Genomic DNA, 57,671 nt, shown 5'->3' with positions numbered 1-57,671 from the left:
ATAGAAGTAAAGGCCCAATCCGCTTTAATTTTTGCATATTAACCCCTTTTTTCTTCTCTTATGTTACATTTTATCTTCTGGATATTTAGCCATCGATAACGCTCTCTGGGCTGTACGAACTTGACCAACAAATACAAATGTTCCAGGCTTTAGAAACATAGCCGACTTATTATCAAGCTCAAAAATCCCAAGTAATGTTTGGCTTCAAACTAAATATACTTGGGAAGTATTAGCCCGACTTTGTTTTAAAGTTGTTTGTAAGCGTGTTTTAAACTCAAACCTCTTTAGAACAAACGTATTTGTTGGACTCGATGCCCTTATAACTCATTCCTCTCTCTTTCCCCACTGAGGAGGTTAGGGGTAAATAGTTACAAATTATTTATGGCTCAAATGGCGAAACCTTTCTAGCTTGCCAGGTTCCCTGTAGAGGGCATGTGGATGTAGAGCTTTGTTTTATACTCCCATTCACCGCGTTCTGATCTTTAAATTGACCAGAGATGGCAAGTTTTCCGTTGTCTCTCACAAAACTATTATTGTTAATACTAGTAGATCCTTTCAGGATATAGGTTACGCCATAGCTATCTAGATTAGGATTACAAAAACTTTGACCAAAAGTAATATCCCCCACTACATTATTCTTGATGCCGAAATATATAACCTTATTTTGGTAGGTTGTACCTATCCAATTGCCATCATAAAGGGAGAAAGGTGTTCGTTTGGCTATCCAGTTACCGCTTGCCGGTCCACAAGTCGAGTCACCACTGAATTGTAAATTGGCTGAAATCTGTCCATTTGCAGTGAAAGCGCCAGTAACTTTAAAAGTTGATCTACTAGTCTTATATTCTATTGAGAAAGCGTTATCAACTATGGGAACTAAAGCAGAGGAAGTAGAAACAGAAGTTGAATTATTCCCACAAGTTACTTTTAAATAGTAGTTGGTGATTATGTCACTATATACAGCCAAGGAAATGGTTATGCCTGACCCTCCCCCATCCCAATAACCATCAAATTTACCTGCAGGAAGGGACAAGCCGACCCTGGTAGCAGTCCAAGTTGTATCGGCACTGCTGGCGCAAGCCCCAGAAACATTATTTATTATAAATTTACCTGTAATGAAACTAGGCGAGCTAAATGTACCACTAAAACTTACGTTATCCATTGCTATCGCAAACCCATCACCCTTAACCAGCATGTCGGTAAAGGATTTTTTCCAAGAGGTGGAACATGGCTGAATACCGAAATTTACAGTGACTGAACTTACTATGTTATTGGTAATACTAAATTGTAATTTCTGACCTTGTGCGGTTACCCCATACCACTGCCCATTAACTTCGTAAGTAGGTGGGGTTGGAGCGGTGTAACGCCACTTATAATAATGCTGCCCGATGTTGCCCATCTCAACTTGGAATTCAGTCGGATTAGACGGAGTGTAAGTCAATACTCGCCTCTCATATAGCTGCACCAGCACATCCTTCTCCTGTCCGGCTACCACCGCTTTCATCCAATAGGCTTCTGAGATTGGATAGCCGAACACATTGGCAGTGGGATTATCCGTGTAGATCTTACCTACCACTACTTGTGAACCATCCCAGATTCGTCCTGTCAGGTTCTGGTAATCCTGGAAAACTTTAGGAACGTTGTGTCCCAAAACCGATTCATAGTAACCAATTTGCACCTGAGCCGGAGGATTATCCAATGTACTTACCACTCCCGCTTTGTTGATACCCAAATTGGCAGGCTGTCCCACTCGATTTGAGGCGGTATTCTCTCCAGGGTTAGTTGTAATTACTTGCTTGAAACTGGCATAGGTAGGGGATAGCGCATTACCACCACTGCTATTGTCATCTCCTGCTACCTGAACTGTGCTAGGTGTTTGTTGGTTGAATTTAGCGTCCCCATCCTGGCGGTTACCCGTCACCAGTTCTTTGGTGAGAAGACCGTTGGTGACAAAACTTCCATCGGGGGACAGTTCCATCCGGCTTTTGTCAAAGTATTGTACTTGGCGTTTACCTCCTGAAGCTTCCTGATAATCCTCCTGTAAGGTTCCGAAGGAATTAGGTCCCCAGGTATAACCTCGTCCTAATCCCGGAATTTCATCAACCGGTTTGTCGCTGTATTGCCACAAGTTTTTGAACTTGTCGTTGGCAAATTGGGGTGCGGCTTGCGTTATCTGGACCACCAAGCCAGAAAAAAGGGTGACTAGCAATAGCACTGCGACTAATAAGCTGGTCTGTTTAGACTTCATCATCTTGATCCTTTCCCGCTAATAAATTCGAAGCCTTTGTTAAATGAGCGCCTGTCATAATTTGATTTTTGCTGATTTTCTGGTCAAATTGATAAGCAATTAGATTAAAACAACCATTTCAACCAGTGCTCTCAGATTCGGTCAAAATGAGGGAATTTACTTCAAACTGGCTCGAAAAAACCAGATTTGGGCTAGATACGAAAGGCTCTCAGATATAAAGAAAAGAGATTAGAAAATTACAGGTTATTGGGTACAAAAACCGATTAAATATTCCAAAACCAAATCTGTATATCTATGGCAAATAGTATGGGATGAAATAATCACTTTTCAGGATAATATATTAATAACGGAATATAAGAGGATAGTTGTGGTTTGACTGAGTGCCGGCAACTGCTTTTTGCCCAACGTTATTCTGTCTTTTTAAATTAGTGGCTTCCTTAATATATTGACTTCCTGATATAAAGTACAGGTAAGGTTTATCGTTTTTCCATTGATGTTGTCAAGAAACCCTTTCTTTTTTCAAAGGTTTATAGTCCCAAATACAAATAAACAAATGACGGACTATCTAACTATCAACAACATTATTTTGTGCATGGTTTGTTTGGAAAATGCAAACAGCAGGCTACAGCTTTATAGCTGTTGATAAATTTAATCATGCAATAGTAAAAATAAAGGTAAAAATGGGAGTAACCGTTCACAAAATTGCTAAAAGAAGGGAAGCTGAGAAAACCTCAGGGTATGGAATGGAAAACTTACGAGTTTCATTCGAACTTTTAGAAAAAGTGCAGCTTGAAATTTGTGTCTATTAGGATCGATCCCGTGTAGCTCTTAAATGCACTGTTTCGAGAAAAAAACCGTCATAAGCCTTTTTTCTTGATCTGTCACTTCTCTTTTAGAATATTCTTGCTATAGATCTTCAGGTTTGGTTTTGGAATCTTCTGGTAGGTTTTGTACTTAACCATCGCTGTATTTTTCAAAAATCTTTTCTGAACATCTATACATTGTCAAAGATGGTTCCGGTGTCTTATCGTAATCGGATTTGAGTCTAATGTACTGATTGCAAGATTATTTAAAATGGGTTGAGCCTGCTCACTATAACGAACAGTCTCAACCCAGATAAAAGAGTTTTTAGAATGAGCGAGGTCAGCCGCTCAATCCATCCTTAAGAATGACGGAAATGAATAAAGACATTTCAAAAGAATGATTTATATTGATAATAAGATTCTACAGTGTGGAGATTGGAGAGGGATTGAAACCAAATGAGACTTTTCTCATCTTGGGAGAGGGTTGTATAACTCCCCGAAACGGTGCACTGCTGCTACAAACCAGTTAATGTTGTGTTTCAAAATATCTTAGAGGTTGTGATAATGACATTATGAAACGACATTTGATACAGGTCAAGGATAGTGTATCAGAAAGTATACTTTTTGAGACACTACGGCTAAGCCGAGGTAGATAGATACCCAAGCCCCGAAGCGACGACCTATTCTCGGTAATGAGAAAATCGAGGTGCTGTACAACAACCCTAACATGTAGCTTAAGTGCGTCGTTTCGGGAGATTTTGCAAAAGCCTCTTTATTCCCCCGAGCCGCTATTCCCGCTAAAAGTCGTTGCTGCCAGGCACCCCCTTGCTTGGCTATCTTCAAAATTAACAGTAAAATAGGTTTACCTACTTATATTTATAAGATTCGTACAATTTGAAAGGCTTATATACAAATGGATAAAGAACTTTGTGTGGTTATCGGTGCAGGCTCAGGTGTCAGCCAAGGTGTCGCCAGACGCTTCGGAAAGGAAGGCTTCCGCATAGCCCTTATCGCTCGCCGTGCTGAGTCTGTTGAGGAGTCAGTTTCAGAACTTGAGAATTTAGGGGTAAAAGCTTTTGGTTTTGTCGCAGACGCCTCCGACTTTAACGCTTTAAAGCAGACCCTAGAGCTTATAAGGCAAAGCCTGGGTGAGACAGCCGTGCTGGTCTACAATGCCGCTGCAATAAAGCAGGGAATTCCTTCCGAGATACCGGTGGAAAGCCTAGTAGAAGATTTCAAAACTAACGTGGCGGGAGCGCTGGTAGCTACGCAGGCGGTAATTCCAAGCATGAGGGCGAAGGGGAAGGGTACAATCCTTTTCACAGGGGGTGGGCTGGCGCTAAGTCCAAACCATCAGGTTGCCTCCCTGTCAGTGGGCAAGGCCGCCCTCAGAAACCTTGCATACTCTCTGGGAGCTGAACTTGAAGTGGAAGGAATCCAAGTGGCTACTGTAACCATTGCTGGTTATGTTACACCTGGAACTCACTTTGACCCTGACCTGATAGCGGAAACATACTGGCAGTTACACACTCAGAAACCAGGTGAGAGGCAAAGAGAAATTGTCTACAAGTAATAATACCAAGTACGCTTGAGTAATGTCCAATGGATTAAGTTTTGTTGCTATTCAGTCAGGGTCAACTTTTTGATGTTTTCAAAGTTTGTACTTACAAATTTGAACCTAACTTCCAAAAATTAGGTGAGTAGTTACGTTGCATCACTTTTTACAGATTCGTTCCTTCAGAATCCTTCCCTAACCCAGCAGTCCAGGCTGCCCGCATCGCTTCAGCCCGGTCAGCTACCTGCAATTTGCTTAATATAATGGAAACCTGGTTCCGCACCGTCTTCGGACTTAAGAACAGGCGGGTGGCAATTTCGGGATTTGAAAGACGTTGCGCCATCAGGGTAAGAATCTCATGTTCCCGCTCGGTCAACTCGGCTAACAAGGGCGATTGGTTGGCTATACTAGGCTTTATCCCCTGGAAATAGGTCATCAATCGCTGGGCGATAGCCGCCCCGAAAAAGGCTTCCCCCTCAGCGATGACCCGAATGGCTCGTAGGGTTTCACCCTGAGCTGCTCCCTTGAGCAAATAACCTTTAGCTCCTGCGCGCATTGCGGCAAACACCGAATCATCATCCTCAAACATTGTAATAATCAGCACTTTAAGTTGCGGATATGTTTGCACCAACCGCCGGGTAGCTTCAATCCCGTTAATTCCTGGCATATTGATGTCCATTAATATTACATCGGGCGCAAAAGTAGCCACCTGATTAAGTACCTCATCGCCACTGGCAACCTCACCGATTACCTCCATATCCGGCACCGAATCTAGCAAAATGTGCAAACCATCCCGAAACAGAGGGTGGTCGTCCGCAATCAAAATTCTTATTTTAGCTGTTGTATCAGTCGAAATTGGCGTATTCTGGGTTAGTTCCCGACTTCGCCTTGCCGGGGTAGTGCTGATGGCGATTGTAGTGGTGTCAATCGTCGGGCGGTTCTCCTTCAGGGTCGTTTCAAAAGCCTGGGCCAACTCCAAAGCCGAACTATAACGCTCCTGGGGGGGTTTAGCCAGGGCTTTTAAGATTACCTCCGAAATCCCATCAGGTATGGAAGGGTCATAATGACGCAGCGGGGTGGGTGGGGTGGTGGTATGCTGCAATACCACCGAGGTGGCTAACCCCACAAAGGGCGGGCGACCTGCCAACATTTCGTAGATCACCACTCCCAAAGCATAAATATCACTGGCAACTATCGCTTCGCCCCGCGCCTGTTCGGGGGACATATAGACCGGGGTGCCAACCGCGAAGCCTTCGGAGGTCAGGTATTCGTCTTGCGCTTTTAAATCCTTAACAATTCCAAAATCGGTAAGTTTAACCTGACCCTGGTCGGATAATAAAATATTGGCGGGTTTCAGATCGCGATGGATTAATCCCTGGTTATGGGCATGGTCAAGGGCGGCGGCTAATTGATTGAGAATTTCCCCGGTGCGCTCCAAACTCAGTTTACCTTCGGCTCTGAGTAAACTTCTGAGGTCAGCTCCATAAGCCCCCTTTGGTACATACTCCATCACGATATAAGGCATATCCTTATGTTGACCTAAATCGTAGACCCGCACGATGTTTGGGTGAAAGAGACGGAGGGCATTGCGGGCTTCTCCCCGGATGAATCGCTCTCGTACCTGGAGATTGGCGGCGTATTCGCCCAGGATAAGTTTGATCGCGCGCTTTTCATCTAGGAGGAGGTGAGTTACCAACCAGACCTCCCCCATTCCGCCTTTACCCAGGAGTTCTTCCAGGCGGTAAGTTGCAGCTAAGATAACACCGGGTTGAAGTTCGGGAGCAGGGTTTGACATTACACCACCTCTTTCAAAAATTATTGTTCAGTTTATTATTCGCGGTTAGTTTAAGGCTTCCTGTACCAATTCCGCTCCCACTTTTAGGGTGGGCAGGTGTAGTTTTACCTGTACAACCGTGCCTCTATCCTGGCCTAGTTGGATAGTGCAACTTCCCCCTAGTTCGCTGGCTCGTTCATACATTGCTCGTAATCCCACCCCTGAACGATGGGCGGGCGAAATGCCCTGACCGTCGTCCATTACTTCGATAAGCAGCGTCTGGTTACGGGTTTCTATCCTGATGACGCACTTAGTGGCTTTGGCATGCCGTACCACATTGGTGATTGCTTCCTGCACTATACGGTAGGCTGCTACCTCAACCGCCGCACTTAGCTCCGGCAGACATTCGGGGGCTTCCACTCCAATCCGTAAGGTTGGGAGTTGTTGCTGGGCGGCTTGCTCTTTGATCGCCAGGATTAAACCCAGTTCGTCCAGGGCGGGTGGTCTTAGACTATAAACCAGTTGTCTTATCTCGGTAATAGTCTGCTGGGTTTGTTGGGAGATATTACTTAACAAGGCATCCACCCGCGCGTTCCCAGGTCCCAGCAGGTTTCGAGCCGCTTCCATTTTGAAAGAGAGGCTGGCGAGGGTTGGACCCAAACCATCGTGCAAATCCCGGCGCAAACGGCGACGCTCTTCTTCTCTGGTCGTTACCAGAAGCTCCCTGGCCTGTTGTAAATCCTGGGCTAAACGCTTCAAGTCCAGGGTTAACTTTACGGCTGAGACCGCTATACCCACCTGATGGGTCAAGTCCTTCAAAAGTCGTTGGTCACTTCGCCCTAGTTTTTCGCCAGCTCTGGCTCTTAAGACCAGGTAGCCCACCGTTTCGGACTGGTAACTCAGGGGAAAGCGGGTCAGGCTGCTGGTCGGACCCGGTGTGCCATAAGCTGCTGCCACTTCACCGGGCTTACTGGTCTCCCCTGACGTTTCTGCTAAGACTAAAGTGCTGGTAGAAGAGTAAGCCAGTTCAATAGCGGCATAGGGAAGTTTGAGAGTTTGGGCAACGGTTTCCACGATGGTGGGGAGAACCTGTTCCGGGGCTAAAGTACCTTCCAACCGTTGACCGAGACGGGCTAGCACTCCATAGGGATCATCTCTTTCCCCATACATATAACGGTTAACGGCTCGTTGTAACTTATGGCGCAGGGGCTGAAACAGCAGGGCAATTACCACCGTCGCCAGCATGGAAATTAGCAAGTTACCCTGAATAGTTTGCTGAAAGAGGGTATTAAGGCCAAGCACCAGGCTTAGATATAGGAGTATCACCGTCAGGGTAAGGGTACCATAGACCAGGGTGCGATTTATCACCAGATCAATGCCCCACAAACGCTGGCGAAAAAGAGCCAGTATGAATGAGGTCACCAGGAAAAAGGAAAACGAATAATTTATCAGGCTACTAAGCGGCCAGTAAAGAGTATCACTCAGGTTAATATTGAAGCCACCACCACCTGGCAGGCCGCTACTATACTTGACTAACCACCAGGCTACGCCGCTGAAAACGAGCCATTTCGTTTGTTGTCGTTCCAGGGGAGTTGAAACCCGACGATAACGGTAAATCTGGGAGACTATAACGCTCAGGACACAAACCCACTCGGTCAAACTAATAGTCCACTGCACCCATTCACCCCAGTCAAGGAGGTCGTTATATATGTAGTAATACAACCTCACCGCAATAAATAGTATTAGAGGCCAGCGTATCCAACGCGGGACAAACCGCCCATTAGGGAAAAGAGCAAAGAGTAGGAGAATAGTTAGTACAAAAAAACCTTCGAGAAAGCGACCAGTATAAAACCAGCCATCAAAGCTATAATTCGGTTTATTGCGATTCAACCAGATTGAGTGGTCAGCACTGTAAATTAGAGGGTAAATATAAGTTACGGAAGAGCCAATTATCAGGGCATAACTGGCAACCAGCCCAATCCACTGGCGGGACAACTTCCAGAATATAACAAAAGCGGTTCCCAGACAGAGGAGGGAAATTAAATTGTCAGCTATAAGACTAAAAGCGATATAAGCCTGTACCGGTATGCCCACATTTTCAAGGGCTTTAGCGGTTTCGGGCGCGATACAATTCGAGCTGTTACAGACCTGATAGTTTTGAAGGTAGTAAGGAATACCTACTAAGCTTACTATGATGGTAAGAGCTACCAGTGCCAGCCAGCCAAACCGCGCCAGCAGGAGTAACCGTCCCTGTAACTCATATGCGGTGGTGGGCTGTGGGGTATGTTCGCGGCTGAGGCTTGAAAACAACCCCAACAACACCATAAGAATTCCCACCAGTCCGGCTATAATTGGTACACCGACTGCCAGTTGGCTTGCCCAGCTTATTCCCCGGCTAAATTGTAAGGTTTGCAGGTATAGCCCGTAGAAAAGAAATGGAACGGCGAAGGCAAACAGGTAGTTGCGCCACTTCCCCTTACGACTCTCGAAAGGTTTGAGCAACCACCGTAAAGCCTCGGTGATTACACCCGCTACTAATGCCACTAACACCAACTCGTAGCGTTCCTGTATGACACTCACCAACACAATGCTGAGAGTCATAACCAGAGTCAATGCCCCCAGAGTCAAAACCCATCGCCGCAACAGAAATAAAAGCAGACCTATCAGAAGGGCGGCCTGAACCGAAAGGCTGCCAATTCCTAAATCACTGGTTTGATATAAGGCCAGAAACTGGCTATATTCCAGGGGAAAGGTCGTAGAGTAGATAATTTTGCTGCCATCAGGCGACCAGCAGGGGATCTGGCTCATCACTCCCACCCCATTTTGGGTCAGGTTAGTAGGTTCGCTGCCATCGGGTTTCATCCGATAAATATCTATTTTTCTCACCTGATATTTACCAGACATAAAGGTGATACTGCTACCATCCGGCGACCACTCAGGATACCAGTTATCGTGCGAGTCGTTGGTGAGGCGGACAAGATTAGTACCATCCCGGTTCATCCGATAAATCTGGAAAGTAACATCCCTATATGAAGAAAATATAATCTGGTTGCCATCTGGTGAAAAAGAGCCAGTTATATCATCCCAGTTGTCGCTGGTTAAGCGGGTTTGCTCGCTGCCATCTGGTCGCATCAGATAAAGATGCTTGTAGTCGCCATCTTTTTGTGAATAAAAAAGTATAGACTGACCATCCGGCGACCAGACCGGCCCCATATCATCACCGGGATTATTGGTCAGGCGCCGCAACTCACTTCCATCAGGTTTAATGGTGTAAATTTCCGCACTGCCCTCTAACCCAGAATTAAACGCAATTGTAGTGCCGTCTGGCGACCATGTAGGCCAGGCATTAGAACCGGGTAAATTGGTAAGTTGTACCCGGTTTGAGCCATCCAGATCCATGATATATAACTGGTCAGTTTTCTTACCGTTTTCCCCGCTCGTAAAAACTATTCGTTTGCCATCGGGAGAAATGCGGGGCAACCAGCTATAGAAAGAATTACTGCTGGTCAGACGGGTCTTAGCACTGCCATCCGGATTCATCAAATAAAGATCAACACCCCAAAGTTGGTCAGTCGGGGTACTGGCGGGATTCTTTTCTATGAAAGGCTGCGAATACCCGCTATAGAAAATCAGTACCGCCAGCAGGAGTCCACCTGAAAGCAGGGCTGGTACCAATTCTCGCCAGCCCGGTCGAGCTACTTGAACCCTGGACAGCACTGCGCGAAAGGGAGTGCTCATAACCAGCAAGCCACTAAAAGCCAACACCAACCGAGGGGGACTGAGCAAAGGGGCAGTGTCGGCATTAGTCCCAAAGGCAAGATACCAGAAGATTTCCCCGAGAATACCCCACCCAAACAATATTACTCCCGGCAATGCCAGGTTATAACCCTTGGGCAAACTTCGCCGCCAGGAGTAACCCACCGAGTGATTCCTGAAAGCTATCGCTAGAAAGAATAGCGCGACTATGAGGTAAACCACGTAAAGCAGTCCGAGCCAGGGGGTGAAGAAAGTATCCTGGGTGGGGGTATGATTACGTACCCAGCCATCGAGATATAATCCGCCGTTTAGGAAAACCGCCAGCCCCAGCCCCAGCCAATCGAACTTATTACCCCCCGCTGGATAGCCAGACAAGCGGGCCTTTTTCCCTGATAACTGCTCAATTTCGGGAGTAGCTTGTGAGGTTAGCATACACTTATCCAGCCTTTCTTTCGGTAGCGTTAAATGGGTAGGGTTTTACACGCTATTTAGTTCTTGTTATAACCGAAATTTTCTTGGGGTATGCGATTTAAGCGTCAAGCTTATCTCTGACTGATGTACTAGGTAGTATACCAGTGTCTTCACCCCCTGAGAAGTCCAACAAATAGTGTCAAAATTTACTGTCCAGGGGTCGGGACGGGGTCAGGTGATGGTAATGTTGCCGAAGTGCGAACGATCCCCTGTGAACTGTCCGGGATATTATTAACAACTGTCGGATTAATTCTCGGTGCGGGAGCTGGAACTGGAGCTGGTGCAGACACCGCCACGGGAGCCGCTGGAGTAGGAGCCGTGTTTATAGTTGGTAGAATTGTAGGGTCATAAGATGTGTTCCAGGTTTTAGTCAAATCCACCACCACAATTAACAAAATTATAATGGAAGCCAGCACACTCACCAACCAAAATATTTTGATAGCCGGGTTGTAACGGGTGTTTCGGTTATGATTTTGGTTGGTGCCTTTTGTAATATTCCGATTTCGTAACATAGTTGCCATTTTATTTACCTCCATCGCTAAAGTTATATCGTTACTTCTGCTTTAAGTATAGTAATTTCGATATCCCTATGTCTTGAGGCAGTGTCCCGGTATTGTCCCGACTCTTGTCCCGTATTTATGAGTAGATCCAATCCAGGAATTAACTAGAGTTACACAGAGGCGGAAGTGAATTAGTCGGCTGGTGTTGTACCCCAACAAGCAGCTCCATTAATAGAGGGTGCTAAAACCAGTGCCCCATGGTCGTCAATTTAAAAAGAATGGGAAGTAGACAAAAGAAAGTACCTGTGGCAAAGATTTAATTGCCAAAAAAAACCTTAAGCCAAACACAGGTACTTTCATGGAAAAGCTTAAACAAATAGCGGGGAATTTGCAAGCCCTATTTAATGAAACAGCGCAACATCTGGCAGTGGAGACGGGTTTTCGACAACGCCGTTCAAAACTGGATGGCGCCACATTCGCCAAAGCGCTAATCGGAGGCTGGCTGTCCAATCCTGAGGCAAGTCGGAGTGAACTGGCACAAATAGCCAAGGTTAGCAAACAAGCGCTTGACCAGAGTTTTACAAGCCAAGCGGCAAGTTATTTACAGGCTTTGTTAGGTTGGTGTGTAGAAAAAATGCTAGGGCAGGAACCAGCGAGTTTGAGCCTACTGCAACGCTTCAAAGGGGTGTATGTACTGGATAGTTCGACTATCAGTTTACCGCCAACCTTGAGCGCCCATTGGCAAGGGTGTGGGAAAGAGGGTAGTCAAAGTGAGGCTGGTCTGAAACTGCACGTGGGTTTGGAACTGCTAAGCGGGGCGCTACTGGGACCGGAATTAAGTCCAGCCCGTCTGCACGATCGGCAAGGACCGCATCAAAAGCTAAGTTTACCAGCGGGGGCGCTACGGATAACCGATTTAGGCTATTTCAAATTGGGACGATTGAAAGAATTAGAAGCGCAAGCGGTATTGTACCTAACCAAAGCTCAAACCGGACTACAAGTGTACGGGGCGCACCAACAACCCTTAGCTTTGAGTAAATGGTTGGGACAGCAGTCACAAAAGCTGATAGATAGGGTAGTAGAGGTGGGGGTAAAAGAACGTTTGCGCTGTCGGTTAGTGGCATGGCAAGTACCTTCTGGAGTAGTACAAACTCGTCAGCAGGCTTTCAAGGAGTTGGCACGCAAGCAGCAGCGTCCGGTCAGCGCCGAACGTCAAGCCTTAAGCTACTGGAGTGTGTATCTAACCAATCTATCGCAGGAGCAGGCTAGTCCCGCAGAAGTGGCAGTATTGTATCGGTTACGCTGGCAGATTGAACTTCTTTTCAAATTGTGGAAAAGTGGGGGTGGATTGGAACGCTGGCATAGCCACAAGCCTTGGGCGATATTATGCGAAATATATGCCAAACTGATTGGGCAAATTATTCAGCACTGGTTAGTGCTGGCAGGGGTATGGCAAGAAGCGGAACGCAGTCTCATCAAGGCTAGTCGTATTGTGCGAGCACACGCCCGCAGCTTACTGTTTCGTATTGATAATCCGCCCCACTTACTGCAAGAATTGATTTATATTTGTGCTAGTATGCAAAAAGGCTGTCGTTTGGATAGGAAAAAATCCAAACCCTCCAGTTTTCAGCTGCTTAATAGTCCTCCTATTTTGCTTCCGCAGCTCTTAAATTGACGACCATGGGGTGCTAAAACCAGTGCCCGTATGCTTGGCATCTCAAATAAATGGCATGAGAAAATTTTTCTTGAATGTTGCCAAAAAAAGGGTATGATGACCGCAACCGAAGAACCAATTGTTAAGGAACTTAAAGAGATATTAGGCGAAGAGGGTTATGCCCGTGAGTACACTACAGGTACAAAATTCACCTCCGAAAATGCTATAAAGCTGACTCAGCGGCTACTCCATCCAGAAGCTGAACCAGAAACCAAGCCCACTAACTTACCCAAAAGCTCTTACCGAACGTGAGGTAGCGGTGTTAAGGCTAGTAGCTACCGGACTATCCAACCCCGAAATTGCGGAAAAAATGGTAATCAGCCACTGCACGTAGAAGCACATTTGCGCTCTATCTTTGCCAAAATTGAAGTCACTTCTCGTTCTGCTGCCACTCGCTACGCGGTTGAACATAACCTCATCTAAATCAACTACTAGCCTGATTTCAATACCTCGGTAACCTCACCTACCTGCACCTAACCTGCGAATGGTGCGGTGTATAGGTGACTTCACCGATGCCTGCTTTGGTTTGCCCCACTAAACTAATCCCATCGACTTCAAAAACGAGTAATTCCAATAGCAGAGGTAGCAAAATATTGAATTCTGAGAATAATGCTTCCCGCACAAATAGTAATAAATAGAACAGGATTGAGGTAAAACCTCTGGGACGGGTTAAAAAACTGGCAAAGGTTGTGACTTCGATTGGAAAAAATTTTGTAGCGGTTACTGCGATTATGCCTGCACGACCTTCTTCCACGATAAACAGGGTGTCGCCCATTCTACCTTTTATTGGTTTTAGCTGATAGGACTGGATCTACTCATAAAATCAGGACAACAGTCGGGACAATACTGGGACATTGCCTCAAGACAGTAGGACAGCCCGTTTACTATACTTCAAACAGAGTTCCAAAACTAACAGCCAAAACTCTGAACTACGCACCATTTACAAATCAACACTTAATTTGTCACAGGTTTTATGGCAGGAAACAGGCTGGAGTCTGAACCCAGTCACGAAAAACGATGAGGGGGCGCTAAAGTCTCTATTCTGGAAACTACATGCTTTTAATACCGCACTTGACCCGCGCTTTGCCCTTTTTGCCAAATGTGAAAAGTGTTTTGAAGAACATTTTGAAGAGGTTTTGCAAGGTCAAGCCGCTATATGTTTTGTAACTAGAGATAAAAAAGTGGCAAGCCTGCCGGGTTTATCTTGGCCGCTGTTCACACTGACAGTAAGGAATAAGATAATGTTGCAGATTAACGGATTATTACAGAATACTAAACTCACACTTCAGGAATTTGAATGGCCAAAGTGGAGTATTGACGCATTATTGGTGTTTGTTACCATTATCTGGGGCAGCACTTATTTAGTGGTTCAAAATACAGTAAGGTTAAGCGGGCCATTTACCTTCCTTACCCTCCGGTTTAGTATTGCAGCATTGGCAATCGGAATTTTGTTCCGTAACCGTATCCGCAATATTACCCGCCTAGATGTTATTGCCGGAAGCTTAATTGGAGTGTTCCTCTTTGCTGGATATGCCTTGCAAACTACCGGGCTGCAATTTACTACCACCAGCAAGGCGGGATTTATTACCGGGCTGTATGTGCCGCTGGTGCCGATACTGGTAGTAATTATTATGCGTCAATGGCCGCATATTGGAGGAGTTATCGGGGTAGTGCTTTCCGCCATCGGGCTAACTTTGCTCTCTATCAACGAAAACTTTAGCCTTGCTTTTGGAGTGGGGGAGTTGCTGGTGCTGGCAAGTGCGCTGGCGATGGCTTTGCATATTGTAACTGTGGGTAAATTCGCCCCTAAAGCGGACGCAATTAACCTTACTATGGTACAAATTGTGGTTGTGGCGGTACTCAGTCTCGTTATGATATTTCCTTCCGGGGAGGCACTGGCAATGCCTGTGACGGAAGTATGGTGGTCGGCCCTGTTTATGGGCATAATAGCCAGTGCCTTTGCTCTGGCAATAATGAACTGGGTACAGAAATCAATGTCCAGCACCCGTGCCACGTTATTTTATGCACTGGAGCCGGTCTGGGCTGGGTTCTTCGGATATATGACGGGCGAAAGTCTGACGATACCAGCTTTTATCGGTTGTGGGCTGATATTGTTGGGGATGGTTGTCTCGGAGAGAAAAATCCGCAAGTAGGTTACAGGCATTAGGAGACCGTTCCAAAAAAGAAATAGAAGAACATGATTTTTAGATTATAGGTTCAATATCGAAAGCGCACAAAAATGTTCCACTGTGCCCGCTACCCCATATTGGGCCTAGATAAAGCAATTGTCGAAGAATTCGAGCGATATCAGCCAGGTCGCACCGGCTCAGGTGGCGAGGATTTCTAATATTGGGTGGTCATCTCAGATTCCAGCCTATTTTTCAAAACTCAACGGTCTCATTATAGCTTTCTTCTTTTTTCGCTGCTTTTGTTCCACTTTCACTTCGCGATGTATACGCTTCGCCTCATAAGCTCAAAACTTGCCTGACCATAGGTCTGTCGCTTCAGTAGCTTTAGCCTATTTATCTGACCTTCGCTACCACCATTATTCCATACCCCCTTGTCACCAAGTAACGACAAAGAACCTTTTGTAGCAAGCTGGTTATCCGGTGTTTTGCGTAGTATCTTCCGGCAAACAGTGCAGCAGGTCTGAAAGCCAGCCATTTTAAGCCAGATCGGCAAAAAAGCCTCATGCCACGAAGCCTGTTAAGGCGGCTCGCGCGAGAATTAGGCAAGATGATGCGCCCAAGGGATTAGGCGGGCTAAAAACGGCTTGTAACTCGTGGCTACATTTAAGGCTTCGCAATAGGCTAAATAGCTCTAGTATTTTACAACCGAAAGCAATAATAGCGGCATATCAAATCATTGCAGTAAACATTAGATTTGAAAAAGGGAATTGATTAAGATGAGGGGAAAGGCAAGGAAGGTCAGACTGAATAACCTGGTCGAAAATTATTGGGATTGGTAAGAACTCAATCCATCAGAACCTTGGCACAAGCTTACTGACCCCACAGCGCAGCAATGTTTTCTGTTATAAACCTCAATAAATGCTGCGAAAACCCCAGAATGTAGCGGTTTCCCCCCCGTTTGTACAAGATTTGCACTACGAAAGTACCCGGAATTACCTTCTTCATTTTAGGCGGTTTGAACTTACAAAATGATTGACATGCGCCGCATAAACCGTTCATTCATGAACGCATTTTTGGGTTCAAAATACTCGTACTGATTTATCTTCGCGCCAAACTAAAAATCGCGCCCCATAGCGCTGGTACGCTATTTGCCTAGGAAAGCCTGCCCGACCTCCAGCACCAGCAACTGCTTTAGGCTCGCGCTCTTGTCCATAAAGCCACCAATCCCTTGTTTCAGCCCACAGAAGCTCTCCGCTGATTCACATATCCCAAATCCTGCCACTTCAACTGGCGTAAAACCCGCCTCTTCCTTTTTCTCTCCTCATTGCGCTAAACCACTGTTAATCCGCGCCATTAGATAGGGCGCTTTGAAACAGGAGATAGAGTGGCAAACACTCCCCTAAAGCCGCGCCCGCGAGCGCAAGTCGCCTCTGCAAGGCGGGTTAGGGGGTGGAAAGGTGCGTGCGCCATCAGTCACAGTACAAAAACTGCAAGCCACCAGTTGGGGCGTATCGCCGCGAAGAGTGGTGAAAAGTGTGTGGTGGTATGGCGAAATATGGCACGTGTGCGTAGGGTGCGGGGCAAAAAATTGGCGAAAATCAATTTGGATATACAATATCACTGCCTGCTACGTGCTCCATTAGTTGTCGCATCAGATCACCCGCTTCTGGATCGTGCAGAATCTTGAAAGCTACATCGCTGCTATATTGCACTTGCGTGCTCATGCCGATCAAGTGGTGCTCTGGCGAATTTAAATCGAGTAGTTTAGCTTTCTGTGCCAGCATATCCCGGATCAGTTCTAGGAAAGCCACGTCCCCGACCTCATCGGAAACGGTTACCTTGAGCGTCCCGAACTGTTGCAGCCTGCCGTTAGCCTCACTGCCCGCTTCGCCTGTAGACTCCAGCACTTGCCGGGTTTGGCTGGCGTGCTTCTGCTGCGACCGCTCCCAAGCTGCATAAGCTTCAGCGATTACGTTGTCGATTTCGATCAACTGCTTTCGGACCATGACCTCATAATCACCAAGGTATTGCTGCTGCCACTCGGTGGAGATGCGCCTAATCTCGCGGGAAACGGTGGATTGCGACACGCCCAACTCAGCGGCAATGCGAGCTTGCGACCAACCCTTGATGTAAAACTCACCAATTCTAATTCGATCATGCAGGGTATGCCCTTTGGTGCGGTGCGTTTGTCCACGTCGTGTCAAAACTAGCAACTCCTTTCTTCTCCCCAACCGTAGCTAATCGAGGGAGCACCCTGTATAATTATAGCACAAACAGCACGTATGTTCTTCGCGGTTTGCACCGGAAATGCCTTTTGGAGTTAAAAGCTGGAATCGAGGCGCAAATGGAAATCGACTTAGATAAAATCCGAACTGATGGCGGCTCTCAGACCAGAGCCTCTCTCAATGAGTTTGCAATCGGGGAGTACGCCCTGGCACTGCAAAACGGGGATAACTTTCCCCCCATTGTAATTTTCTTCGATGGCTCAGACTACTGGTTGGCCGATGGCTTCCACCGTTATAGCGCTGCCCTCAGCGCCGGGATAACTAGCCTGCCAGGAGACTTCCGAATGGGCACGCGCCGGGAGGCAATCCTCTATTCGGTTGGCGCCAATACTACCCATGGTCTCATGCGAACCAACGCCGACAAGCGCAGAGCCGTTGAAACCCTCCTAACCGATGCGGAATGGCAGCAGTGGAGTAACCGGGAAATTGCTGACAAATGTCATGTCACTCATACTTTTGTAAACAATATGCGCCAAGAGCTATCTGGAAACGGTTTCCAGATATCCACTCCTCGCCTAGCCACCCGCAACGGTACCACCTACCAGATAAATACTGCCAATATCGGCAAGATGCTCAATAGCCCGATAGCAGATGATCCGCAGGAGCGGAAGGAATTCTTGAGATTGGTGCCAGCTCTCCAAGGGCGGGTAGCCGAACTGCTCTCCAGCGGAGCAGCTCCCTCGGTGCGGGAAGCCCGCAGAGCATTGGAGCGGGAAGAGCTTGAAGCGACACCCACCCCCATTATGCCTGCTACTTGTATGGTAGAGCAGCGGGATAATATTCTCCATGTAACTGATGGCAGCGTGGACTTGGTGCTGGTTGACCCACCTTACAATATAAGCGGTGGAGGCAAGCTTACCAAAGTGGGCGATACCGTAATCCCGGCAGATTTCGATGGCAACGAGAATTGGGATACCGTTCCCGAATATATCTTCAAACAAAAGCTTATGGAATGGACTTCCGAATGGGCACGGGTACTCCGTCCCGGCGGTTCGCTGCTCGTTTTCACCGACCGGGCGCTGGTGTCGCAGCTCTGGGAAACAATGGTGCGCTATTCCCTGGCGCCCAAGAACATCATTACTTGGGTGAAAACCAACAGCGCTCCTAACGGACTGATGCGCCGCAACCTGATCAGCTCCACCGAATTCATCCTTTGGGCAGTAAAACCCGGGGCACGTTACACCTTCAACGAGGTGCCGGGCTGGGATCGGCGTAATGTGATTCAGACCAATATCATCTCGGCGCAGGAGAAGGTTGATCATCCCACCCAAAAGCCGGTTTCACCACTGTTAACCAACCTGATCCAGTTGACTACCCACCCCGGCGATCTGGTACTCGACAACTTTGCCGGCTCCGGCAGTACCGGAGTGGCAGCCCTCAGCTTGGGGAGACAGGCTCATTTGATTGAGCAAAACGCTTACTATGTGAAACTCGCACGTGAGAGGATAGCGGGAAATAGGCGGCAAACTGTTTGATTGGCTTGAGCTAGCCTGATCTGTTTTCCCCACCTCGGCGTTGCTAGCGCGTGGGTTTTGAGCTAACCCTGTACGAGCAAATCTTACCGGAAAAAGCGCTTTCCAGATTAGGTCAACCTAGCTGTAACCCCCCTCTTCTAAGCAAATTACGCACTCAACTGCATCCCTCGGTAGCAGACCGGTCAATTTCTGAAAATTCCTGACATTTTCCTGAAGAAAATCCCGACAGTTTCTTGGCTCCTCTCGGAGAATTCGGCAAAATTAAAATAGGCTCTTTCCAAAGCCAACACCAATTATTTTATTTGGTTTAGGCGGGGAGAGCCTAATTTTATTTTAACCATTTCATTACGAAAAGAGGGATTATGAGCCAAAACAACCCCGATCCAGAGAAGCCGACACCAGGAGGGTGGCGCTGTACCTACTGTGCCGATAACGGTATTATCAAAACGCCGGTCGCTGTCTTGGTGGGCTGGTCTACCCAAACACTGGAAGAGTTGTCCTGGAGGACCGCTCCTTGCCCGCAGCAAGGCTGTATAATTGCCGTTACCGAGTTGGAAAACTGGCAGACGCAGCACCAGTGCATTTGCCAGTATGGCTGGCTAACCGTGCAGATCCATAACCGGACGCAGTATATGCCTTGTCCCGATTGCTCGGAAGGGATTAAAATCTCTGAGATGCTCGCCCGAGCGAAGCGGGAGCTCAAGTACCAGTTGGCTAACCTAGTGGTGAAGTCCGGTGGACTGGTAGGGGAACTGACCAAGCTGCGCTTTGAGAATTTCAAAACCGGCTCCTATGAAAGGATAGGGGCTCTGCAGGAAGCGCAAAGCGCCTGTAAAAAGGGCACCTCCCTACTAATCACCGGCGCGAAAGGCAGCGGCAAGACCCATCTGGCGGCGGCATACTGTAACGGCGCGTCTGCAAACCGCAAAGAGGCGGTGTTCTTAACCATGCCGGGGCTAATGGATTCGCTGAACCTGGCAAAAGAGGAGAAGCATCCCCACGAGCTGAGCGAGGAGCAGATGGTGGATATTCTGTTGAATATCGATATTTTGGTGCTCGAGGATCTGGGCACCGAACCCATCGACGCATGGTCGTTCAGCCGATTATTTAGCCTATTGAACGGGAGAATTAACCGAGGGACCCCTACGTTAGTAACCACCAGTTTCACCATTCCAGAATTGGCAGAGCGCGGGTACGATGAGAGAGTGATCGACCGTCTGAAGCGTTATACTCAGATTAATCTTTCCAAGGAGGATATTGCCTGATATCTGATTTAATGGCACAGAGTTCCCCACCGCAGCGGTGGGGAGCCACAGTTGCTATCCCTGATTTGTAGCCTCTTCTGTCCGAACATGCAGCAACCCTAGTATAATTATTGCAGGAGGTTGGAATGAGCTACAAGTTGGTCGCAATTGATCTCGATGGCACTTTGCTGGACGAACAAAAAAAGATAAGACCCCGTGTGAAAGAAGCAATACAAGCGGCAGTACGGGCAGGTGTGGTGGTAACACTGGCTACCGGAAGGCGGCATTTGGGAGCACGTGCAGTGGCTGATGAACTAGGGTTAGAAGTGCCACTGATTCTATATTGTGGTTCACTTGTTTATGATATTCACTCTGGCAGCGCGCTTTACCACAAACCGCTTCCACCCTCTTTTATAATGGAAGCAATTGCTATAATTCGCCAATCCGGGTATCAACCTGCCATTTTGCAAAGCCCTTTAAGTGGAGAGCGCATATTCCTCAGCCAAAACTACGAGGATGACCAATTTATGCGGGAATATGCTGACAGCGGTCAACGCCAAGATTTAATAGAGCGGTGTAGCTATGATGAACTGGCCTTTGTAAAGGATGCGCTTACGGTGGTAGGGATTGGACCGAGAGCGGCGATGTCCCGCTTGCTTGGCTCGCTGAATAATGGTTTCAAATGCAGCCTTTTCAGCTATCCCTTGCTGAGTAAGAACCTTGCGGATTTTCACGGTTTTGATTTCATCCAGCCGGGTGTAGGGAAAGGGATCGCGTTGGCAGCCTTGGCAGAGCATTATGGCATTGCGCTTTCGGAAACGCTTGCGATTGGAGATAGCCCTAACGATCTGGATATGCTAAAAGCAGCGGGACTTGGGGTAGCGATGGGTAATGCGGCAGCCGAAGTAAAAGCCTTGGCAGGCGCAATTGTCTCTACAAATGAAGAGGATGGCGTTGCGGAAGCACTGGATAGGTATATTCTGAGAAAATGAGATTGGGGGGTATCTGGTGCTTTAGCTGTGAGTTTGGCGTGTTGCATATCTGAAAAGGGAGTCACGCCAGTTTAGTTTCGGCGATCTAAATGGAATCTGGTGCAGGTAGGATAATGGTCTCGGAATTTATCTCTTGAGGCTCTGGCATATTTCGGTTGCTCAATCCAGTAAATTATCTGTATCGCAATATCCACTATCTAATAGGTAGAAGGTAGAGGTTGTACGCCTCCTTATAAGGCGATTCCCCCTCTGTGATGGAGTTAATTATAGCACATTTTCACGTTACTTTGAACAATATCCATTGTCATTAGTAATAATTTCGGGGATTTGTCCCCTTAACCGCTAGCCTATCCAACACTTGTATTCAGTTTGTGCAGTTCGCTAATGTAGGCAGTTCATATCATCCCTTCGATTTGGGCTGATGTATGGTGTGAATTAATTCTTTAGTAATACCATTCAAGTGGAGTGCCAAATATATAAAATAAAAACATTTCCAAACAAAAAGCCAGATACGCTAATCCGGCTAATTTTTTTATAACTGATAGTCCAGTTCCTTCTTTTGGGTTTTTGCTAAAAGCATTTTGTATAAAAAGTAACCCCACAGAAATATGACCTGGAAAGGTTGTAGAATAAACTATTACTTTATTAGGGTTATTAATTATTACCGACATTAGAAATATGGCTAGTATCCCGGCAATTAAGGATATCCTTATGGCTTCTTCTTTAATTGGAATCAAAAGTAATAACCATAAATCAATTAATGGGATTATTAAAGCGGTAATAAATTTTAGCAACTCAGCACTATCTATAGAGAAAATGATAATCCTTGCGCCGCGGAAAAATAAGGAAAAGGGACCTTCATTAAGAGGCACCTCGCCCAATTCTCTAACTTTCCAATATGTACCCCATTGATTTGAAAAAGTATCTGCAACTAAAACCCAAAATAACCAAGTAAAAAGTATTCCACCTATGCCAGCACAACAACGAATTAAAAGAGCCCATTTTCTTTGATGGAAAAATATGAACAGTAAGGTAAATATTTGCTACCGTACACAATTAGAAATCCTCTAAAAGAAAAGGGATAAAGGCGACTGGTAAGGGTAAATGTTCATTCAAAAAATGCTCAAGCAGGTTCAAACCTAAATTGAACAGGCTCAAATCCAGTCGTTCGGTGCGATGAATGACCCGGTTCCAGCCTTCAGCTAAAGCTATCGTACCCAGATGTACAATCCAAAGATAAGCCAGACAAGCCGCTAACAATAACCTTTCTAGCCGTTTAGGGTCATCCAAATGGCTCTTGTCCAGCCGAAACCCTCGGCTCTTGCTATCGGAAAAGAAGGTTTCAATCCTAAACCTCTTTTTGTAGTACCGGATTGCTTCCTGGGCTAGAGCCAAATTACTCACCAGATAAAGTGGCTCACGGTAAGGCTTTTGCCAGACCGCTATGACCAGTACTGGTCCGTACTCGTGTTTGCTGAATGCTACGCCGCTCTGACTCACTACCTGACCAGGCTGAACCCCTAACTTACTGATGGCATAATGAGCTTGTTCATCCAACCAGACCTGGCTATTTTTAGCAGTACGACAGACATACTGCCAACCGTAATAATCTAACCGTCTTAACAAACGACAGCCATCGAATTCACCATCACCCAAAAAGACTACTTGGCTACCAGACGGAACCAACGAGTGAACTTGCTTTAACAATCTGATGTGCAAAGCTTGAGCTAAATGTCCCTTTTTAGCCTTAACCACCAACCAACCCAAAGGTAAAGCCCGCCCCTGATATACTACACTGATTACTAAGCCCATTCCACCAGCACCAACCTGACTGCCATCTATCACCAGTACCAGTGGACAATGACACAGGCTACTCAGCAATTGTTTGGCGAAAGGAGCATACACCACTTTTTGGTTAAAGTTATCATTTTTGAGCAATCGGCGCATTCGGATGATGCGGCTTTCCCGTTTAGTTTTATCTGGCACTTTGGCGGCGATATTAGGCAACGCACTATGCCGACTACCTACAATCCCACTGATCACCATCGCTAGAATTGTTAAATATTGTAATTCGCGCCCCTGCGCTTGTGGGTGGAGTTGCAACAATTGCTGTTTTATGGCACGATGTCGGCGAAGGTTGTCACTCATTTTGGTATCCTTTTGCTTTCTACTTTGGTCGGTAAGAAAACTACAGTTTACCACTCTGCCTCAACCTTCTCCTCCTTTTCCTCTCCTTTATATCTGTACGGTAGCAAAGGTAAATAGAAAAGGTATCATGTATAAGGCATTTGGTTTTGTTAATATAGATAAACTCCCAAATAATAAAGGATATAAAAGTGGCTGCTTTGTTAAAACAGAGATACCTAATAAGGAGGTAAATAGAAGACATGGTATTTCTGCATTACCAGTGGCTATACCAATACCTCCTGGAATAAAAGGAATTAACAAAATCATTCTTGGATTTAGCGGGGTTAATGTTATCAAGTTGGTAAATTTATATACAGCTAAAGAAGCAAGAAGTCCGCTAATCAGACTTAAGATCCAAAACTTAATATTGCCTGGTAATGAGATTGGCACTAATTGGATACACCATGCAATTAAGGGATGAAACCAAAGACTAGTTGGATCTGAAACGCCCCATCTATAACCAAGCTCAGCATTTCTTACATAAAAAATGGAATCTACTGGTTGTGTAAAATCAATTTTATTCCATTTTTCACCCGGAACATGAAGATCAAGAGAAGCCCAAAATGGACCTAAAAATAAAATAGCAAATAATATGCTCAGGATAATAATAGCCGTACTATATAGAAGTGGATGATCAAGCCTTAATCGTAGATCTTTGATGTTCATAATAGAAGTCTGGATATTTTAAAACATTTTCAATTGTTGACGAGAGCTCGGAAGCTGATCCTAAGATATAATATTCATTGTTAGTAAATTTCCCCAAAATGAGTTCTTCTTGCTCGGTTACTGATCCTACTGCAATTACTCGAATCTCTAATTTAGAAATTCCCTTCTGAGATGCTGCATTTTCTATTTCGGATCGATCTGGAATACCACATCTAATATCAATGGAAGAAGTAATGATCAATATTTGTTGCAAGCCCTGTCTCCCAGCAAGTTGAGCTAGAGCATAGGTTGCTGCATATTGTAGATTCCCGAAGCCAGTTGGCTTTAGGTCAATTAGTGAATCTACTGCCTTTGAAATTAAAGGTATCCCATCCTGTTTAGGTGAGGGTGGAACAAGTTGGCTTACATCTTTACAATTACCACCAGTCCCAAATCCGCCACCAAAAACGGCGAAACCCACATCAACACCATCAGGAATAGACATAGTTGTAAGATTAATACGCGGTCTTATTTGAGGTAAGGTAGTCGTCATTTTATCTGACGCATCTACCATCATATAGACTGTCCTTTTTTCTGGTAAAGTTATAAGAATTACTATAATAAATGAGCTAAACGCTACAATGGAAATAATAGATACGATTAATAGGGCCCATTTTCTTTTGCCTATTGCTGATTTGGATTCCTCAGTAAGTAGAAGTGATTCTAAGCGTGCAACATCTTTTCTTTTTTCTTCAAGTTGAATTTGCAAGTGTGGAGGCGCATTTAAAAATCCATATCCTGCTATCTGCACTTCTAATATCACTATTACTTCCTGTGCATTCTTTATAGCTTTTTCTAGTCTCTGCTTATTTCTCATAATTTATAGTAACAGTTCAGACCAAAAGCTTGGGAAGGGGAGGATGCCCACAAAAAGTGTCAAGGAGCGCAACCAACAAGTTTTCACCTTGCTTTTTCATGGTGGAAAGGTAGCCTCTTATCCGACAAAAGAAGCTGGCACCTTCCTGGCTGCGAAAACAACCTGAAACTTTTTGTTGCACTTTAACCATCCGAATATCACGCTCGGCTAAATTGTTATCAAAAGGCACGTCAAAACGGTAGGCAAACAGCAGCACTTGATGACGCTGTTTATCCAGCCGATCCAGTAAGTTCTTAGGCTTGCTCTGCCGGGGCTTGCCCCGTTTTCCACAAGGCCAACCACCCTCCGGAGGAGGATTAGCTGCCAGACCCTGTGTGATCAATTGCTGGTAGCGCTCTTCGAAATGCGCTAACCGTGCACTGCTTAAACTGGTTTCAGACCTGGCCTTGGCGACTTCCACTTCTTCTTTCAAGTCCACAAGAAGGGTGGTGAACTCAGCCGCCCACGCCTGCTTGAGTTGTTCGTGGACAAAAGCAAGTTCCCTGAGATGATGGGCGTTACACAGACCGTGGGTACAGGCATAGCGCAGATAGTTAGACCAACCGTCGTGGATCGCTACTCCCTGGAAAGTCGGTAAAATCCCAATCTCGTCCGTGGCTTTACTACCACGCCGTAAATGGTGAGCATAGTGGGTTAAATGTGGTGTGCTGGCTACGTGCAGCCAGTGGCGCTTGCCTTCTACATACAACCCGGTTTCATCGCAATGTAACACTTTGGCCTGGGTAAGCGCTGTCTTGATGGTTTTTTCTGGCTCAGCCAATTGCTCGTAGCACTCCGCTATCATATTGACCAAACTGCCGGGTGAAAGACTTTCGCTGTAGATTTCATTAAGTAGCTCGCACACCCGGGCATAAGGCAGCAGTTGATAAGTGATCAGGTAAACTGCCAGAGCCCGAAACCCAGGTCCGTATTGCACCCAATTCTTGACGGACTGCGGGAATTTGGCTTTGGTAACAGTCTGACAAGTAGGACACTTTTTGCTGTAAGTGCGGTGTTCGGTGACGTGCAGTTTGAGTTGAGTAGGCAGCTCAAAAACCTGACGAGGCTCGAAGTGAGGTAGCGCTGCTTCTTTGGTTAAGTCAGTCTGGCACTTTTCACAGGTGGTGGGCAGATGCGCAATCACTGCATCTGGGTTTTCGCTTTGTTTAAGAGCCTGACCCTCGTGACCAGGTTGACCACCCGGTTTCTTACCGGTGGATTTACGCAAGCTGCGTTTTTTGGGCGAGCGCTTAAACCCGTCGGAAGAGGGTGGTTTTGATGAATTATGGCTATCTTGAGAGAGCCGGGCTTCAAGGGTTTGAATTCGCTCTATCAGTTGGGTAACCAAGGCATCCCGTGAAGTCAGTTGTTCTCGCAATTGGGCATTTTCTATTCTAAGTTGTTCTAGTTCTTGCGCAGGTGTCATTATTTTAGTCTACCAGCCTCGTCAACTGACCCTGGCTGATTTGTTACTTCAATTATTTCTTTTTAAGCTAAAAAGATTACCGGCAAGTTGTATCCGGTTCCTCTTTTATTAAAATCGATTTAAGGGTAGTACATTTATTTGAAATTTATGTACTACCCCTGCTTTGTCATTTTACTTTATTTTACAGTTATTTTCAATACCGCCCCCCTTTATGCCTTTATGTGATGTGCTCCTCGTTACTAAAATCTTGTTTTGATTCTTTAAGTTGGAATGCAACTGGTGAATGTGTTTTAAACAAACTGCCACTCTTGCTGTCGTCCAATAACAGCATTATTAAGAAATACGGTGGCAGCCAATCAAGTAGCCTTGAGGCTATCTCTCAGCATCGGTAGATTAGCTCTATCAGTGTCCGTATTTCCCCGTTGTGAGTTATACCTTGTAGGAGCGCGGACTGGGATAAGTCGAACCAGCGCGCCAGATTTGAGCAGTGAGACTGGGATATCTTGTCCAATTGTCTTTGTGAGAAAGCTTAATCTGCCGTAGACAGTGTGCTATAGTTTCTACCCAAAGTTATAAATGTCGATCTTGGGAAAAAGCAATGGGCAACGCTAGGGGGGGACTTTAAGAAAAATGATCAACGGTATTTACAACTGGGAAATTCAAAAAACTGCTCCCATAGCGTTGGTGGCACTTTCGAGCTGTTTAACCAAGGCGCCCTCCTAACCTCCCAAGCGCTTTTTATGACGCGCCTGCGCAGACCCTACCCCCCAATCTCGCAGGTAACCCCCCTAGAAAATTCGCGTGGGATATGCCCGTCCAGTGCGCGGGTTTTTTTTCGAGAACCAGTTCTGCGGCATGGGGTGGAAGCGAGAGGATTTGCTCCTATTTATTTTTCCCCTTGATATCTATGCCTATCAGGAAATTCTTAACCCGCTACGAGTACAAATTCCCCAAATATCAGCTCAAAATCCCGTAAAAAACAGACTGCCCGCACCCGCTCCCCTCATTCCAACCGATAAGTGGGAAGAAATTGCCATCCGCCATTCTAATAGCGAAAGTCTCAGGCAGTTAGCCAACGAATACCATGTTTCTTATGCGGCAATCAGGCAGATTATCAAAAGTTCAAATGTGATTGAGATCTATTAAGATAATTGGCTTAGTCTTTTTTAGGGTCTGGTATTTTAGGAGGCGCTCTACCGCTTTCACCAGATTAAAGGAATTAGTCGGTGGGTTACTTTGTTACAGTAGTCCTGGTAACCTGGAAGGTGTTCAGCCAAATAGCTTTCCTCATCCCTGAGCCGCCAGATAAATATAGACAGGAGGGCGGGAAAGAGAACAAGCCCCCACCATGATCCCAACGCCACCGGAGCGCCAAGAAACACCAGCAACAATCCACTGTAAAACGGGTGGCGGATATGTGCATATGGTCCGGTTGAGATAACCGTCTGCTCGGTTTCCACAGTAACCGTCGCCCCGGCAAAGGGGTTAGCCCGAAACACCAGCCAGACCAAGATGAGACCGGCAGCATCCAGCAGATCCCCGATTGGTATAAGGTAGACGGGGATGCTTGACCATCCGTTGCGACTATCAAGCACCAGAACCACCGCAAGGGTCCATAAGCCGAGCATAAGGAACACATAGATGAGTTTTTGTCTGGGCTCCGGCTCGGCCAGCAGACCGAAGCGTAAACGCCGCCGGAGAAGCGCCGGATGGGTCAGCACATGGAATAGCGTGGGAAGCAGGCATACTACACAGACTACTGCGAAGACTACATACTGCCAGTATGACCGCGTAACTCCAGCGCCGGATACCTGGTCTTGCTCCATACCCCAAACACCTCTCAGTATAATTCCCATATGAACCAGTCCTTTCGGTTATACCGGCATATTGTTTTATATGGTTCGAGCTTGTTTAGTCTTTGTGGAAGAATTATCTTTAGCCTCAAACAATCGATATTTGAGGGCAATGCAAACCTATTGACAGGCTTACTTCTAAATGATAAATTAAAAGAGCGCAGAAATAGAACAAAGATGCGCGTGGCGCGCAGATGTTAGTAGCATCGACGCACCACTGATCCCGTCCTGAGGTAAGCAGGATAGGACTGTCGGAAATTTTACCACATGTTTCGTAAAGAGCGGAACATAATCCCCCTTCCTCGGCAGCTATCCTAAAAATAGTACAAGTCTTTGAGCGATCCCCGCGGCTTTTTGGGCTGAAGGTGTATTTCTCGTGACTTTTCGCTATCCTGGGATCAAGCCATTTTTTCTATTTCTGCCCTCTTCGTAATACCAAACCTAGTTGTGACTTGTTTCACAATTATTACCTTTACTAAGGAGTGACCTATGCCTGACAAAATCCCAGAACCGGCGCCCAATACGAATGCAGAAGGGAGGGCGGCACAATGATAGCAAGGAATCATCCTTTCGCCAGTATCAGGCGGGTAAGCCCGCGGGGTGGCGAGTTCTGGTACGCTCGGGAGGTAGCCCCGCTGTTGGATTATCCCAACATTGGTGACTTCTGGAGTGTGATTAAGAAAGCGGAGCAAGACTACCAGAACTGTCTTGGCCATTTTCTGCATATTAAGGAGAAGGTGGGAAAGCTTGGGCATAAAAAGCATTGGCAGCGGGATGTACGGTTGTCCGATAGGGGTTTGCGATCGGTGGTCATGGCGGCAGATTCGGATAAACCGATAGTCATGCTGTCGCAGGGTTACTACTGGGCTGCTCAGTTGCAAGAGGGTGCTGACCGGAACAAACAGGCTAGAGGTGAAGCTGTGGGGGAGAGTTTGGGGAGAGTGGATTTCAGGGGTGTGGCTGGATTCAACCCTCTCCGACGACTCCTGGCAGAGCCACCGGCAAGCCCAGAAGAGCTGGAAAGTTTTGGCAATGTATACGTTATGCTTAATCAATTGTATAGCGGGATATTGTTCAAGCGCCCGGAAATCGGCAAAGCCGAAATGCCACCGGATAGTAGGTTTCAAAAGGCTGAGATGGAGCGATAGGAACCGACCTTTATTGACCCCACTCTTGCTGTGATTGAGGTTGGGTGACGAGTTTTTCAGTCTGGCGCGGTAGGAGCGGTTTACTCTCCATTTCGGGAGGAGCGTGAACCGCCAGTTGACTGACTTCATTTGACGGCTGCTCGCTCAATCCCCTACGAACTTCTTACAATTTAGAGCTTTATTACGGCATTCTTTACTATCTGAGCTATAATTTCCGCCCCTTTTGGGGAGAGATGCCGCCCATCACTCTGATAATATTCAGTTAATTCCGCTCGGTTAGTGCCGATATTTGGATCAGTCGCTACATCAGCAAGCGCATCGGCATAATTCTGCCAATTTTTACGAATTGCTGTATTTACAAATTGCTGATGCTTTTCGAATTCTGCCACCGGAAAGGGCTGTTCTCCAGCCACTCCTATCAAAGTCACTATTACCACTTTATAACCTTTGTCTTTCCGAGCCTTACAATAGTCCGCTAGATTCTGGTAAGCCTTGTCCGAGGAAACACCGGAGCCCCAATCGTTCAGACCTTCCAAAACAACAATTATATTCTTTCGACTTGCGGCATATAAGGCATCTATAGCAGGGCTGTAAGTCAGCATTTCTGTAGTAGTGCTACCATAATTGCTGTTCATACCCAAGTTTTGCATATCGTACTTGTCCATCCCTAGAAGTTTCCAAGTTTGATAGGGAAAACTATCGGTATTACTCAGACCATATCCGGAGACAAGCGAGTTTCCCACAAAAATAAGTTGGGGCAACGTTGAACTGGCAGTTGTCGCTGCGCTAGTTGTGGTTGAAGCAGTCGTTGTTGCTACACTTGCAATTGCAGTTGTCGCTGCGCTAGTTGTGGCTGAAGCAGTCGTTGTTGCTACACTTGCAACTGTAGTTGTCGCTGGGGTTGTTATCCGAGTCGCAGTGGTTATAGGAGCGGCTGTTGCTGTTACAATTGGAACCGCAGTGGCGGTGTTATCCCCACATGCTGAAAGCAGCAAACCCAATAGCACGCATAGCATTAAGCTGAAGCCAAATCGAAAATGGACATGCCTCATAAAATGAACCTCCTTCACAGTTTAAGATAAGTTAAAAGTAGTCTAATTAGGATTTTCGCTTCTAAGCTTAAGAATTATATAGTATGGTCAGTCAGTTGAACTCAAATGTTTTTACTGAGCGAAATTCCTACTAAATAAGTAGATTAGTTTGTTGGAGGTGCTTATTGCACCAATTTGAACCTAATTTCTAAAAGGATCTGCGTAGTAACACCTAAACCAGCTTGTGCTGGGTGGCGTAACGCGCTGCCTCGGTGCGGGAGGTCACTTCCAACTTCCCATATATCGAGCTGACGTGCGAGTTCACCGTGTGGATGCTCAATACCAGCTTTTCCGCTATCTGCGCGTTGGTCATTCCCTCCACTACCAGTTTCAGCACTTCCAGTTCCCGTTCGCTCAACCCCGCCAGTGGTGTTTTGGCTGCACCTGACCCTACTTCTGAGGCTAGCGGGCTTGCCGGTATTTGTCCCTGCTCCAGCGCTACTGCCCTGAAATACTCGCTATAGAGTTGGCAACGCGGTACTACCAGCCGTCCCTCCCGTTTCACCAAGCCCGCCCCTCTCAACCTGAAATATACCCGCTCGTCCAGACACTGCTGCTTTTGCAACACTTGCCTCATTCCTTCTACCAGTTCCTCCCGCTCATACAACCGGAAGAGGTGATTTCGGAGATGGTCGCCAAAGGGTCCTTGCTCTTGAGTAGCCCGACTAAATAACTCCTGCGCCGTAATCCTGCCGCTGGCTACCAGATACAACCCCCGCCTTACCAAGTAAGGATGTCCACCCAGCAAAGTTATCAGTTTAGCCAGTTCTTGGGGGGAAAGAGGGGTTTGGTAGCGTCGGTTCAGTTCGACGACTTGCTCCCCACTGAAATCCGCCAGTTCAATCACCTCCCCCACGTTAAAAGGCGATTGGTTTAGGTCTTCAATCAATTGGTATGGTTCGGTGGAGGTGACCAGCACTAAGTCGAGTTGCTGCCACAGCGATTGGCTCTGCCGACTGTTGTGCCAACTCCTGAGCATTCCAAAGAAGTCGGAGCGGAAGGGGGTATCAAAGATGCGATCCACTTCGTCCATCGCCAGCACCAGTGGTCCCTCGATGGTTTTGAGCAGATAACGCTGCATGTAGCGGGTGGTGCGCTGGCTGTTGCCCAAGGGAGTTTCCCAGTATTCGGTTACTTTGCTGGCAAGTTCCAGTTCATCGGTGAGCCAGTCGCAGAATTGGCGAAAGAAGAGGTCAGGGTTGGTGAGAGCCGGTTTGTCGATAAGTTGAAAGTCCAGTAGTGCCACCTGTTTTTTCTGCTTGAGAGCTTCCTCCCTCACTCTGAGCAGCAGCGAGCTTTTACCCATTTGGCGAGGGGCTTTGATGGTGATGGTAACCCCTTGCTGTCGGATGGTCTCAAGCGCGATGGGGTCGGATTGGCGCTCAATATAGAAGTGGGATTGGGTGCTCATGGTGCCTTCCGGCTTTTCCAAGGGCAAGAGTTGCGCCAACGGTACCGGCTCAGAGTAGGGTTCAGCGTGGAGGGGCGTATCGGCTTTCTTTTCCCTTCCCGGCAAGGGGGTAGTTTCGGCAGTTTCTTCCTCGCTTTTGAGCCTGTCCAGTCCCTTTTGTAGTTCTGAAAGCACCTCTTCGGCTTGTTGGTAACGTTTTTCGGGTTCATTATCCAGCAGTTTGATGAGCAAGCTGTCCAGCCAAACTGGAATGGCAGGGGTTAGCTGGCTGGGGGGTAGCTTTTTGATTTTGCTGTACATTTTGCCCACCAGCATTTCATAGAGCAGTAAACCGAGCGAGTAGAGGTCGGAGGCAGGGGTTAGGTAGCCACTGTTGCCCCGCTGTTCGGGGGACATGTAGGGTTGAGAACCGGGATGAGGCGCAACTATATCGGATTCTCGCTTGCTCTCGTGTCCGATTTGGGCTACCCCGAAATCGGCGATAACCGCCTGTCCGTTGGCTCTGAGCAAGACATTGGCGGGTTTGAGATCGCGATGAACTATGTCGGCAGGGTGGCGATGGATTTCGGCTAAAGCCCGGCAGAGGTCGAGGGTGATAGCGCAGGCTCTTTCAATTGAGAGCTTGCCCTCTCTCTTGAGCAGGTCGGAGAGGGAGCCGCCTTCAAAGTATTCCATAATCAGGTAATAGTGTTGGGTTTCGTCTTGTTCAAGCCCAAAGACGGTAATAATATTGGGGTTGGCGGTAAAGTAGCTGCTGATGGCGGCTTCTCGCTCAAAGCGTGCCAAGTATTCCTCGAAAGTGCCGGGGAGTTGCTGGCTAAAGTTAGTGCGGTTATGGCGCAGGGTTTTGATGGCTACCGCTCTTTTGAGTTTGAGGTCGGTGGCGAGATAGACCGAGCCAAGCCCGCCACTGCCGATTTCACCCTTGATTTGGTATTTTCCCGCGATTATAGCGCCGATTTGAAATTGCTGGCTCATATTCTTCCCCTCAAGCTCTTTCTTGTTTTCTACTCCAGCGGGATACTGGGTTGAGCGGTAAAACAGCGGCAGTCGTTATCCCGAATTGGTTTTTTTCATCGGGGGTGAGGGAGCGGGTAACGGTCTTTTTAGCCTGTTCCAGCACTTGGGTAAAAGGGCTGCAAATTTCGCAGGGTTGAATGATGGCAGTGAAATCTTCGCTGGCGGTTAGGATGTTTTTCCCATCCGGGCTGAAGCTGGCATCTCTTAGCGGTCCACTGTGTCCCAACAATACTGCCAACTCTTTTCCTGAAGTTGTATCCCAGATGCGGGCGGTGGCATCTATGCTGGCGGTGATTATAAACTTGCTGTCAGGGCTGAAACGGGCGGTGTATAACGGGGCGGTATGACCTTTCAGAATTTGAAGCTGCTTGCCACTGCTGGCATCCCAAATACGGGCGGTATTATCTGCGCTAGAGGTGACTACCAACTTCCCATTTGGGCTGAAGGCAGCGAGGGTGACGACATCAGCATGTCCCTGCAAGGTAACCAGTTGTTTGCCGCTAGCTACTTCCCAGATAATGGCGGTTTTATCATAACTTCCCGTTACAAGTCGCTGCCCATCGGGGCTAAAGCCGTCATTTCCGGACATACCCACTAGATTTGTATGCCCTTCTAGGGTACGCACCAGCTTTCCGGTAGCGCTATCCCACAATCTCACTACCCCATCACTCCCTCCGGTAGCTACTAACTTGCTATCTGGGCTGAAAATAGCTCCAGTTAAGGTGGGGGTATTGATAATCCAGTAATAGCCGATCCCTGTCAATAGGTCAAATCCTCTCAGGATATCATCGGTAACCACATAGGCTGGATCCTGTGGTAAGGGTACATTGGGAATCCAATTGGACGCTATAGACTCAGGATCGGCGGTGGTTGTATAAATTCGCTTCACCGCTTTGGGTAGCCCGGTGTTCACCTTTAATACCACCCCGCTGGCGCTATCCCACAACCTAAAGGTTTTATCTGCTCCACCGGTATAGACCCTGCTGCCGTCCGGTTTGAAAAATACGGCGGTTACTGCCCCGCTATGTCCTTTTAGTACCAGCTGCTCGTTACCACTGACGGCATCCCACACTCTGGCAGTGCCATCCTCCCCGGCAGTAGCAATCCGTTTGCCGTCACTGCTAATCGCCACACTGTTTATGGCTCCAGTATGACCGCGCATTACTACCAACTCTTTCCCGCTAACTACGTCCCACGCCCTAGCAGTACCATCGGCGCTTCCAGAAATAACGGTCTGACCGTCCGGGCTGAAGGCTACACTGCGAATCTCAGCGGTATGTCCCTGCATAACTCTGATTTCCTGCCAGTTAGAGCTATCCCAGAGGCGCAGGGTTTTATCCGCGCTGGCGGTGATTAAGTAGCGACCATCCGGGCTATAATCTAACGCCAATACCGCCCCGCTATGTCCCTGCAATACCGCCACTTCTTTGCCGCTGTCCACTTCCCAGATGCGGGCGGTCTGGTCACGACTGGCAGATGCCAAGTATTTATTACCCGGGCTGAAAGCCAGCCAAGTGATCTCAGCCTGGTGACCTTTCAAGCCACCCAGTATCAACGCATCTTTTTCATAAGCCCAAATTTCCAGACTGAAATCTTTTCTGGCAGCTGCTACAAATTTATCATCTTGCGAACTTACAAAGTTTGTGAATTCTTCGTCGTCCAGAAAAGCCTGTTCTTTGCCCGAGTCGAGATTCCAGATCCGAACCGTACTATCATTATATCCGGACGAAGTGACGGCTAACTTACCATCCGGACTGAGGGACGCTGGGAAAAAGGTAAGCCCGCCACTAAGATGCAGTAAAAAGCCCGAGAGGGTTTGGAGCGGCTGACCGGTTTTGCTATCAAATAGGCGGGGCAGATTTCTATCCGCAACCGTAAGAATAGTTTTCCCATCCGGGCTGTAACTGGCGCTTTTCACCCGATTGGTATTGGCAGTCAAAATTACCCGCTGCTGCGAGATAGTCTGCCAATCCCACAGGCGAGTGGTGCCATCATTGCTGGCTGAAGCCAACCATTTGCCGTCTGGGCTAAAACTTAACCCGCCATGATTCACCGCCCCGGCTACCGCGCCAGAATGTCCCCTTAGCACCGCGATTTCCTTACCACTGACATAATCCCATACCCGGATGGTCGCATCATCACTGGCGCTAACCGCTTGTTTGCCATCCGGGCTCAATATTACATCCTCAACCGCTGAGGTATGGTTCTGGAAGGTGAGCAACTCTTTGCCACTTTCGGTCTCCCACACTTTAACGGTTTTATCACTGCTGGCGGTTAAAACTTGTTTGCCATCCGGGCTGAATACTGCATCGTTTACATAGCCATTATGTTTTAGGGTAGCGACATACTTACCGGTGGTAGTATCAAGAATACGGGCAGTATTATCGGCGCTGGTTAAAATCAACCAGCGACTATCCGGGCTGAAAACGGTGCTTATTGTTGAGGGATTGTCAAAAGATGTTAGGATTTGGAAGGGTTTTTGAGGTGGGATAGTGTTACTGGTAAGATCAAACAGTAATAATTGGTTTCCACTGGCAGCAGCCAGCCATTTTCCGTTCGGGCTGAAAACAGCGCTATTAAAATTACCTCCCCCGTCAAATTGCTGCCATAATATTTTTCCGGTCGCCGGGTCTAGCACCCGGACTAAGCGATTATTGTTGTCAAGTCCTTGTGCCAGCATTTTGCCATCGGGGCTGTAAGCTAGATAGTTCACAAAGCATTGGCAAGTTATTACCTCTCCCAACTGTTTCCCGCTGCCCGCTTCATAGAAAATGGTATTGCCCCGGTCGTCAATGGTAGCAATCGTACCCCCATCCGGACTGTAGATTGCCTTGTAGACCGGTCCGAACTTCCCGCCTAAAGCCAGCGTTTCTTTATTAGTACCTGCCTCATAAACCCTGGCATAGCCGTCATTTCCGGCTACCACCAGTCGCTTTCCATCCGGGCTAAAGTTCACAGTATAAACGCTGCTGCTGCTACTGCGCAGGGCAATATTCGGAGTATAATTTGCCAGAGCTTGCCGCAAAGCCGCTTCCACCTGTCCTCCGCTATCTTCCAGTTTGCCATCTTGAATACGCTGGGCGGCTTCAATGGTTAGTAACAAAGCCAATTCCGGGTCGGTCTGAGTTTGAGAGCGAAATGCCAGCGCTTGCGCTTCTGACCCACGCAGTAAGCGATCCGACTGGTTTCGAGCTGTTTCAGCTTCCACTCGCGCGTTTTCCGCTTCCACCCTTCTGGTTTCAGCGGTATTGCGCTGCATATTGGCTTCATCCGCCTGTTTACTCGCCTCACCTTGCTGGATAAAGGCGTAGATTGCCAACCCTCCCAGCACCAACGCCAATGCCAATGAGGCGGCTATCAATCGAAATGCCTGCCTCAAACGCTTCGCCCAATTGATCGGCAGATGTTCTTTTATCCAGCGCTCGTCGAACACTGTCCGATAAATACTATTCCGTACCTTTAACGCCCGTCCCTCCCGCTTTACCAGCCCAGATAATTTCAACTGGGTCTTTGACAGGGATTGCTCCTGATCCAGCACCACCTTGCGCTCTTGCCTGATCTCTCGGTAGGTCAGCAGCACCTCTTCGGCATTCTCCGAGCGTCTGGTCAGCATATCTCGCACAAATTGCAGGTTGTTGTCCTGTTCGCTCTTCTCCCCGAAGAAGGTGTTCGTTACCAGTTCATCTATTTTTGCTTCACTCCAGCTTATTTCCCACTGTTGTTCGGTGACTACCCGGCACAACCGCTGAGTCAGGTAGGGGTGTCCTCCTGTCCATTTCAGGATCCAACGCAATAGCTCTGGGGCAGAATCCGGCGGTACATTCAAACCTTGCGCCAAGGGTAGCGCTTCTTCAAAGCTGAAGTCGGTCATATCCAACCGCTGCCCGATGTTAAAGGGGGTACGCGCCGGATCACGGATTAGGTCACTGGGGGTAGCCACTCCCACCAGCACAAAGGTCAGCCGTTGAAACTCTGGCAAGCGCACTCTGGCTTGATAGAAGTAGCGAAGGCTGGCGAAAAAGTCATCGGTAAAGGTCAGGCTGAGGGTGGTATCAATCTCATCTACGAAGATAACTATTGGGGTAGCGACTTCCCGTAGCAGCACTTCTTCAAAGAACCGGGTGAGGCGTTGGGTGATACCCAAATCGGCATGGGCCTTCCACCACTGCACTGCGGAGGTGTCCAGCATTAGCTGATCTTCGATAATCGCCAACAGACCCAGATACCAAGCTTCGGCAGTCACCTGAGTGCCCAGTTGGGTCAGGTCGATTATGACCGTTTTGACCCCTTCCTCAGAAAGCCGTTGGGAGGTGCGCATCATCAGGCTGGATTTGCCGATCTGGCGGGGGGCGAGGATATACGCAAATTTGACCCGCACGGCATAATTCCAGCAGTTCTTCATCCGCCTTGCGGGTTACATACAAGCGTTTATCCGCTTCGACAGTGCCACCGACGGTGTAAATATTTCTGGGGTGCATATTATTCTCCAAAGGGTATAGCAGCTACATTTGTTCAATTATATTGGGAAATTGGTTTAAAGTTCAATAGCTAAACTTAAAAAAGGAGTGAATAATATCCACTCCTTTTCACTATTTGTTAGGCAGCAAGGGCATTGCGGTGATTGGCTGACCTTGAAATGGATATTTCGGGCAGATAGTTCAGGGGGCGAAGGGTTAGTGCGAAATCAAGGGCGAAATTATTAGTTGCAAGCGGGTTTAAGGTTAGCTGCTGACCGTCAAAGGTCCATTTAAACTTTCCGGTGCTATTGTTACTTTCAAAGGTTAGCTGATCGGCGGCAAGTGAATATTTCCCGCTGGCTTTTAACAAATTGGATTGGGTCAGAGTAAATTCTTCCGAGCGGTTTAGGTTTAAGACCCATTCTCCGGCATAGTCTTCGGAGTTGTAATCATTGTGGGCATCGTGTCGGGTAACTGTAACCGAATAGCTACCCGCCGGAAGAGCTGAGATTTGTTGTAAGCTAGCTATAGATTTGCTATCTGAGTGAACTCCGTTCAGTAAGCTCACCACTAGAAAGAAAGAGGCGCTAAGAATTACTTTAAACATTTTGGGTTCATCCTTTCATCAATTAATTTAAGTGTTATAGTTTGTAAGGGGCTGCTTATTTGGGCTGTCGCGCCAACTTGTTACCTACTCCAAAGAACCAGCGCCTCTTCCTAAGCGGGCTTTCATTCGCGTTCTTTTCCTGCTTGGATTCTTGGACACATTCTCTGGCGATTCGATCCTGGGCTGCTTCCATCCGGTAGGAAGCCTGGTGCTGTTTTGCCATTTCAAGGGTATAAGGTGAATAAGGGTTCACTGTTTTTCTCCTTTTCTGTCTGATTACTAATTGCTGTATTTGTTTCGGGTGAATTACCACTGATAGTAGTTTAGAAAGAATCAGGGGGAGTTACATCGCTAATTCTAGTGATCGAGTTAGTGATTAGGAGTAGTTAGTTTTAGCTACCGGTCATTAGGGGCTGAGGATAAGAGGCGTGGGCAATCGCCCAGAGATAATTAGGGAGTTGGGGTTTTAGTTACTTTTTGAGGTTAGCGCTCTGTCACTAATAATCCTTGCTTGCATTTGGTGTGTTTCCTAAGCAATGACAATCAGCGTAGTAGGAAGTTTTCTCCCCGCTATTCCAACGCAGGTTTCATTTCTCGAAATTATAGGAATTGCTATGCGGTTTGTGGCAGCGAATGTATAGTGCCGAAATAAATATTGCTAGGCACAGTTGGCGGTATCGCGCCGGGTATATAGGCAAAATCACTTGGATTATGTGGTGGTAGCTGTAAGCTTTGAAGCAGAGATGGCACAAAGCATAAAGGGTTTGCGGATTATCTAACAACCCCCGGCTTTGCGTCACTTTATCGCCGAATTCGAGTGACGGGACTGAATTTGACCGTTTGGTGGGAGAAAAGCAGGTCGCCAGTTTGTAAAAATCGGCTGTTTCCCAACAGTTTTACCGAGCCGTCCCACCTGCGGTTGGCAAATCGCTGCCACAAGGTGGAGACGGGCTTGTCGCAGCAGGGGGTGCAGTTGAGCTATTTCGGGGAAGGAGTGGGGCAAATCGAGCAGCAGGGGCGGTTGATGGAGACGGTGGATAGCCTGAACCGGCGTTACGGGCGGAATACCCTACGGCTGGCGTCTGCCGGGATTGGGCAGGAATGGCAGATGAAGCCGGGGCGGGTTTCGCCGCCTTACACCACCAGTTGGGAGGATTTGCCCACAGCCTGGGCACTTGACCCGGTACAGATCAGCGCCGGGTAAGGAGGTGGGAGAGCAAGTACCATTTTGGCAAATTTCGGGTAGTAGTGAAGCACTAAACTATTATGTTGCTGTTTCCAAAAAGATAAACCAATTTAACCGATTAATATGAGAATGATCAAAGAGTTTCTATCAGATTTTCAGTAATTCCGGCTATTTTCACAGCAACTTCCGATGTGTGTTATTTTAAACTCGTATAAGATAATGTTTTACCACAATTTTACAGAATTTTACTCGTTTTATTACATCAATTTGCTATTATAATTAAACTTGAATTGTGCTGTGTCGTCATTTGTTATTGAGCATTTTTGGCTTTGAAATCTTGTTTTTGCTCAAGTATAGTAGTGTTAATAAATTAACAATTTTAACTATTTATTCCTAGGTGATAGGATATATGTAATACGTCTCTTGTAGCCGTTAGTAATTACTCTTTCCAAACCACTAGTTTTGCTCTTGTTCCTTTTCCAGTCTTGCCGATTTCAAGAAATGTGCATCGTCTGAAAGCCGTAGATTCACCGATTCCGACCTGATAGCCAAGTATCGCGCTTAGATTTAAGTCACTCCCAATTCCTCAACGCAGTTAATTCGCACAAATCAATATTAGAACGTCACTATTTTTCGGGTTGGTTTGCCAAAAGGTACTAATTAGTATCAGTAGAAGAGGCGAGCTGCCATGAATCTCTATCAGAAAACAGCTACTCTGAATTGTGTTAACCCACTTTTTGTTCTGATATCGCGCCCTGAAGCTTTGAGAGCTCCTCCTCATCCAACTTATCGGTAGCTTGCACCTGTTTTATATAAATTGAGCAGCGCAACCAGGTAAAACGCTGCCGTGATTTAACCCCTTTTTACTGTGTTATTCGAATCTATACTTGAATAAAGGATTCAGGTGAGGAGAACATGAGTAGATTAATATCAAAATATTGTGCTTTCAGGTGGAGCAGTCTGGCGCTAATAGTCGGGTTGCTGTTTGGTTGTCTGACCTTTACAACCACGCCGGCCAGGGCTGCCAGTTTTACCGTTACCAACGGTAATGATAGCGGGTCAGGCTCACTCAGAGCCGCCTTTGAGGCCATCAACTCTTCCGATCCGGGCGCTTACACCATTGAGGTGAACCTTCCGGCTCCCAACATTATCAACCTGAGCACTTTTCCTTGGGCGGATGACTCTCTCAATGCCACCTATCCCTTTAATGTTTACAACAGGGATATTACCATCGAGGGGCACGGCGTAACGATCCAGAGGAAGGCCGGAGCTGACTGGCGAGCAGCTTATGCACTTATGTACATGGTGGATGCCAGTGCCAAATTGACGTTGAATAACCTGACCATGCAGGGAGGTGTGTTGGGAGGTATTTACAATAAAGGCACCCTGGTGGTCAACAATTCCACGATTCGGGGTAACCTGAAACATGGAATTTACAATAGCAGTGGTACGGTCACGCTTTCCAACTCCACCATTTCCGACAATGGCACCCTGACTTCCTCCAATGGAGGGGGTATCTGGAATTCGGGAAATCTGACCATCCTTAACTCCAATATCTGGAGTAACCAGGGGTTGGACGGTGGTGGAATCTACAATTTAGTTTCTGCAAGGCTTTACAACTCTACCGTCTATGCAAATCTGGGTGATGGGATTTATAATGCCGGGGGCGATTTGACCGTTGCATATTCCACGGTTGCCAGAAACGTCTCCAACCACTCCACCGGAGGGATTTTCAATAATTCCGAAGCTTACTTGAAGGGAAACCTGATCGCCGGGAACACTACCGTCTATGGCGGTGATCTGGGCGGTACATTTGGTACGTTTCATTCGCAGGGGTATAACCTCGTACAAAACCCGGACGGATTTAGCGGTCTGTCGAACGGGGTGAACAACGATCAGGTGGGAGTTAACCCGCAGATTGAATTCATCAGTGACAATGGAGGACCAACCAATACTTTGGCGCTACCGCTCGGCAGCCCGGCCGTGGATGCGATCCCTGTTTCGGAATGCCAGGATGACCAGAGTCAACCTGTGACCACCGATCAACGAGGGGTAAGCCGGCCCAGGGGTAGTGGCTGCGATATCGGCGCTTTTGAGCTTGCCGGTATTACCACACTGACTTCTTCCCTAAACCCGTCCTTTTTTGGGCAGAGCGTGACCTTCACCGCCAGGGTTACCAACATCAGCGGCGCGCCCACCGGCTCGGTGGAATTCAAGGACGGTGCTACCACTTTAGTCAATACTCCTCTGGACAGCAGCGGGGTGGTCACCTTTACCACTTCAAATCTGGGTTATGGAGTGCATACCATTACTGCCTACAATTACGAAACTTCTAATACTCCCGCCATTAGCGCCGGTGTTTTGAAACAAAGTGTAAATAAAGTAGAGCAGACCATCAGTTTTGCGCGGTTAGCCACTAAAACTACCGCCGACCCTCCCTTCCAGCTGACTGCTACCGCCAGTTCCGGACTACCAGTGAGTTATAGTGCAGCCGGACGGTGCAGCGTGAGCGGCAGCACCGTAACCCTGACCGGAACCGGAGTTTGTCTTATTACTGCCTCCCAGCCCGGTAACGACACCTATCTCCCGGCTCAGGCGGTAACACAGGGCTTTGCCATTACTTCAGGCCCTCCCGGCCACGTGGTGGCCTGGGGGGAAAACAGTTATGGGCAAAGCAATGTACCGGACGGGTTGAATAATGTGATTGCCATCTCCGCCGGTGCGCAACACAGCCTGGCCCTCAAGAGTGATGGTACCGTCGTTGCATGGGGTAACGGCAGTGGTCAAACCGATGTCCCCAACGGGTTGAGTGGGGTAATTGCCATCTCTGCCGGAACGAACCACGACCTGACGTTGAAGAGTGATGGCTCGGTGGTTGCTTGGGGCGATAACAGTTCTGGGCAAAGTACGGTGCCTGACGGGTTGAGTGGGGTGATTGCCATTTCCTCGGGCGGTAACCACAGCCTGGCACTCAGGAACGATGGGACGGTGGTGGCCTGGGGCGATAACAGTTCTGGGCAAAGTACGGTGCCTGACGGGTTGAGTGGGGTGATTGCCATTTCCTCGGGCGGTAACCACAGCCTGGCACTCAGGAACGATGGGACGGTGGTGGCCTGGGGCGATAACAGTTCTGGGCAAAGTACGGTGCCTGACGGGTTGAGTGGGGTGATTGCCATTTCCTCGGGCGGTAACCACAGCCTGGCACTCAGGAACGATGGGACGGTGGTGGCCTGGGGCTGGAACGAGTACGGACAAACCAATGTCCCAAGCGGGTTGAGTGGCGTGAATGCCATCTCCGCCGGTGACTTCCACAGCCTGGCACTCAAGAGCGATGGGACGGTGGTTGCCTGGGGCTGGAACGAGTACGGACAAACCAATGTCCCAAGCGGGTTGAGTGGCGTGAATGCCATCTCCGCCAGTGGGTACCACAACCTGGCCCTAACAAAGGCCCGCCAGACGATTAGCTTTGAGCGAGTAGTGCCCAAGACTACCGCCGACTTTCCCTTCCAGCTCGCTGCCACTGCCAGTTCCGATTTGCCGGTGAGCTACAGCGCAGCCGGGCAATGCAGCGTGAGCGACAACACAGTCACTCTGAAGGGCGCAGGCACTTGTCTTATTACCGCTTCTCAACAAGGAAATGAGAACTACTTCCCGGCACCGGATGTCACGCAAGGCTTTGCCATTACTTCAACCCAGCCCGGTCACGTGGTGGCATGGGGATATAACGGTTTTGGGCAAACCAATGTACCGGCCGACTTGAGTGGAGTAATTGCTATCTCTGCCGGTTGGTTTCACAGTCTGGCCCTCAAAAGTGATGGTACCATCGTCGCATGGGGTGATAACATTTATGGGAAAAGCACGGTACCGGATGGGCTGAGTGGCGTGATTGCCATCTCCGGTGGTAGTGAGCACAGCCTGGCCTTGAAGAGTGATGGGACGGTGGTTGCCTGGGGCGATAACGCCGGTGGTCAAAGCAATGTCCCCAACGGGTTGAGTGGGGTGATTGCCATCTCCGCCGGACTTCAGCATAATCTGGCCTTGAAGAGCGATGGGACGGTGGTTGCCTGGGGTTTTAATGGCTATGGTCAAACCAATGTCCCCAGCGGGCTGAGTGGCGTGATTGCCATCTCTGCCGGAGAAATTCACAGCCTGGCCTTGAAGAGCGATGGGACGGTGGTTGCCTGGGGTTTTAATGGCTATGGTCAAACCAATGTCCCCAGCGGGTTGAGTGGGGTGATTGCCATCTCCGGTGGTCAGCATCACAGCCTGGCCCTCAAGAGCGATGGGACGGTGGTTGCCTGGGGCGATAACAGTTCTGGGCAAAGCAACGTGCCGGCAGGCTTGAGTGGGGTTGTAGCCCTCTCCGCCGGTTGGGCCCACAATCTGTCCCTCAAGAGCGATGGGACGGTGGTGGCCTGGGGCGATAACAGTTCTGGGCAAAGCAATGTACCGGATGGACTGAGTGGGGTGGTTGCCATCTCCGCTGGCTGTCAACACAGCTTGGCCCTAACTACAAAGGCCCGCCAGACGATTAGCTTTGAGCGAGTAGTGCCCAAGACTACCGCCGACTTTCCCTTCCAGCTCGCTGCCACTGCCAGTTCCGATTTGCCGGTAAGCTACAGCGCAGCCGGGCAATGCAGCGTGAGCGACAACACAGTCACTCTGAAGGGCGCAGGCACTTGTCTTATTACCGCTTCTCAACAAGGAAATGAGAACTACTTCCCGGCACCGGATGTCACGCAAGGCTTTGCCATAACTTCAGTCCAGCAAGGTCAAACAGTAGTAGCCTGGGGATGGAACGGTTCTGGGCAAACCAATGTACCAGTTGGCTTAAACAATGTGATTGCCGTCTCCGCCGGACTTCAGCATAATCTGGCCTTGAAGAGCGATGGGACGGTGGTTGCCTGGGGCGATAATGTTGATGGTGAACTAGATGTACCGGTTGGCTTAAACAATGTGATTGCCATCTCCGCTGGTCGGTCTCACAGTCTGGCCTTGAAGAGCGATGGGACGGTGGTTGCCTGGGGGTGGAACCAGTACGGACCATTTATCCCGCCACCGGTAGGCTTGAGCAACGTGATTGCCATCTCGGACGGCGTTAATCACAGTCTGGCCTTGAAGAGCGATGGGACGGTGGTTGCCTGGGGCAATGACAGTTTTGGGCAAAGCAACGTACCGGCAGGCTTGAGTGGGGTTGTAGCCATCTCCGCCGGTAGCGTCCACAGCCTGGCCTTGAAGAGCGATGGGACGGTGGTTGCCTGGGGCTATAACTTTTATGGGCAAAGCAATGTACCGGCAGGCTTGAACAATGTGATTGCCATCTCGGACGGCGTTCATCACAGTATGGCCTTGAAGAGTGATGGGACGGTGGTTGCCTGGGGGCATTGGCTACCGGCCGAGTTGAGTGGGGTGATTGCCATCTCCGCTGGTGATGGGCACAGTCTGGCACTCAAGAGTGATGGCACCCTCGTCGCTTGGGGTGATAACTCCAGTGGTCAAAGCAATGTCCCCAGCGGGTTGAGTGGGGTGATTGCCATCTCCGCCGGTGGGGCCCACAATCTGGCCTTGTCTACAAAGGCCAACAGTACCATCAACCTGATTTCCTCACCCAATCCTACTTACGTCGGGCAGAGTGTGACCTTCACGGTCACGGTAACATCCGGCAGCGGAACTCCTACCGGTTCGGTGGACTTCAAGGAGGGTGCTACCACCCTGGGCAGCGGAACCCTGGACGGCAGTGGTGTTGCTACTTTCACCACCAGCAGCTTCGGTATTGGGAATCACAAAGTGGTGGCGGTCTACAGTGGCGATAGTAGCTACGTGGGTAGCACTTCTGTGGTAGTAAACCAGATTGTCCAGGGGGTTGGTAGCAAGACCACCGTAACCACAGCTCCTAATCCCTCAGTAATGGGGCAAGCTATTAGCATGACTGCTAAAGTGACCGGAGATGATGGAGGCAAGCCTACCGGGGACGTTGGTTTTATGTGGAGTGATGGTAGTACTGCTAATATTGCGGGCTACAGTCCACTGGTTGACGGAGTAGCAACTTACTCCCTCACCGGTCTACCGGTGGGTACCTACCAACTTTGGGCATCGTATCTGGGCAATACCCATTATGCAGACAGCACCTCCAGTGATGTCAGCCAGATTATCTCTAACAAGCTTACCAGTGTCACCACCCTGACTTCATCATCAAATCCCTCTACTTTGGGTCAGAGCGTGATCTTCACCGCGACGGTAACTTCTAGCAACGGTATTCCTACTGGGACGGTACAGTTCAAGGTGGATGGTGTTAACCAGGGGGGAACAGTGAATGTAGCCCAGGAGGGTAAGGGTAGCCTGGCAGTCCCGGATTTGTCGGTGGGAACCCACCTCATCATGGCGGAATACAGTGGCGACGCTACTTATCAAGCCAGCAGCACCACCTTTACCCAGACCGTGAACAAGCTGGAAAATATCCTTACCCTTGTTTCTTCACCCAACCCCTCTACGGTTGGGCAAGCTGTGACACTGACGGCTACGGTCACCCCAGCAACAGCCACCGGCAGCATTACCTTCAAGGATGGAGGTAGCGACCTTCAAACTGTGGCTTTGAGCGGTGGCGTGGCGAGTTTCACCACCAGCAGTCTGGGGGTGGGAAGCCACACTCTCACCGCCAGTTATGGAGGTGACAGCAACTACAACCCCAGCCTTTCTAGCGCTCAAACCCTCACGGTGGTTAATCCTCCAAACCCGGTGCCTGTTATTACCTCGGTCAGCCCAATATCAACAACAGTGCAAGCTGTAACTACACAGATTACCGTAACGGTGACCGGTAGCGGATTTATTCCCGGTTCGGTAATCCGCTTGAACGGTACTGACCTTGCGACTACCTATATAAACCCTACCACCTTATCAGTGGTTATTCCGGGTGCTCAGTTGAGCACAGCCAGAGTAATATTGCTTACCGTATTTAATGGTACTCCGGGAGGTGGTACCTCTAACCCGCTGGCCTTCTATGTCACCCCTGTGGGAACAGCAGTGACGAGTTCTAGCACTGCTACAACCGCTCCTGGCAATACTACGGCTACCGCTACTACCGGTGGCACGGGTACTCTCACGCCCGGTAATGTTACCCTGCAAGCCAGCGGTGGCAGCGGCACGGTGAGCGTGGCGATCTACTCCTCCAATCCCACCGAACAGACTGTTTTCCAGAGTGGCACCGGTTTCTTCGATGCCTATATTGCGACCGGCTCCAGTTTCACGGGGGCCAGCCTGAGCCTCTGTAATACCGGCGGGGGCAAACGAGCTTACTGGTATGATGGCACAGCCTGGCAACCCGCCAGCAGCCAGTCCTTTAACCCCAGCACCGGCTGTATTACCGTCACGGTCAATGCAACAACCTCCCCGAACCTGTCGCAACTTACCGGCACCTTCTTCGCGGTAGGTTATATGACCACCACTACCAGCCTGACCGCTTCTCCTAACCCCTCCACCTTCGGGCAGCAAGTGACTTTCACCGCCACGGTTACTCCGGCAGGGGGTGGCAAGGCTACCGGTGCAGTGCAATTCGCAGTGGATGGTCAGACTGTCGGGCAGGCGGTAGCGCTTGACTCCAACAGCCAGGCGACACTGTCTACCACCGCTCTGACCACCGGAAATCACACTATCACGGCTGTCTACAGCGGTAGCGACTATTTCAGTGGCAGCACATCGGAGCCGGTTAGCCAACTGGTGAACCAGCCCAGCGCGACCGCTACCACACTGGTAACTGATCCGGCTCAAGGAACTTTTGGCGGTACGGTTGAGTTGAAAGCCACCCTCACCGCCAATGATCAGCCTGTGAGTGGCAAGAGCATCAGTTTCAAATTAAACGGTCAACCGGTCTGTGGCGGAAATAACCTGCCCCCATGTCCCACCACTACCGCCACCGGGGTAGCCACCCTCTCCAATGTCAGCCTGATCGGCATTGATGCCGGAACCTATAATTCGTGGATAGCCGCGAGTTTCACCGGGGATAGCACTTACGCTGCCAGCAGCGGTACAGGTAGCCTGACGGTCAACGCGGCGGCTACCACCACCACCCTCGCCAGTTCAGCGGCTAGTCCAGTGTACGGACAAGTGGTGAATTTCACAGCCACCGTCAGCGGACCCGGCGCTCCCATCGGTACTTTCTCCTTCTCCCTGGACGGGGTTGATCAGGGTACGGTAAGTCTGAACGGTGGCACTGCTTCCTTTACCCCCGCTGGTCCGTTGGCGGTGGGTAGTCACTCCCTCAAGGCTACCTTCAACGATGGGAATAATTATGCCTCCAGTAGTGCTACCCTTTCGAACCTGGTGGTCAGTAAGGCAACTACTGCCCTTAAACTGACCTCGGATAACAATCCTTCTATGATAGGGACGGTGGTGAACTTCACTGCGCAGGTGAGCGTGGTGTCCCCCGGTGACGGTGTTCCTACCGGTAGCATCACTTTCAGTCTGGATAACGGCGCTATCACCGGCACCGCAAGTATGGATAACAGCGGTGCGGCTACTTTCAGCACTGATAAGCTGACTGTCGGTAGCCATACTGTGGTAGCTAGCTACGGTAGTGATACCAGCTTTGGCTCTTCCTATGACCAACTGAGCCAGACTGTTACCAACCTTACTCCAGGGCTGGCTGTCAATAACACCAGGATATCATATGGCGGAACGGCCACGTTGACTGCTCTGCTGAATAGTAACAAGGGCAGGATACCGGGCAAAACCATCAGCTTTAGCGTGAATGGCAAGGCAGCCTGCAATTCTACTGGTCTGCCCAACTGTCCGCAAACAGCCAGTAATGGGGTAGCGACCCTGAAACTGAACCTGGGAACGGCGGGCGTGAAACAGGTCCTGGGTGATCTGCTGCCCGGAAACTACCCGATCACGGCCCGTTTCGCCGGAGAAAGCGCCTACCCGGCTGCCACTGGCAGCGCCACCTTGGTCGTCACCAAACTTACCGCTAAAGTTATCCTGGGAAACCTGGTACAGACCTATGACGGTAATCCCAAGTATGCCAGTGTGACGACCACCCCGGCTAACCTGAAGGTGACCGTGACATACAGCCAGGGTTTCAAAAAGGTAGCACAACCTATCAATGCCGGTTGGTACCTAGTGAAAGCAGTGGTAAACGACCCGATTTACAGCGGGACGGCCAGTGGTATCCTGGTTATTAATAAGGCTGCCGCGACCATCAAGTTGGATCAGGTCAGTCTGACCCAGGTATATGACGGAAAGCCCAAAGCGGTAAAATATACGGTAACACCAAACGGAATTGGTTTGGAGAACCAGGTAGTGGTGTATTACAACGGCTCCGCTATCCCACCAACCAGACCAGGCAAATACAGTTTGGTGGCAAAGTTATACAGCCAGAACTACACTGCTCCTGATGCTACCGGCACTCTGGTAATCCAGGGTATTGCGCCTAACGTAACCACCGGGGAAGCCAAAACTATTAGTGGGAACTCCAGCACTTTATATGGAACGGTAAATGCCAACTACGCCACAATTAAAGCGCTTTACTTTCAGTGGGGAGAGTCACAGAACAGCCTGACAGGACGATTAGCGGTTAGCGCTACGGTAACTGGGGGCAACAATAAGGCGGTCAGCACAACCCTCAAAGGTCTACAATCAGGGAAAACCTATTATTACCGGTTGGTGGTGGAGTACAGCGGTGGCAGTAGTCCGGTATTGGGAGATGTCAAGAGCTTCACCACAATGTAAATAAGTAAAATATCCGGATAGCCCGGCTCAGTTGTTAGGCTAACAGCTGAACCGGGTAAAACGGTGTAGTTCTTTAGTTATGCCTCACCGAAGTGAGTCGTGGTGGAGGTAAAATCTGACGAGATTTGGGAGGAGCCGGACTATTCACCCGGCTCTTTCCAAATCTCGTCAAAATAACCATAAGTAGGATAACCTTTGTGAGGAAGCCGCTTACTCTGTAATTCTTGTTGACAGCTAATTAAGGGGTTGTGCTAGTTACAAAATTAGCCTCAAGTTCCTTAAGTAAATCTCTGATTTTAGCCTACTCTGTCAGATTTTGAACCAGTTTTGAGTTTAACTAGCACAACCCTATAATTAAGAAAGAAGGGCGGATTTTTATATTGACCGTTAACACGGGTAACGTTCTAAATCCCTGACTGCATTTGGTGCATTTATAAGTAATGGCAATCGACATTACAGGAAGTTACCTCCATCGCTATTCCAACGCAGTTTTCATTTCTCGAAATTGTAGGAATTGCTATGCGTTTTGTGGCAGAGAATATACAGAGCCGAAATAAATATCGCTATACACAGTTGGCATTACTGCGCCAGGTATATACGCAAAACCACTTGGATTACGTGGTGGTAATTGTGTTCCAGCGAATTTCGGATTTCTGTAACTTTTGCTGCTGGGTTCTGTCATTCCGAGCGAATTCGATACCTTTCAAGAGGGTATAGGTGAATCTAAAAACAAGATTCTTCCCCGCTGCGTTCCTTTAGAATGGCAAAGCCCGTTAACGGTAAGCGGTGGAAACAACTTTTTGAATTTGAATGGTACCACTCTGGCCTGGGTAAGCGGACCGCCCATGAATTCGGCTCAAATGCCTTGCTGCTGCCTGCCTCCCGGGAGCGGGGCAGCAGGTAGCTGATAAAAAAGGTACTCGCCCAGCTTTATATCGGAGGATCAAACGGCAATTATTGTTTTTAACTACAAACTACCCGATGTTTTTATCAGATGCTACCAAGAAAGATTAAATTTATGGATAAAAAAACTCAACCCCATAATAAATCCGCTTCGGACAGAAAATCGCTTTTTTCAGAAACTGCCCAGATAGAACAGGTTGAAAAACCGCCGGAGTTTAGGTCTACCAGTAACCTGATACAACTTCAAAACAAGCGTCCGGCGATATCAGGCCCGGTGACACCAGAAAAAATTCTGTCCCTTCAGCGCACAGTAGGCAACCGTGTCGTGCAACGCCTGCTGTTTCCAAACCAGATCCACCCGACTCAAGAGCTAAACCGTCAAATTGGAGCCATTGATCCCGAGATACAACGGACTTTGCCTGAGGCTGCAACTTATACTAACCTCGATCCAACCGATGCTTTATTAGTAGCAGTCGGCACTGCAGTACAAAACTACAATACGGTCGTGTCCGATAAACTCAAAACTGCAGCCCAGTACCAGACAGCCATGAACCGGCTACAAGGGGTAGACCGGGCAATTTATGTCTGGTTCAATCAGGTATCGGGGGTTAATCAACGTCTCAGCGCCAGCCCACACTATGCCACCGTAAAAAGTTTGACGAGTGCTACTGAAAAAGAGCACGAAAAACTGATTGATTCGACCAAGAACATGCTCGATGTGCTGCCTTTTGATGATATAGGGCTTCTAGAGCCGGAAAAAACCCAGTTAAAAACTCTCTGGCAAGAAATTGTGAACAACAGGGGGAAAATTCAGATATTAGGCTCCACCTCCTACAAAAAACGTGTGCGAGCCGAACTCGCCAAAATCCTTTCTAGCCCAACGGGTCGGAGAATGCTGACTTTCCTCAATACTCCAAAGCCTGGGGAAATAAGAGGGTCGCTTCAAGCCAAACTCAACAATATTTACATCTCCGAAAAACTAACAAATTTGCCTAAGGATGTCAGGAAAGCTTCCCCAGATTTGGTAGAGCAGATAGGATCGGAGGCTACTCCGCTGGGCATTAAGGATTTGGACCCATTACGTAGCATCGAAGCCGTTACCGAGGTAACAAGCAGCCCTATTGATCCGCTTGCTGCCCCACTGGACGCAACGGAATACCCTTCCGTTGACTCGACCCATTTATCGAACGTTCGTGAGGCGGCCTGGGGTGGAACAGCCCGTGGTTTTGCCATCAACGGCAAAAAGTATACTTTTAATGCTAACACAACAGGAGCATATGTAACCTCATTTCCAGGTCAGTCCCTGGATGCGGCCAAGGGTACTCGCAACGAAATTTTTAATCCGAGCTGGGTTACATTGGGTCACGAACTCGGACATGCTGCCAATTTTAAGGCAGGCGCAACCACTCTCAAAAAAAATGAATTATTGGATCCTCTTACCAACAACAATCCCGACTCAATGATCTGGGACAATCCAGAAGAGTTGCTCAATATCGAAAATGTAGAAAATGCTTTGCGTAACGAAAGTGGACTGACCGAACGTGAAGGGCATCAACCTCCTGCCTGGGCAGGAAATTTAGTTAGACCGATCAGAGCCGCCTTAGAAAAGCCGCTCAATGAGTTATACCAGAGTGATGCTGCATGGTATGATTTACCCCAATGGTTTACTCTTTATACTAAAATCCATAGCCAAACTAAGGCTGCTGAACTGCTCGATGTGGATAGACACCAAGAGTTACAAGATGAGGTTGAAGCTTTCAAAATAAAATGGACACCCAAAAAGTTTAACGCATGGAAAAAAAAGGTAGCCCTCCATTAGGCTAGCTTGGGCAATCCTGGTTAGAAGCTGCCACCAATGGTGGAGTCATCTGAATCAGAACCAACGTAAACATAATCTCCGGTTACATAAATTGCTCTAACCTGTCCTTCTGGATTGACCGCTTTTACCAACCAGGCCAACCGGGAAGGAGAGCGATCATAGCTTAGAACCGGTTGGGTTAATGTTTCCCCGGCAACCGCTAAAGTTCGAACCTTGTTAGTAATGGTCGCCTTATCAAGCCAGAACTCGGCGGAGGGACAACCCTCTATAGACCCCGGGCGACGCTGGAAAGTAGAGTACCGGATTAGTTGAGAATTGGCAGCCAACTGTAGAAAGCCGGTTATATGCTTTTCTATCGTAATTCCCACAAACCAGCCTTCTATCTGTAAGGTAGCGCCAACAATCGGTATTGGCGTTTCCACTTTGCCGGATTCTTGCACCAGCTTATCTCCGGTTATTCCCTCCTTGAAAAGTTGTATAGCTCGGTGGTATATCTTCTCGACCTGTTTATTATCGGTCATTATTCCACCCCTCTTTATTATATAGCGGTAGCATTCCCATCCTACTGCCGGAAATGCTACAGTGTATCTATAACCTCATGCTAGAGTACATGCGCGGTAAATGTGCGGTAATAGCTCATATTGGCAAAATTTTCCCAGCGTGTTATCACACCGTTGGTCGGCGGCCACGGATGTCATTTCGCGGGGTATACTGAAAGGGAAATCGCGGCAAGAGTGACAAGAAAGTAGCGGGGGAAGTGTACCAGAGGTGCCAATGAGCAGGTACTAAAAAGCCAATCCAGTTGGGGCAGTTTGGGTGGAGCGTTTTGCCGAAGGGTTTTCCGCCTCGCTTTGGCGATGCGGTCACCGTTCTCGCGCCCAAACAAGTTGGACGCTCATCCGGTGCTATAGAAATTTCCTGGTACAGTGTAGCCGCAACTTCTTGGGACAAAGCTCAGGCTCTTAATCACTTTTGATGATCCAAATTAGCAAACCTTAAGCAGTACGCTGATATAGTACTCTGTGGCTCAGTAAATCGAGCTTCGCCCTACCAAACATGGCTCTTTTCAACCATTTTAAACGATTAACCTGACCTTCTGTCTGACCATTTGAACGGGTCGCCAAATATACCCAATCAACTCAATGAAGATGAATATTTTCAGGTTACCCATCCTTTTCACCCATTGACTGGTCAACGCTTCGTGCTTCTTTCTAAAACTAACACTTACGGTGAAAGCCGGGTTTTCTTCCTTGACCCTTCCTCGACTAAACTTCGTTCGTTACCCGCCGCCTGGACTGACCAGGCGCCACTTGACCCTTTTACCCGTTTAACTGGCGGTCAAGCTCTTCTCCGCCTTAGTGACCTGCGGAAACTGGTTCAATTTCTTGAAAACTGGGATAATCACTTCCCCAAACCCCAATTTGAGTAGGTTTGCCACAAGGTTCTTCAGGAGGTAGGTTATGAACGCCCAGGAAATTAAACCGCGCCAGTTACAAAGGTTAGCTTGTTTGTATGTCCGCCAGAGTACTCTGCAGCAAGTCCTTGAAAATCGCGAAAGTACGGCCAGGCAATATGCCTTGCGTGACCGTGCTATCGCACTTGGTTGGATTGCCGAACGGATTGTGGTGCTGGATCAAGATTTAGGTCATTCTGGCACTTCTGCCAGTGACCGGGTAGGCTTTCAACGACTGGTAGCGGAAGTCGGTTTAGGTAAAGTTGGGCTGGTTCTCGGTCTGGAAGTATCACGGTTGGCACGCAGTTCAAGTGATTGGCATCATCTCCTTGAAATTTGTGCCCTGACTGGCACACTCATTCTCGATGAAGATGGCTTGTATGACCCAGCTACTTTCAATGACCGGCTTCTACTGGGACTAAAAGGCACCATGAGTGAAGCCGAGTTGTATATCTTGCGAGCACGCTTACTCGGTGGTATCTTAAATAAAGCCAGGCGGGCTGAACTAAAACTGCATTTGCCAATCGGTTTTTGCTATACTGAAGATAATCGGGTGGTGCTTGACCCCGACAAGCAAGCCCAGGCGACTATTAAACTCCTTTTCCAGACTTTCCGACGTACCGGCACTGCCAGTGCGACTGTGCGTGCTTTCCGCCAACAAAACCTTGCTTTCCCGCGCCGTTTAAGTAAAGGCGTGCATAAGGGGGAACTGGTCTGGAATGATATGAGACACGATGATGTATTGCGAGTGCTGCATAATCCGGTTTACGCCGGGGCTTTTGTCTTTGGTCGTACCAGAACCAACAAAACTGCTGATGGCAAAATTCATATTGTGGCTTTAGCACAAGAGGAGTGGCAGGTAATGATCAAGGATGCCCATCCGGCTTACATTAGTTGGGAAGAATACGAGGGTCATTTAAGCCAACTACGCGCTAACAGCCAGGCGTATACTCCCAAGCACTTAAATCCACCTAGGGAAGGACCAGCCCTATTGCAAGGGCTGGTAATTTGTGGGCAGTGCGGTGAGCGGATGACGGTACGCTATCACCAGCGCGGTGGGCAGCGGGTCGTGCCAGACTATGTTTGCCAAAAAGCCGGGATTAGTGCAGGAACGGCACCCTGCCAGAGGTTTTTAGGACGCGATTTAGATGCGGCAATTGGTCAAGTTTTGCTGGAAATGTTGACACCAGCTTTGGTTAATCAAGTTTTGCAGTGGCACGCGGAACTATGCAGTCAGTTGAGCGAAGCTGAACATTTGCGCCAAATGGAGGTAGAACGGGCACAATACGCGGCTGATTTGGCTGGCAGACGTTTTATGCGGGTAGACCCCGACAACCGGTTGGTGGCTGACTTGCTTGAGGCGGAATGGAATGCCAAATTGCGCGACCTCGCTAGTGCACAGCAAGCCCTGGCGCAACAACAGCAGCAACAGGAAAGCGAGGTCAGTCGCAAGGAAAGTGAGCAAATGAGCCAAATGTTGGAGCAATTCCCACGGTTTTGGAACGACCCGACAACCCCAGTGCGGGAACGTAAACGGATACTCCGCTTGGTGGTCAGTGATGTTACCGTCTTAAAAACAACTTGTCTTACGGCTCACATTCGGTTTGTTGGTGGGGCAACTCGTAGCATTGAAGTGGCCTTACCACCAGCGTTTGCCCAATCCCGTCTAACACCAGTACAGACCCTGGCAGAAATCGATCGTTTACTAAATGACTACCGTGACTCGCAGGTAGCTGTACAAATGAATAAAGCTGGTTACAAGACTTTTGCTGGTTTGAGTTTTACCACCAGTCTGGTTAGTGCTCTGCGGCGCAAACATGGTCTGAAAGATTTTTACAGCCGCAAGCTGGCTGAAGGCTGGGTAAGCGCCGAAGAGTTAGCGCGGCAGCTTAACGTGACCGGAGCGACCATCTATCGCTGGCAGCAGCGTAAGTTGTTGGAGGGCGTAAGTTATGATGAGCGGGGAAGTTGCTTATTTCGTCCTCTTCAAACGCCACTGACTTCCCAGGCTCGAGGTCGTAAAAAAAGCTAAAATTGTGTTTCAATTAAGCACAGGAGGTGCAGTATGCAGGACGCTCGTTACTGATTTCCAGCGCTACCCCGGCTTTCACCGCTTCGTAATCTCGCTCTAGACTAGCAGCAAATCGTTCGAACTCACCAATGTGGCTCTCTTTAGCTAAAAGTAACCATTCATCCAACTCTTTTACCAGATGCTCCCTCAGCAATACCTTGCAACGCTGCGCCAGTTCCTGCACCGCTAAGGCCTGTGGATGTAATTGCAGCAAAACCTGACGGACTAATAAATCTGCTGGTTTAAGCTTCTTATCTTCGTGGAGTAACAGCCAGGTAGCTCGTCTAGCGGAGAGTGGGCGCAACCGCAGTCGCAATTTTGGTAAACGATCAGAGCTTTCTAACCCATTAGATTCAGGAGCAGGAAATTTTGCCATAGCCCGATAAACACTGAAAACGGTTCCAGTATAACCCTGCTCCCTTATTTCCAGCCACAACTGTCGTTTATTGTAAAAACCTGATTGCCACCGCTCGGTTAAATACCGCAGATAAGGTGTGACCGAAGAAAGTACTGCCACTCTTTCTGGATCCCGCTTTGGAAGTTGCTCTGCTTGAGTGTATCTTTTTACCGTTTTACGATGTAAACCCAAGTGAGTAGCAATCGCCCTTTGAGAGTAACCCTGCTGATGTAACTCTTTCACCTGTTCAAAGTTAAGTTGACGTTGACTAATCGAAGTCGGTTGGTTTTCTACTGGTGCTGTACTGGCAAATTCCTTTTCTACCTCTGTATGGTTTCCAACTGTTTCTAATTTCACATTTTCATCATTGCTAAGGGGTGGAATGGCAACAGAAGTTGCCCCGATATCTTCTCTTTCTAATTCCGCTATTCGCAAGGCTACTGTTCCTAAGGCTTTACTATTACCTTCAAAAACTCGTTGCAGCATCTCTGCTAGATTTTGTAATAAATGAAATTTATCGGCTACCTGCACCGCTTGAGGTGCTGCTAAAGCTGCTGCCTGAGAATAAGCACTGGCGCGATCCCGGCTAATAAGCGCGATTTCAGGATGCTTCTCCAACCAACTTACCACGGTTTCTTTGGTACGATCTGGCAATAAGGCTACTGGTCGGTGACGTTCTAGGTCAATCACAATGGTGCCATACGCTTGACCTTTACGAATAGCCCAATCATCGATCCCAACCATCTTGATTAAACCTTCCTGTGGCAAGGGGCTTCGTCGAATACTACGCAGCAGGCTGGAAGGTCTTAGACCCATCCCTAATCTATCAGAAACTGAAGCCCCGGCTTGTCCGCCCAGTTCAAAGGCTAGTTCAGTTAATTTCTGCCATAAGCGTCCGGTTCGTCGAGCGTAAACCGCTATCGTCGGTGCCAGCCTTTCTACAAAAATCTTCCGCTTGCAGCTTGGATTGATACAAAAAAAGCGTCTTAGCTTCAAAGTTAGTAATACTGAAATAGCATTCCAGGGTAAATCTTCAACCCGCCGAGTGTAGTGGCTATGAACTTGTCTGGTTTTGTTACCACACAGCGGGCAAAGCACTATTGGGTTGGTAGAAACTAACTCAAGGTTAATAAGATGTGATTTGATTTCTACTCTATCTAAATGCAAGTGTTTAAGCTCAGGTAAAAGTGATTCTAGGTCAATAGAAATAGCAGTCATTTGTTTCCAATTATTTCCTCTATTAGTATTAGTCTTTTTGTCCTAAATTATACCTGAACTGACAATACTAATTTGGATCATCAAAAGTGATTAAGAGCCCTGATAATATACCAGATTTCCCAGTTTTTAGCCTTTTTGCCCACCTAAGACAACCTTGATTTCTAATCCATCCCTGTTGCTAGGTAGGCATATTTTCCTCCCGGCAGATATTTACTCCAGTCAATGCAGCTTCCAGTATTTTTGTTATTTGGGGTCGGATACTGTCCTTTACGCTTTGCAGAACTCATGTCAGTTACTCTGTTCGCATCTGCTACCGTAAATTGATCCAACTCAAGCATACGAGCCAGATAAGCTGGATGGTTATTAATACGATTGTCTGCTTGTACTCGCTCAATTAGCTTCACAATATCGGCTCTGCTACGTCCGTTATCCCTAGCCAGTTGCGCTAGGATAGGAGCTCTGAACTTAGAGATGCCCTGCTCCAAGAGCAGCGGAAGCAATGATTCAGATTCGCCACCATTGTTTCTCATAGATTGAATATTATTCCGTTGAGTATGGGAGCAGTTATCGCTATCCTTTACCTGTAAGTTGACCTTAGAGGAATCATCACACACTTGCTCAATCTGTTCCTCATTTTTTTCGGAAGTCGATTCTACATGTGTATGATCATGTATTTCATGTATTTTCTTTTCATGTGATTCGTCTGCACTTTTCTGCATACCTACTTCTGCAAAATCCTGCTTATTCCTAGAGCTATTTTCTGCAGAGGATGTGGCATTTTTCCGTCGCTTTGTATCAGGCTTCTCAGTAGTTATGTAAAGTTGGTAGATATTGGTTTGCCCTTCGCTGGCACGGCTTTCGATGCCAATTACTCCGGCTAACTCTAACTCTTTCAGCAGATCGCTGATTCGACGCACTTTCAGACCCATATCTCTAGCTAAACGTTGGTGGCTGGGCCAGCAGGCTTTAAACTGCCGGGCATATCGTAACAGTGCCACATACAGCTTGAAAGCGGGGGCGCTTATATCATAATCTAGTAACTCCACTGGAATCTGTATAAATTGCCCACAGGTTTCTTTCTCTACCAGACCTTGTGAATACTTATTTAAAAACTCACCGTTTGACGCTATTGCATTTTGCGCGGTTTTCATAGTAAAATCTCCTTGTATTTTTAGGCAAAAGAAAAACATGCACTCA

General features: G+C 48.2%; 40 protein-coding genes (1 of these 40 running past the window's edge). 17 read left to right on the top strand and 23 right to left on the bottom strand.

Translation table 11 applies throughout. From position 1 onward, the window contains the following. Positions 1–37, bottom strand: the beginning of a protein-coding gene (locus OZ401_RS25400) for a hypothetical protein (protein WP_341472201.1). 818 nt of this gene lie to the left of the window's left edge; only the first 37 of its 855 coding nucleotides appear in the window; the start codon lies at positions 35–37; its stop codon lies beyond the left edge, outside the window. 342 nt (positions 38–379) lie between these two features. Then, on the bottom strand, positions 380–2,248 hold the full coding sequence (locus OZ401_RS25395) for a hypothetical protein (protein WP_341472200.1): 1,869 nt from the start codon (positions 2,246–2,248) through the stop codon (positions 380–382). A gap of 605 nt (positions 2,249–2,853) precedes the next feature. On the opposite strand from OZ401_RS25395, the gene OZ401_RS25390 reads away from it, so the two are divergent. Both OZ401_RS25390 and OZ401_RS25385 read left to right on the top strand, forming a co-directional pair. Then, a complete protein-coding gene (locus tag OZ401_RS25390) occupies positions 2,854–3,054 on the top strand; it encodes a hypothetical protein (protein ID WP_341472199.1) in 201 nt (66 codons plus the stop codon). 907 nt (positions 3,055–3,961) lie between these two features. After that, positions 3,962–4,621, top strand: a complete 660-nt coding sequence (locus tag OZ401_RS25385; RefSeq protein ID WP_341472198.1) for an SDR family NAD(P)-dependent oxidoreductase — start codon at positions 3,962–3,964, stop codon at positions 4,619–4,621. 148 nt (positions 4,622–4,769) lie between these two features. On the opposite strand, the gene OZ401_RS25380 is transcribed toward OZ401_RS25385, so the two are convergent. After that, the gene (locus OZ401_RS25380) at positions 4,770–6,398 is read right to left on the bottom strand and encodes a protein kinase domain-containing protein (RefSeq protein ID WP_341472197.1); all 1,629 of its coding nucleotides are present in this window, start codon (positions 6,396–6,398) and stop codon (positions 4,770–4,772) included. Between the two features lie 45 nt (positions 6,399–6,443). Beyond that, the gene (locus tag OZ401_RS25375; RefSeq protein ID WP_341472196.1) at positions 6,444–10,565 is read right to left on the bottom strand and encodes a DPP IV N-terminal domain-containing protein; all 4,122 of its coding nucleotides are present in this window, start codon (positions 10,563–10,565) and stop codon (positions 6,444–6,446) included. Positions 10,566–11,462: 897 nt separating this feature from the next. Between OZ401_RS25375 and OZ401_RS25370 the strand changes: the two genes are divergently transcribed. From OZ401_RS25370 to OZ401_RS25360, 3 genes are all read left to right on the top strand, one after another. Next, complete coding sequence (locus OZ401_RS25370) at positions 11,463–12,779, top strand: IS4 family transposase (RefSeq protein ID WP_341472195.1); 1,317 nt, start codon at positions 11,463–11,465, stop codon at positions 12,777–12,779. A gap of 93 nt (positions 12,780–12,872) precedes the next feature. Then, positions 12,873–13,070, top strand: a complete 198-nt coding sequence (locus OZ401_RS25365) for a hypothetical protein (RefSeq protein WP_341472194.1) — start codon at positions 12,873–12,875, stop codon at positions 13,068–13,070. A 7-nt stretch (positions 13,071–13,077) separates the two neighbouring features. Further along, positions 13,078–13,152, top strand: coding sequence for a LuxR C-terminal-related transcriptional regulator (locus OZ401_RS25360; RefSeq protein WP_341472281.1), 75 nt, complete (start codon positions 13,078–13,080; stop codon positions 13,150–13,152). Between the two features lie 129 nt (positions 13,153–13,281). Here the strand turns inward: OZ401_RS25360 and OZ401_RS25355 are convergent, their stop codons facing one another. Continuing rightward, the gene (locus OZ401_RS25355) at positions 13,282–13,593 is read right to left on the bottom strand and encodes a hypothetical protein (RefSeq protein ID WP_341472193.1); all 312 of its coding nucleotides are present in this window, start codon (positions 13,591–13,593) and stop codon (positions 13,282–13,284) included. A gap of 184 nt (positions 13,594–13,777) precedes the next feature. Here OZ401_RS25355 and OZ401_RS25350 point away from each other — a divergent pair, with 184 nt between their 5' ends. Continuing rightward, the gene (locus OZ401_RS25350; RefSeq protein WP_341472192.1) at positions 13,778–14,971 is read left to right on the top strand and encodes a DMT family transporter; all 1,194 of its coding nucleotides are present in this window, start codon (positions 13,778–13,780) and stop codon (positions 14,969–14,971) included. 1,375 nt (positions 14,972–16,346) lie between these two features. Here the strand turns inward: OZ401_RS25350 and OZ401_RS25345 are convergent. Beyond that, positions 16,347–16,562: a hypothetical protein gene (locus OZ401_RS25345; RefSeq protein ID WP_341472191.1), complete on the bottom strand. Its 216-nt coding sequence runs from the start codon at positions 16,560–16,562 to the stop codon at positions 16,347–16,349. Beyond that, complete coding sequence (locus tag OZ401_RS25340) at positions 16,546–17,151, bottom strand: helix-turn-helix domain-containing protein (RefSeq protein ID WP_341472190.1); 606 nt, start codon at positions 17,149–17,151, stop codon at positions 16,546–16,548. Before OZ401_RS25340 ends, OZ401_RS25345 begins: the two co-directional genes overlap by 17 nt. Positions 17,152–17,261: 110 nt before the next feature. Here OZ401_RS25340 and OZ401_RS25335 point away from each other — a divergent pair, with 110 nt between their 5' ends. The 3 genes from OZ401_RS25335 (at position 17,262) to OZ401_RS25325 (ending at position 20,943) form a co-directional block, all read left to right on the top strand. Continuing rightward, positions 17,262–18,707 (top strand): DNA methyltransferase, encoded by a 1,446-nt coding sequence (locus OZ401_RS25335; RefSeq protein ID WP_341472189.1) that lies wholly within the window; start codon positions 17,262–17,264, stop codon positions 18,705–18,707. 362 nt (positions 18,708–19,069) lie between these two features. Then, positions 19,070–19,972, top strand: coding sequence for an ATP-binding protein (locus tag OZ401_RS25330; RefSeq protein ID WP_341472188.1), 903 nt, complete (start codon positions 19,070–19,072; stop codon positions 19,970–19,972). Between the two features lie 125 nt (positions 19,973–20,097). Beyond that, positions 20,098–20,943: a Cof-type HAD-IIB family hydrolase gene (locus OZ401_RS25325; protein ID WP_341472187.1), complete on the top strand. Its 846-nt coding sequence runs from the start codon at positions 20,098–20,100 to the stop codon at positions 20,941–20,943. 443 nt (positions 20,944–21,386) lie between these two features. On the opposite strand, the gene OZ401_RS25320 is transcribed toward OZ401_RS25325, so the two are convergent. The 5 genes from OZ401_RS25320 to tnpC form a co-directional block, all read right to left on the bottom strand. Further along, on the bottom strand, positions 21,387–21,815 hold the full coding sequence (locus OZ401_RS25320; protein ID WP_341472186.1) for a hypothetical protein: 429 nt from the start codon (positions 21,813–21,815) through the stop codon (positions 21,387–21,389). Positions 21,816–21,999: 184 nt separating this feature from the next. Beyond that, complete coding sequence (locus OZ401_RS25315) at positions 22,000–23,091, bottom strand: IS4 family transposase (RefSeq protein ID WP_341467879.1); 1,092 nt, start codon at positions 23,089–23,091, stop codon at positions 22,000–22,002. A gap of 87 nt (positions 23,092–23,178) precedes the next feature. Continuing rightward, positions 23,179–23,796, bottom strand: a complete 618-nt coding sequence (locus OZ401_RS25310; protein ID WP_341472185.1) for a hypothetical protein — start codon at positions 23,794–23,796, stop codon at positions 23,179–23,181. Continuing rightward, the gene (locus tag OZ401_RS25305; RefSeq protein ID WP_341472184.1) at positions 23,765–24,598 is read right to left on the bottom strand and encodes a hypothetical protein; all 834 of its coding nucleotides are present in this window, start codon (positions 24,596–24,598) and stop codon (positions 23,765–23,767) included. The genes OZ401_RS25310 and OZ401_RS25305 overlap by 32 nt, the downstream gene beginning before the upstream one ends. A 70-nt stretch (positions 24,599–24,668) precedes the next feature. Continuing rightward, the gene (tnpC, locus tag OZ401_RS25300) at positions 24,669–26,117 is read right to left on the bottom strand and encodes an IS66 family transposase (RefSeq protein ID WP_341472183.1); all 1,449 of its coding nucleotides are present in this window, start codon (positions 26,115–26,117) and stop codon (positions 24,669–24,671) included. Positions 26,118–26,936: 819 nt separating this feature from the next. On the opposite strand from tnpC, the gene OZ401_RS25295 reads away from it, so the two are divergent. Then, positions 26,937–27,263, top strand: a complete 327-nt coding sequence (locus tag OZ401_RS25295; RefSeq protein ID WP_341472182.1) for a hypothetical protein — start codon at positions 26,937–26,939, stop codon at positions 27,261–27,263. Positions 27,264–27,319: 56 nt separating this feature from the next. Here OZ401_RS25295 and OZ401_RS25290 read toward each other — a convergent pair whose 3' ends face one another. After that, entirely contained in the window at positions 27,320–27,745 is a 426-nt protein-coding gene (locus OZ401_RS25290) for a methyltransferase family protein (protein WP_341472181.1), read from the bottom strand. A 773-nt stretch (positions 27,746–28,518) separates the two neighbouring features. Here OZ401_RS25290 and OZ401_RS25285 point away from each other — a divergent pair. Next, the gene (locus OZ401_RS25285; RefSeq protein WP_341472180.1) at positions 28,519–29,118 is read left to right on the top strand and encodes a hypothetical protein; all 600 of its coding nucleotides are present in this window, start codon (positions 28,519–28,521) and stop codon (positions 29,116–29,118) included. A 10-nt stretch (positions 29,119–29,128) separates the two neighbouring features. Here OZ401_RS25285 and OZ401_RS25280 read toward each other — a convergent pair whose 3' ends face one another. The 7 genes from OZ401_RS25280 to OZ401_RS25250 form a co-directional block, all read right to left on the bottom strand. Then, a complete protein-coding gene (locus tag OZ401_RS25280) occupies positions 29,129–29,266 on the bottom strand; it encodes a hypothetical protein (protein ID WP_341472179.1) in 138 nt (45 codons plus the stop codon). A 22-nt stretch (positions 29,267–29,288) separates the two neighbouring features. Beyond that, a complete protein-coding gene (locus OZ401_RS25275) occupies positions 29,289–30,170 on the bottom strand; it encodes an SGNH/GDSL hydrolase family protein (protein WP_341472178.1) in 882 nt (293 codons plus the stop codon). Between the two features lie 211 nt (positions 30,171–30,381). Then, positions 30,382–32,598, bottom strand: coding sequence for an AAA-like domain-containing protein (locus tag OZ401_RS25270; protein ID WP_341472177.1), 2,217 nt, complete (start codon positions 32,596–32,598; stop codon positions 30,382–30,384). A gap of 10 nt (positions 32,599–32,608) precedes the next feature. Next, a complete protein-coding gene (locus OZ401_RS25265) occupies positions 32,609–37,018 on the bottom strand; it encodes an AAA-like domain-containing protein (protein WP_341472176.1) in 4,410 nt (1,469 codons plus the stop codon). Then, the gene (locus OZ401_RS25260; RefSeq protein ID WP_341472175.1) at positions 36,933–37,118 is read right to left on the bottom strand and encodes a hypothetical protein; all 186 of its coding nucleotides are present in this window, start codon (positions 37,116–37,118) and stop codon (positions 36,933–36,935) included. Before OZ401_RS25260 ends, OZ401_RS25265 begins: the two co-directional genes overlap by 86 nt. Positions 37,119–37,236: 118 nt before the next feature. Next, positions 37,237–37,704: a hypothetical protein gene (locus tag OZ401_RS25255; protein ID WP_341472174.1), complete on the bottom strand. Its 468-nt coding sequence runs from the start codon at positions 37,702–37,704 to the stop codon at positions 37,237–37,239. Between the two features lie 55 nt (positions 37,705–37,759). Continuing rightward, on the bottom strand, positions 37,760–37,957 hold the full coding sequence (locus tag OZ401_RS25250) for a hypothetical protein (RefSeq protein ID WP_341472127.1): 198 nt from the start codon (positions 37,955–37,957) through the stop codon (positions 37,760–37,762). Positions 37,958–38,521: 564 nt separating this feature from the next. On the opposite strand from OZ401_RS25250, the gene OZ401_RS25245 reads away from it, so the two are divergent. The 3 genes from OZ401_RS25245 to OZ401_RS25235 all read left to right on the top strand — a co-directional run bounded on the left by OZ401_RS25245 (position 38,522) and on the right by OZ401_RS25235 (position 51,335). Beyond that, positions 38,522–38,908, top strand: coding sequence for a DUF4113 domain-containing protein (locus tag OZ401_RS25245; RefSeq protein WP_341472173.1), 387 nt, complete (start codon positions 38,522–38,524; stop codon positions 38,906–38,908). An 897-nt stretch (positions 38,909–39,805) separates the two neighbouring features. Continuing rightward, positions 39,806–48,613: an Ig-like domain repeat protein gene (locus OZ401_RS25240; RefSeq protein WP_341472172.1), complete on the top strand. Its 8,808-nt coding sequence runs from the start codon at positions 39,806–39,808 to the stop codon at positions 48,611–48,613. Between the two features lie 1,018 nt (positions 48,614–49,631). After that, a complete protein-coding gene (locus OZ401_RS25235) occupies positions 49,632–51,335 on the top strand; it encodes a M91 family zinc metallopeptidase (protein WP_341472171.1) in 1,704 nt (567 codons plus the stop codon). Between the two features lie 20 nt (positions 51,336–51,355). On the opposite strand, the gene OZ401_RS25230 is transcribed toward OZ401_RS25235, so the two are convergent. Next, positions 51,356–51,856, bottom strand: a complete 501-nt coding sequence (locus tag OZ401_RS25230; protein ID WP_341472170.1) for a hypothetical protein — start codon at positions 51,854–51,856, stop codon at positions 51,356–51,358. 305 nt (positions 51,857–52,161) lie between these two features. Here OZ401_RS25230 and OZ401_RS25225 point away from each other — a divergent pair, with 305 nt between their 5' ends. The 3 genes from OZ401_RS25225 (at position 52,162) to OZ401_RS25215 (ending at position 54,820) form a co-directional block, all read left to right on the top strand. After that, a complete protein-coding gene (locus OZ401_RS25225) occupies positions 52,162–52,311 on the top strand; it encodes a hypothetical protein (RefSeq protein ID WP_341472169.1) in 150 nt (49 codons plus the stop codon). Positions 52,312–52,443: 132 nt separating this feature from the next. After that, complete coding sequence (locus OZ401_RS25220; RefSeq protein WP_341472168.1) at positions 52,444–52,764, top strand: DUF5372 family protein; 321 nt, start codon at positions 52,444–52,446, stop codon at positions 52,762–52,764. 31 nt (positions 52,765–52,795) lie between these two features. Further along, entirely contained in the window at positions 52,796–54,820 is a 2,025-nt protein-coding gene (locus OZ401_RS25215) for a recombinase family protein (RefSeq protein WP_341472167.1), read from the top strand. 13 nt (positions 54,821–54,833) lie between these two features. Here the strand turns inward: OZ401_RS25215 and OZ401_RS25210 are convergent, their stop codons facing one another. Both OZ401_RS25210 and OZ401_RS25205 read right to left on the bottom strand, forming a co-directional pair. Beyond that, positions 54,834–56,474: an ISL3 family transposase gene (locus OZ401_RS25210; protein WP_341472166.1), complete on the bottom strand. Its 1,641-nt coding sequence runs from the start codon at positions 56,472–56,474 to the stop codon at positions 54,834–54,836. A 161-nt stretch (positions 56,475–56,635) separates the two neighbouring features. Continuing rightward, complete coding sequence (locus OZ401_RS25205; RefSeq protein WP_341472165.1) at positions 56,636–57,625, bottom strand: helix-turn-helix domain-containing protein; 990 nt, start codon at positions 57,623–57,625, stop codon at positions 56,636–56,638. Positions 57,626–57,671 lie beyond the last annotated feature (46 nt).

It is taken from the genome of Candidatus Chlorohelix allophototropha, assembly GCF_030389965.1.
Taxonomy (GTDB): Bacteria; Chloroflexota; Chloroflexia; order Chloroheliales; family Chloroheliaceae; genus Chlorohelix; species Chlorohelix allophototropha.
This window is presented reverse-complemented; position numbering and strand designations above follow the sequence as displayed.

What these genes read in the sequence shown, in the direction of transcription:
- OZ401_RS25205 (WP_341472165.1), bottom strand. Translation starts at nt 57,625, where the DNA reads ATGAAAACCGCGCAAAATGCAATAGCGTCAAACGGTGAGTTTTTAAAT.
- OZ401_RS25260 (WP_341472175.1), bottom strand. Translation starts at nt 37,118, where the DNA reads ATGCACCCCAGAAATATTTACACCGTCGGTGGCACTGTCGAAGCGGAT.
- tnpC (WP_341472183.1), bottom strand. Translation starts at nt 26,117, where the DNA reads ATGACACCTGCGCAAGAACTAGAACAACTTAGAATAGAAAATGCCCAA.
- OZ401_RS25355 (WP_341472193.1), bottom strand. Translation starts at nt 13,593, where the DNA reads ATGGGCGACACCCTGTTTATCGTGGAAGAAGGTCGTGCAGGCATAATC.
- OZ401_RS25325 (WP_341472187.1), top strand. Translation starts at nt 20,098, where the DNA reads ATGAGCTACAAGTTGGTCGCAATTGATCTCGATGGCACTTTGCTGGAC.
- OZ401_RS25240 (WP_341472172.1), top strand. Translation starts at nt 39,806, where the DNA reads ATGAGTAGATTAATATCAAAATATTGTGCTTTCAGGTGGAGCAGTCTG.
- OZ401_RS25365 (WP_341472194.1), top strand. Translation starts at nt 12,873, where the DNA reads ATGATGACCGCAACCGAAGAACCAATTGTTAAGGAACTTAAAGAGATA.
- OZ401_RS25285 (WP_341472180.1), top strand. Translation starts at nt 28,519, where the DNA reads ATGATAGCAAGGAATCATCCTTTCGCCAGTATCAGGCGGGTAAGCCCG.
- OZ401_RS25380 (WP_341472197.1), bottom strand. Translation starts at nt 6,398, where the DNA reads ATGTCAAACCCTGCTCCCGAACTTCAACCCGGTGTTATCTTAGCTGCA.
- OZ401_RS25310 (WP_341472185.1), bottom strand. Translation starts at nt 23,796, where the DNA reads ATGAACATCAAAGATCTACGATTAAGGCTTGATCATCCACTTCTATAT.
- OZ401_RS25315 (WP_341467879.1), bottom strand. Translation starts at nt 23,091, where the DNA reads ATGAGTGACAACCTTCGCCGACATCGTGCCATAAAACAGCAATTGTTG.
- OZ401_RS25385 (WP_341472198.1), top strand. Translation starts at nt 3,962, where the DNA reads ATGGATAAAGAACTTTGTGTGGTTATCGGTGCAGGCTCAGGTGTCAGC.
- OZ401_RS25375 (WP_341472196.1), bottom strand. Translation starts at nt 10,565, where the DNA reads ATGCTAACCTCACAAGCTACTCCCGAAATTGAGCAGTTATCAGGGAAA.
- OZ401_RS25255 (WP_341472174.1), bottom strand. Translation starts at nt 37,704, where the DNA reads ATGTTTAAAGTAATTCTTAGCGCCTCTTTCTTTCTAGTGGTGAGCTTA.
- OZ401_RS25270 (WP_341472177.1), bottom strand. Translation starts at nt 32,598, where the DNA reads ATGAGCCAGCAATTTCAAATCGGCGCTATAATCGCGGGAAAATACCAA.
- OZ401_RS25235 (WP_341472171.1), top strand. Translation starts at nt 49,632, where the DNA reads ATGGATAAAAAAACTCAACCCCATAATAAATCCGCTTCGGACAGAAAA.
- OZ401_RS25290 (WP_341472181.1), bottom strand. Translation starts at nt 27,745, where the DNA reads ATGCTCGGCTTATGGACCCTTGCGGTGGTTCTGGTGCTTGATAGTCGC.
- OZ401_RS25390 (WP_341472199.1), top strand. Translation starts at nt 2,854, where the DNA reads ATGCAAACAGCAGGCTACAGCTTTATAGCTGTTGATAAATTTAATCAT.
- OZ401_RS25330 (WP_341472188.1), top strand. Translation starts at nt 19,070, where the DNA reads ATGAGCCAAAACAACCCCGATCCAGAGAAGCCGACACCAGGAGGGTGG.
- OZ401_RS25275 (WP_341472178.1), bottom strand. Translation starts at nt 30,170, where the DNA reads ATGAGGCATGTCCATTTTCGATTTGGCTTCAGCTTAATGCTATGCGTG.
- OZ401_RS25210 (WP_341472166.1), bottom strand. Translation starts at nt 56,474, where the DNA reads ATGACTGCTATTTCTATTGACCTAGAATCACTTTTACCTGAGCTTAAA.
- OZ401_RS25370 (WP_341472195.1), top strand. Translation starts at nt 11,463, where the DNA reads ATGGAAAAGCTTAAACAAATAGCGGGGAATTTGCAAGCCCTATTTAAT.
- OZ401_RS25395 (WP_341472200.1), bottom strand. Translation starts at nt 2,248, where the DNA reads ATGATGAAGTCTAAACAGACCAGCTTATTAGTCGCAGTGCTATTGCTA.
- OZ401_RS25230 (WP_341472170.1), bottom strand. Translation starts at nt 51,856, where the DNA reads ATGACCGATAATAAACAGGTCGAGAAGATATACCACCGAGCTATACAA.
- OZ401_RS25215 (WP_341472167.1), top strand. Translation starts at nt 52,796, where the DNA reads ATGAACGCCCAGGAAATTAAACCGCGCCAGTTACAAAGGTTAGCTTGT.